Genomic DNA, 57671 nt, shown 5'->3' with positions numbered 1-57671 from the left:
CGGATATTTTGTTTCGATTTACAGGCGGAGCTCATTTCTATCGCCGGTGATTATAAAACCAGCGAAGACTTGAACAAGCAAACGTACAAAAATCCCGTGCAGATCTATTTGCAGAATCATGCATTGATCATTAAAGAGATTGCATAAGACCAAACAGCAAAGGAGACTCAATTGGCAAGAATTATAGTCGTGACATCGGGCAAGGGCGGCGTTGGTAAAACAACCACAAGCGCTGCGATTGCCATGGGGCTGGCGAAAAAAGGACACAAAACAGCGGTCATCGATTTTGATGTGGGCTTGCGGAACCTGGATTTGATTCTCGGCTGCGAACGCCGGGTGGTCTATGATTTCATCAATGTCATCAATGGCGAAGCCAGTCTCAATCAAGCACTCATCCGCGATAAGAACTGCAATTTGCTGTACATCCTGCCCGCCTCGCAAACACGCGATAAAGATGCGCTGACGCAGGAAGGCGTCGGTAAGGTTTTAGAGGAATTATCCAAGGATTTTGAATATATTGTGTGCGATTCCCCCGCGGGTATCGAGAAAGGCGCGAATCTGGCGCTTTATTTCGCCGATGACGCCTTTGTCGTCACCAATCCGGAAATTTCCTCAGTGCGCGACTCGGACCGCATGCTGGGCATTCTATCCAGCAAATCACGCCGGGCGGAAAGAAATGAAGAACCCATCAAGGAATATTTGCTGCTGACCCGGTACGATCCCGATCGCGTCAAACTCGGCGAAATGCTCAGTCTGGAGGACGTGCAGGAAATCCTGTCGCTGGATTTATTAGGCATCATTCCCGAATCGAAATCGGTCCTGTCCTCATCGAACGCAGGCATGCCGGTCATTCTGGATGAAAAGAGCGAAGCCGGTCAGGCATACGCCGATATCGTTGCCCGTTACCTGGGAGAAAAACTGCCGCATCGCTTTATCGATAGTAAACAAGGGTTTCTCAGAAGGCTCTTCGGAGGAAAAAAATGAGTTTACTGGACTATTTCAGATCATCCAAACCTAAAACCGCTCCGCTGGCCAAAGAGCGCTTACAAATTCTGGTTGCGCACGAGCGCAAATTCCGCAATCAGCCTTCCTATTTGCCGCAGTTGCAAAAAGAATTGCTCGAAGTAATCCGCAAGTACGTCAATGTCGATCAGGATGCGATTTCGGTTAATTTTGAGCAAGACGATAATCAGGAAACGCTGGAGCTCAATATCGTGCTGCCCGATTATCAACAGACCAATAAGCCGATCAACAGCTAAAATAAGCACGCTTCATAACCATTGGTAATTGCGCAATTGATATCAGCCCGTTTTTATAGTGGATTACCGGCAAACAGATGCGGGCTCCGATCATGCAAAGTCGTTCTGGGAATCCTGCTCAGTTGCATTTTTCCACTATTTTCCGGTTGCCAGTTATTACCCGTTCAAACGCAACCCGAAGCGGCCATCACTACCGTTCAGACCGAGCCTGTTGCGGGCGCGCACAACGCAGTCGCTGCCGATTTCAATATCCTCGGCAGAATCGCCATTCAGGATGACAATCAAAGTTTCACTGGCAGTTTCCGCTGGCAGCATCTGGCCGCCAGCGATGAAATTTTGTTATTCACCCCGCTCGGTCAAGCAGTTGCGGAGATTTACAAAGATCATAAAGGTGTGCGCTTGATCACCTCGAAAATGGAAGCGTTTTACGCCGACAATGTCGAAAGCCTGACAGAAGAAATTCTCGGCTGGCGCCTGCCGCTCAACGGTTTGCAATTTTGGATACAAGGCCTGCATTCGCCGGCGAATGCAGCACAAAAGGATTTCGATAACAAAAATCAGCTGGTGGCGATCCGGCAAGATGGTTGGCACATTCACTATCAGGATTTTGCGGCAGCACAGCCAAACGCCGCACCCCTTCCGCGAGTGCTCAATTTGATGTATCAAAAGCTGAAAATCCGCCTGGTTGTCGACGATTGGAAAGTAGTCGAATAACTGTCTTCGCTTAATAGCTTAACCGCTCAATTCTATGGTCACTTTTCCCGCTCCTGCAAAACTGAATCTTTTTTTACATGTCGTAGGCCGCAGACCGGATGGTTATCATTTATTGCAAACCGTTTTCCGCTTTATCGATTTTTCCGATCAGATCGGTTTTGAAGTACGCGACGATGGCGTCATCAAGCTGCATAATCCGATTACCGGTGTGCCGGAAGAAAAAGACTTATGCGTCCGCGCCGCCAAACTGTTACAGCAAAGAACCGCAACGATACAGGGTGCCGACATCTTTTTGCAAAAACAAATCCCGATGGGTGGGGGTTTAGGCGGCGGAAGCTCGGATGCCGCAACCACATTGCTGGCGCTGAATCACTTGTGGCAGGTCAATTTAAACCGCGAGCAATTGCTTGAATTAGGGCTTCAGCTGGGCGCCGATGTGCCGGTATTTGTTTTCGGACAAAATGCCTTCGCCCAAGGAGTCGGTGAAAAACTCGCCGCCATCGAGCTGCCACCGGCCTGGTATTTGGTTCTTGTACCACCAGCACAAGTATCGACTGCAGAAATTTTTGCCAGCAAGGAATTGACACGCAACACGATACCCATCACAATACCGCCCTTTTCTGTCTGGCAAGGACATAATGATTTAGAATTAGTCGTTTGCCAGGCCTATCCGGAAGTAGCGAGGTGCTTGGAGTGGCTAAAGCGGCTGGAAAATACTACAATAGCGGCGATGAGCGGTTCAGGGGCTTGTGTATTTGCTGAATTTGCCACGGAACAGGCAGCACGCGCAGCTTTCGAACGAATTCCAACGGATATGAAAGGTTTTGTGGCAAAAGGATTGGATTGCCATCCGATGCACACACTATTAAATTAAAGATTTAGGGGAGTCGCCAAGTGGTAAGGCACCGGATTTTGATTCCGGCATTCGTAGGTTCGATCCCTACCTCCCCTGCCAGTACTTGGCAGCAACTCCATACAGGAGCTAATTCCATTCATTCTTGCCAGAATCAATGGATATGAAATTTGACGAAGCTGTTATCACCATAAGCAGCTTATTTAACAAAAACCCGTTCTTCCCTTTTTCCAGCTAGTTAGCGCAAAGAAATAACATGGCTTATGACAGTTTGATGGTCTTTACCGGAACTGCCAACCCCAAATTGGCTGAGGATGCTGTCAAGCATCTCAATATTCATTTGGGACGCGCGACTGTCGGGCGCTTCAGCGATGGCGAAGTGATGGTGGAAATCCTTGAGAATGTGCGCGGCAAGGATGTGTTTGTATTGCAATCCACTTGCGCCCCCACCAATGACAGTCTGATGGAAATACTGGTCATGGTGGATGCATTGAAGCGCGCTTCGGCGAGCCGCATCACCGCTGCGATCCCCTATTTCGGCTATGCGCGCCAGGATAGAAGACCGCGTTCGGCGCGTGTGCCGATTACCGCCAAAGTAGTCGCCAACATGCTGATAACGGTGGGTATAGACCGGCTGCTGACGATGGATTTGCACTCGGATCAAATTCAAGGTTTCTTCGATATCCCGGTGGACAATATTTACGGCATGCCGATTTTGCTCGGCGATATCTGGAAACATAATTACCAGAATCTCATCGTGGTATCGCCCGATGTCGGCGGCGTGGTACGGGCGCGGCATTTGGCCAAGCGGCTGGAATGCGATCTGGCCATCATCGATAAACGCCGCCCCAAACCCAACGAAGCCAAAGTCATGAACATCATCGGCGAAGTCAAAGACCGCACTTGCGTGATCATCGACGACATGGTGGATACCGCCAACACCTTATGCCAGGCGGCAAACGCACTAAAAGAGCACGGCGCAAAAGCGGTCATCGCTTATTCCACGCATGCGGTATTATCCGGCAATGCCGTGGAGCGCATCCAAAACTCGGCTTTGGATAAACTGGTGGTCACGGATACGATACCCTTGCGCGCGGATGCGCTGGTGTGTAATCGCATTTGCCAGCTGAGCATAGCCAATCTGCTGGCGGAAACCATGTTGCGCATCAGCAATGAAAGCTCGCTGAGCTCGTTATTCATGGAATAAATTACGTTTTTTTAACCGGTTTGTTTGGTCGCGAACAAACCATCACTGAGGAGTCATGACGATGAAAATTGAAATCAGCGCCGATCAGCGCACATTGCAGGGAAAGGGTGCGAGCCGCCGCCTGCGCCATTCCGGCAAAGTACCGGCAATCATTTATGGCGGAGAACAAGCAGCACAATCGATTGAAATGGATCACAAAGATTTGTTCTACAATCTCAAGAACGAAGCTTTTCATGCATCGATTCTGTCGCTCAACGTAGGCGGAAAAAAAGAGCAAGTTCTACTGCGCGATATCCAGATGCATCCTTACAAGCAACAAGTCCTGCACGTGGATTTCCAGCGCGTCGACAAGAACAAGAAGATTCACATGAAAGTGCCGTTGCATTTCATCAATGCAGAAATATCACCGGGTGTGAAAACCTCCGGCGGTACCGTTTCCCATATCTTGACCGAAGTCGATATCAGCTGCTTGCCGGACGATTTGCCGGAATATATTTCCGTCGATTTGGCCGAACTCACTGCCGGACACACGCTGCATTTAAGCGATCTGACATTGCCGAAAGGCGTCGAAACCGTAGCGCTGACTAAAGGCGATAATTTACCGGTGGTCACGATCGTCATTCCACGCTCGGTATTGTCCGAGGAAGCGGGTGCTGAAGAAGCAAGCGCCGAGAAAAAATAAGCTGAGTGGCAAAGCACTCGCCGTTCTGGAAATTGGACAAATCTGCCGGGATAGAAACATATACCGGCAGATTTTTCATTTCCGGATTCAATTTTTGCAACTGCGAGAATTTTCACTGAAATCTTACGTCACGTCATGAAACTGATCGTTGGGTTGGGCAATCCCGGCAGAGAGTACGACAGCACCCGGCATAATGCCGGTTTCGACTGGGTCGACCGGCTGGCGCGCAAACTGCAGGTTTCGCTCAGGCTGGAAGCGCGCTTTCATGGCCTGTGCACACAAATCCGCCAGAAAGACATCGATGTGTGGCTGCTGGAACCGCAAACATTCATGAACCGCAGCGGTCAATCGGTCGCTGCGCTGTGTCAGTTTTATAAAATCCAGCCGCAGGAAATGATCGTGGTGCACGATGAACTGGATCTACCGCCCGGCGTAGCCAAACTGAAAAAAGGCGGCGGTCTGGGCGGGCATAACGGCCTCAAGGATATTGCAGCCAAAATGGGCACGCAGGATTTCTGGCGGCTGCGCATCGGTATCGGTCACCCGGGTGATCGCAATGCCGTGGTCGGATATGTGCTGCATCCGCCACGCAAGGAAGAAGCGCCACTGATCGATGAGGCCATCGTCCGCAGTCTGGAAGTCTGGCCGCTGATTGCGCAAGGCGCATGCGAAGCCGCCATGCTGAAATTGCATACAAAAGCATAACAATGCGGCAAAGCTTTCATACAATCGTTATTTAATCTTTTAATGAGAATCAGGTCATGAGTCTGAAATGCGGAATCGTCGGTCTTCCCAATGTCGGCAAATCCACTCTGTTTAACGCCTTGACTAAGGCCGGCATCGCAGCGGAAAATTATCCGTTTTGCACCATCGATCCGAACATCGGTATCGTCGAAGTGCCGGATCCGCGTCTGCAAAAACTCAGCGACATCGTCAAACCGCAAAAAATACAACCGGCCATCGTCGAATTCGTCGATATCGCCGGACTCGTTGCGGGCGCGTCCAAAGGCGAGGGACTGGGCAACAAGTTTCTCGCCAACATTCGCGAAACCGACGGCATCGTCAACATGGTGCGCTGCTTCGCCGATGACAATGTCGTGCACGTCGCCGGCAAGGTCGATCCGATCTCCGATATCGAAGTGATTCAGACCGAGCTGTCGCTGGCCGACCTCGCCACGGTGGAAAAAACGCTGCTGCGCGAATCCAAGGTCGCCAAATCCGGCAACAAGGATGCGATCAAGCTGTGCGCGCTGCTGGAACAAGTGCAGGCGCATCTGAACGAAGGCAAACCTGCCAGAACGCTTGATCTGGATAAAGAACAAAAACACCTGCTGCAACCGCTGTGCTTATTGACCGCGAAACCGGCGATCTACGTCGCCAACGTCGACGATCACGGCTTTGAAAACAACCCGCTGCTCACCCGCGTGCAGGAATACGCCGCCAAGGAAGGCGCACCGGTCGTCGCCATCTGCGCCGCACTCGAAGCCGAAATCGCGGAGCTGTCCGACGACGACAAGAAAATCTTTTTGGCCGACCTGAACCTCGAAGAACCCGGCCTCAACCGCCTGGTGCGCGCCGGTTACAACCTGCTCGGCCTGCAAACCTACTTCACCGCCGGCGTCAAGGAAGTACGCGCCTGGACCATCCACAAAGGCGACACCGCGCCGCAAGCCGCCGGCGTCATTCACACCGACTTCGAAAAAGGCTTCATCCGCGCCGAAGTCATCAGCTTTGACGATTTCATCGCCTGCAACGGCGAACACGGCGCCAAGGAAGCCGGCAAAATGCGCCTCGAAGGCAAGGAATACATCGTCAAGGATGGCGATGTGATGCATTTCCGTTTCAACGTCTAAGGAAACTCTGAAAAACTACTGCGCTCCGCCATGATGCGTTGAAATTCAGGTTCAAAATGCTCATTTACTATCTGTAAATTGCGCTTTTTCACCTGATTTCGCCTTGCCTGCCCGTCGCTCGCTACCTTTTTCAGAGCTTCCCAAACGAATATGTCGCAAAAACTAAAAATTTGCGACATATTTGATTGACCTGTCGCTGCGGACGACATAAACTGAGAGCATGTCGCAAAAATGCAAAAATTAAACCATGATCCCCTGGCGTCCGGATCAACCTTACAACGACCTACCGCTGTTGCCTCCCGCAGCCGAGCTGGAAACGCGCACGGTGCTGAAGCAGTGTATTGCCGCCCGGGCCGCACTGGCAGAACTCAAACAGGCTGCTGAACTCATTCCCAATCAGGGCGTGTTGATCAATGCCCTGCCGCTGCTTGAAGCCCAAGCCAGCTCGGAAATCGAGAACATCGTCACCACAACAGACCGGCTGTTTCAGTTTCAAAGCGCAAACGAATACGCCGACCCGGCGACACGTGAAGCCCTACGTTACAGCAGCGCTTTGCTCGAAGGATTTCAAACCTTGCAGCGGCATCCGCTCAACACCCGCACTGCGGAACAAGTATGCACGCGCATCAAGGGCACGTACATGCAAGTGCGGCGCGTACCCGGCACGGCGCTGGCGAATCAGACGACCGGCGAAGTGATCTATACGCCGCCCGTTGGTGAAAACCTGTTGCGCTCCCAATTAGCCAACTGGGAACGCTACCTGCACGAGGCGCGCGAGATCGACCCGTTGATCCGCATGGCAGCGGGACATTACCAATTCGAAGCAATTCACCCGCTCACCGACGGCAATGGCCGCACCGGGCGCATATTGAACAGCTTGTTTCTAATCCAAGAAGGTTTGTTGACTCTGCCAATTCTGTATCTCAGCCGTTACATCATCAAAAACAAGGCCGAGTATTACCGCCTGCTGCTCGAGGTCACGCGCAACCAAGCATGGGAACCGTGGATTATCTTCTTGCTGCAAGGCATCGAAGATACAGCACGCTGGACTATCGCCAAGATTGCCGCCATCCGCACCCTCTCAGGATTCACAATTGATTATGTGAAACAGAAAGCGCCGAAAATCTACAGCCGCGAGCTGGTCGATCTGATTTTCGACTTGCCTTACTGCCGGATTCAGAACCTGGTTGAAAAAAACATCGCCGCACGCCAAGCCGCTTCGCGCTATCTCAAACAACTGGCAGACATCGGCGTGCTGGAAGAAAGAATTGTAGGACGCGAGAAAATATTCATCCATTCCAAATTGATGCAGTTACTGACATGGGATGATAATGCCGTGACGCTCTATCCATAATGATGAATGGGTAAAAAGCTGCAGGAACCGCATAGATACGATACCGGCTAGACTCATGGAAAAAGCCAGTACTGGCGAATATCACGCCATCCAATGCAAACGCTGAGAAATGCCCTGATTGCTTTTCAAGAATAGCGATATGATAAATTCTGGTTTAATGTTTAAACAGTAATTAAGATCAGAATATCAAACTCTTATTTATAGTTACCAACATTCAATGAATCATACCAACGTCTGTACAATTCGATTAAGCGATTCCTCGCTGCTACTACGAATGCTATTGATTTTTCAAAATTCGCAGTATCTTCCAGTTCAATATCGTAGGCATCGATACAATCCAACACGCCATTAAGCTCGCCCGCTCTTTCTGAGTTATATTTTTTTGATGAGGTGTTATCCTGCTCTCCACGGTTAAAAGTAAAATCGACCGCTATTAGATTTCCAATGGATTGTTGCCATACTTTGCATACATCATGAAAATCACCTGCATTCCCGCCTCGACCGCTAGCATTTAGTTTATTTGATGGCAAGATATGATCGTAATCCCATGGACGGTTATGTTCTTTCCACATCAGACGGTTTGATGGATCAAAATCCCCGAATTTAGATGCAAAATAGGATCGCTGTACATAAACAAGCAATTCACGGTTATTTCTCAACCGTTCCATAAATTGCCCATATTTTTTACTTCTATCCTCCTTATCTTTTTCTTTTCGCGGCTGATTTTGATCATCAGCTTCCACGATTGCGTGCCAAAAACTCTTCCAATCTGACAGAGATTTTTTAGTACTATCTTTGGATAGTGACAAGATTTCTTCCAGTTCAACTTTATCAATCGGGGAGAAAATGAGAGAGTCACCTTTATCATTTTTTAAATTCGACAGTTTTACATTTTCAGAGCCAAGATCTTTTTCTAGTAGCAGTTTCTCTACCGCTTTAGTTTTGTCCGAACCAAACCAATGAATTGACAAAGCAAGACCGATGATTTTCTTAAGCAACTGCTCATTGGTGACCGGTTTGTAATCATATCGTTTAGCAACAACCATCAACCAAGCGAAGACATTGCGTGAGTTCCACGCTAAACTGCTTCTGAGATAGGCTGGAAGGCCATATGGACGATTCTTTTCATGGAAAAGGAAGTGATCGTCAATCCACTGCAATGCTAATTTAAGTTTATCTTGAAAGTACTCCTTAATGGCAATAGCCTTATTGGCGTCATCAATATCCTCTTTTTTCCGCACTTTACTATCACTTGGACGAAATATATTGCGAATCCTATCCACAGTGAGTTCGGTATGCATTTTGCCATCTTGACCAGTCAGTGCAACACGAATAGCCATATTTATAAGCCGAGGCTCGGTTGTGTGGCGAAGGCTATCCAGCGATTCCAAGCACTCTTCCACATCCGGCCAATAGGCTTTGATCATGGAATATGTCAATTCTTCGTTATCTAGCGGAGTACCTTGCCGATTTAGGCGTTGAAAGATTTGCTCAATGTTCTCAATGCTCTCAATTTTCTTTACCTTAGCCGGGACTTGCAGAGCGATAATTCTTGCTTCTTCGGCCAAACTTAAGCCTCCCTCGATATTTTCTCGATCAATAGAGTCGTCATAAGTTATCCCAGCGGAATTTGGGATTAATTTAGCTAGGTCTTCTGAAAAAGCATCCCAATTCAACTTTTCCGTGCCCATATTGAAATGCTTGAAGAGTAAAAATACTGGCACCGGTAACCCAGCATCAAACGGTCTTAATTCCTTGGGTAACGGCCTTTCTGTGTGCGTTCCAAGAGATTCTCGAATGTTTCCCGCAGAAAGTCGACTTGATTGATTATCGTGACCGAAGCCCCAAGGATGAGATTTCGTTGTGACACGGAATAAATATTGTCTAATGCTATTTTGTAGCCGATTCCCCGGCTTAAGATCAAGCCACAAAATTGCCTGATCATTGTCGTGCCAAAGATTGTGAAACCCCAAGGCAATGGCATAGCAGCGTTGCTGTCCATCGAGGATGTGATGGGTTACGGGTTTCTGATTAGCAATAGCAGAAAAGTTACCGGCTTTGTCTTTCTGCTCACTATTTTTTGCTGATAAAACCAGTGAACCGATAGGAAAACCCTGCATCAATGAATCCCACAGCAGCTCAATCTGTTGTGGCTCCCACACCAAGCCACGCTGTAGAGAAGGTACTTTGGCTATAATCTTCGAGTTGGAATTGTCGACAGATGGAATTTCCCATCCGGCAATTTGCCGGAGTGACAGAGCATGGTATCTGCTATCCTTATTATCAGTTGCCATTTATTCTTACTCGCTCTTTTTTATTTTTTTATTCAACTCTCTGGAAAATCCAAGAAATAAATCAATTTCCTGAATCCTCACGTCGCCACAATCACCCGCGCGGCATCAAGCCGCAGATTACTGGATTTCAGCGCGCCGGTCAGTTGCAGCAATTGTTGTTCAAAGAATTGAATTTCTTCGTCGCGTACGTTCGGATTCACTTGTTGCAAGGCTTTGAGGCGTTCGATTTCCGGGGTGAAGGTTTGTTGGATGCGTGCTTCGGCTGCGGCGATGAGTTGCGGGGCTTGTGCGCTGGCTTGTTGTTCGCTGACGGTCAGTAGCTCGCGGATCGCGTCTTCCTTCAGTTGGATCACTTGCTTGGCGATGCCGGTTGCGACCGGTTGCAGGTGTTGATTGATCGATTCGTGGCTGAGATGGGGATAATCGCCGTTGCCCTGTTCGTCGAGCAAGATACGAATCACCGCGGGCGGTAGGTAGCGGTTGCTTTGCTGCACGTTGTGTCCGCTCGCTTCGAGCACGAACAGGGTTTCCAGTAGCAAAGTGCCAGGCTGCACGCGTTTGTGTTTCATCATGACGACCACGGCGTTGCCGGTTTCCTGACTCAGAATTCGTTCCATCGCGTGCGTGACCATCGGGTGCTCCCACGTCAGGAAATGCATATCCTCGTTGCCCAGCGCCACATTGCGCGCGTAAGTGATGATCGAGCCTTCATCCTGCAGGCCGGGAAACGGCATGCTCATGCGTTCGCTCGGTTCGATCAGGAAACTGCCGCTGCGGTGTTCTTCGATGTGCACGCCGCAGCAATCGAATACCGTATCCATGTACTGCGGCAGCAGCGGGTCGTCATCCTGCGTCTGCGCTTGCTGAGTCAACTGATTCGCGATGAACGGACGGAACGAATTGTATTCGAGCAGCCTGTCGCGCCCGCGGTCGAGTGCTTCGTTCAATTCCCGATGCGCCGTTTGCGTGATGCCGATCAATTCCGCCAGCACATCGCTTGCAGCCTGGCGTTGATGCAGCGCGGCGATGAGCTGTTCTTCGACTTTGACAAATACCGTTTGACCGGCCGGGCAGGTTTTCTCGAACGCATTCAAGCCTTCGTGATACCAGTGGAACATCACTGCCAGCGCGCTGTTTTCCAGATAGGGCACGTGGATCTGGATGGTATCCGTCTGGCCGATGCGATCCAGGCGGCCGATGCGCTGCTCGAGCAGATCGGGATTGAGCGGTAGATCGAACAGCACCAGATGATGCGCAAATTGGAAATTGCGCCCTTCACTGCCGATTTCCGAACAGATCAGCACCTGGCCGCCGGTTTCCTTGTCGGCAAAAAATGCCGCGGCGCGGTCGCGTTCGACCAGGCTCATGCTTTCGTGGAATACCGGAATAAATTGCCCGGTGGTTTCTTTCAGCGCCTGCGCCAGATCGCGTACGGTTTGCGCATTGGCAGCGATGACCAGCACTTTTTCCGGCTTCACTCGCTTGAGCATGGCGATCAGCCACTGTACGCGCGGGTCGATTTCGGTCCAGTACGGTTGCTCGTCCTCGCATCGCACCTGGTAGATGAGTTCCGGGCACAGCAGCAATTGCGGTTTGGATAACGTCGTGGTTTCAAACGTCGCCAGACATGGCTGATATTCCGCCGGTAACGGTAGCGGACTGGCGACCAGCTTGCGCTCGGGAAATCCCTTGACCGCTGCGCGCGTGTTGCGAAATAGGATGCGCCCGGTACCGTGCCGGTCGAGCAATGATTCCGCCAGCTTGCTCCGAGTTTGCTGGCTTTGCGGTTCTTCCAGCAGTGCTCGCGCTTGCACCGGGTCAAGTGTATTGGCGATCAGTTGGCGGATGTCATCGTTCAATTCCTGCCCTTCGAGCAGCGCTTCAACCGCTTGGGCGATCGGCTCGTACGATTGCTCTTCGGTGACAAACGCGGAAAAACTGCTGAAGCGGTGCGGATCGAGCAGACGTAAACGAGCGTAGTGGCTGGCTTTACCCAATTGCTCCGGCGTCGCGGTCAATAACAGAACACCCCGGGTGCAAGCTGCCAACTGCTCGATCATGGCGTACTGCGGGCTGACAGCCTGCTGCGACCAGTGCAAGTGATGCGCCTCGTCGACCACCAGCAAATCCCAGCGGCCTTCCAGTGCTTGCTCGAAGCGCTTCGGATGCTGGCGCAAAAAATGCAGGCTGCACAGCACCAGTTGCTCGCTGTGAAACGGGTTTTCGCCGTTTTCGCTTGTGCTGCTGTTACCGTCTTCTTCGTCTTCGTCGGCTTCTTCCAGCGACAGGCAACGCTCTTCGTCAAAAATACTGAATTGCAGATTGAAACGCCGCAGCATTTCCACCAGCCATTGATACACCAGAGTTTCCGGCACCACGATGAGCACGCGCTTGGCGCGTTCGGTCAGCAATTGCTGGTGCAGAATCAAACCGGCTTCGATGGTTTTACCCAGACCGACTTCATCGGCCAGCAATACACGCGGTGCAAAACGGCGGCCGACTTCGTGGGCAATATAGAGTTGGTGCGGAATCAAGCTGGTGCGCGTCCCCACCAAGCCGTACAGCGGGGCGTTTGCCAGCTGGTTGCGGATCAGCAGGGTCTGATAGCGGATGCGGAACCATTTATCCTGGTCGAACTGGCCGGTGAACAAACGTTCGGACGGACGGTTCAACTGCACATGCGGCGCCAGTTGATCTTCCACCAATTCCATCTTGCTGCCATCTTCACCGGTACCGGCATAGACGATCAATCCGTTGCGTTCAGTGACACCGGTGACTTTGATGACAGTACCATCCTGACCGCTGACGCTATCGCCCGGTTTGAAGATGACCCGCGTCAGCGGTGACGATTGTCTGGCGTACGAGCGGGTTTCACCGGTTGCCTTAAACAAAATGGTGACAATCCGGTGTTCGACGGTTTGAACCGTTCCAAGACCGAGCTGCAAATCAACATCGCAGATCCAGCGTTGACCTGGTTTAAAATCGTGCATGTGCTACTTTGTGAGTGATCGAAAGGAGCAGTATAGTAATGGAATGTGAAGAAAAATATTACTATTTCTTGGCTCAGCAAGAACTCAAGGAAGAAAATCAAAAACGAAGAAGCGGATTCTCGCTATCGCGAATGCAATCAAGCAATCATGGAAAAAATTCAGCCGGTTAAATTCCGCAAGCTAAAGAAAATTAACCGGCTATCAGAAACGCCAAATTATGTACTAGACAATCAACGCCACATAATAAGGTCTTAGAAATTCAAAAACAAATTAACTACCGCGTTGTGCATCATTTGATCCGGACGACTGCTATTTGGTCTGTTGATATATTGATTCATATAGCCCGCTTCAAGAGTAGCCATCTGGTTGAATTTATAAGCCAACCCGACAAACCCCCGGTTCTGATCGAACCCGCGGGAAATAAAGCCAGGATTATTATCAATGGTTGACATGGCAATAAACAATTCATCTTGAATGACAAAGCTTAAATTCGGATCAATTTGATTTAATGGAATATTCCATTTGATCATTTGGCGGAACCGATTAGCTATGTCATTCGAGCCAGGAAGGGGTGCATGATGATCAAAGAATCGCTGCTCGAAACGGCTGCGCAACGCCAATCGGCCAAACGAGAAATTATCAGCCCAGGTTACTTGTTCCCAAATCCGGTGCTCATTGAATGGATGACCTTGCTTTAGTGCCAAGGGTTCCGCAGTCGGCGCCCAGGCATAACCCACCCACACTATCAATTTGTCGGTAATCGCATAACCTACACCCGGACGTACCAGAGATTGAGAAAACTGGCTGGCACTGTTACCAAAACGCCCTTGTCCTTCCATCCACCAGCGGAATCTCTTCAATTCGGTACTCTTATTATCTATGAAGCCAAAATTACCCTGCATGAAAAGACCTCCCCACACCTGATAATCACTTTCGGTCTTTTCTGCAGCAACCGGGTTACTCAAAATCAGCCCAGCCGCAGCCAATAAAACAAATTTGTTTATCTTCTTAAACATGTAATCTCCCTATTTAAACAATATGATTTTAAAAAGCTGTTTGTTAATGTTCTGTTTATATCAATAAAACAACATTCACTATATTACGACCGCTTATCATTATATTTAATGGCAGCCAGTTGCTTACTTCATTTTTTTAAAATAACACTTAATTCTTTTAATAAAAAAGAATTTTTGTCGCACATTTACTACAGTGCCGAGCACAGTAGCATAGTAATTGTTAAGAAAATGTTAAGAATTACGCTCATGATAAATAGTGTTATTGTCATTAATTATTATTAAAATTGAAGAGCCTAAATTAATAATAAATAAGTGCCATCGCGCACAATACCATGGAAAATGTTAAGAAATTGTCAAGAAATCGGTGGCAAAATAATCGATACCATTGAAATTTAAGCCATAAATAAATCCGACGACACAAACGAAGCGCTTATTATTTCATTGATCCTATTGAATTTAAAAAGATACCGAGCACTAGCAGTCGAAGACGATGATTTCAGGCTAATTAATTGGTGCCTTAAACCAACATTTGTTTGACAAGTTATCGTGATACTGGGTATGGTAGGCCCCCTAAATCACAAGTCTGATTGAAATTTTATAAAATATTTAAGCAACTAAGTTTGGATCGGGATCACTCCCGGTAGCGATTGAATTAAATAACTGGAGCCTGAAAATGAAAAAATTAAACTTTGCCTTAACGATATCAGCACTATTCATACTGGTCGGCTGTGGTACGAGCAGAGACTACACCCCGCCCGCAGATGCGTCCGGTGAAAAAATCTTCAGCTCGGCTTGCACAGAATGCCACAAACCGCTAAGCGCCGATGTCGCAATGGTATTGAGTGAAAAAGTTGCCAATAAGGAAGCCATTATCAAGAAATTTCAATCGGGCAGTATGAGAATGCCAGCGTTTAAAAACATTCAAGGTGAAGCTGCTGATCGTTTAGCCGAGTATGTTTTAACAAATAGCCAAGTCAAATAAATTTAATATACCTGGGAATCCGGTGATTCTCAGGTGAAAAATTAAATAAGTATCGGCGAGTTCTTACGCTGTTGATTAATGCGCGAATACTTGTCAAAAACCCGGCAAATGCTGTTAATCAATAATTGCCCCTGTGGTGTCACAGCAATTTCTTGATCCTCTAGCGTGACCAAGCCGGCTTGTTCATAAACTAAGAGTTCTGCCAATTCGGCAGCGAAATAATTTTTGAATTCGATCGAGAAATACGCCTCTACCGATTCAAACGAAAGAATGGAATGACAAATAAGCGCTTGCATTACCGACCGCCGGATTAAATCGTCAGCGCTTAATTCGATACCCCGCGCAATTGGAAGAACATTCTGCTCAAGCTTGTCATAATAGCGTTGAAGATTACAATCATTCTGACTTAACACCGGACCAAAGCTTCCAATCCCGGAAATTCCGAGCGCGATGCGATAGCTATCAGGATAAATCGAATAGCCCTGCAACCCGTAGTACAGCCTGCCTTGCCGTTGCGCAATGACTAAGCAATCATCCGGTGCAGCAAAAAGATTCATCCCGATATGCTGATAGCCCGCTGCGGTCAGACGGGTAATCGCAAATAAAAGCATTTCCAAGCTGGTTTCTACATCGGGCAAATCTTCTAAATGAATATTTCGCTGCGGTTTAAATTTTTCCGGCAAGTGCTGATAATTCAATAAATTAATTTGACTCGGGTTGGCTGCTATGATTTTTTCCAATGTGTATTCAAACTTTTTCATGGTTTGCGCCGGTAATCCGTACACTAATTCCGTTCGAATTGTTTTAAAACCGGCTTGCTGCGCATTGCAAATAGCACGCAACGTGACATCCTCTGTTTGAACGCGATGTATGCATTGCTGAACCTCATGATCAAAATCCTGAACGCCTATGATTACACGATTAAAACCTATTTCTTTCAGTGCTTGCATAGATAAATGAAGCATTTGCCGCGGATCGACTTCAATTGAAAATTCCCCATCTTTCATCAGATTAAAATTCTGCCGAATTTCTTTCAAAATACTACTCAACTGAGTGTCATTAAGGAGCGTCGGGGTACCGCCTCCCAAATACAATTGCTCCAGCTTGGGGTTTTCTTGGAAAAGCTGCGCGTGCAATTTTATTTCACGTGACAAGTAATCAAGGTAAGTTGTTATACCGTCATTGCCATCTGTCGTTATCTGATTGAATTGGCAGTAAAAACATAAAGAACGGCAAAATGGGATGTGTACATAGAGCGATAACGGGCGACGGAGATGTCCTGCTTTGCAATTATTCAACCAAACGGAGTAAGCATGCGCATCAAATGCTTCGTCAAAATAATCTATTTGTGGATATAAACAATAATCCGCATTGGGAGCTCCGAACTCGCGAATAAGATCTGAATTGATCCGCAGCAAATCGGCAGATGAATTAGAAAATCTTAACGGACGCACTGGGAATCTCAATTTGTGAGGAATGTAACCCAAAGAAATCTGTGTTGATTCATCATTATTCGCTGGCTACTTTGATTAGGGAAAATTATTCAGTGTTTCCTTAAATTATTGGCTTCCGGCATTGCCGATTCAGCAAAAAAGAATATCCACTCCCTTCTCCAATACCGTAGAATTGTGTAATGGCTTATTGAAATCAACCTTGATTCAGATCAATTAAAGCACTGAAATGTAATTCCCCAATTTTGGAAAATATTTTGCTTAACGATACTTCATTTCATCACTTTGATATCTCGCACATTCGATCAAGCTGTGCTACTTGCAGCTTGCGCGAACTTTGCTTGCCTGTCGGTCTTAATGATCAGGAAATTCAGGTTCTTGGCGATGTCGTCAGTTACAAGCGGAAAGTTCCGCGGGGCGGATATTTGCACCGCACCGGCACGAAGTTTCAATCATTATTTGCTGTTCGCAGCGGATTCTTCAAAACCTGCGTGCTGGAAGAAGATGGACGTCAACAAGTAACCGGTTTTCATATGACGGGGGAATTGCTGGGCTTGGATGCTATCAGTACCGACACCCATACTTGCGATGCAATTGCGCTGGAAGACAGCGAAGTATGCGAAATCCCTTTTGCCAAGCTGGAAGAAATCAGCCGTACGATTCCATCGCTCATGCGCCATTTCCATAAAATCATGAGCCGCGAAATAGTGCGCGACCACGGTGTTATGTTATTGCTTGGCAGCATGAAAGCGGAAGAACGCTTAGCGTCCTTTTTGTTGAATCTGTCGCGCCGCTTTTTAATGCGCGGCTATTCCGAATCGGAATTCAATCTCCGCATGACGCGCGAAGAGATCGGCAGCTATCTTGGCCTGAAGCTCGAGACTGTCAGCCGCGCTTTTTCAAAACTGCAGGATGAAAATATCATCACCGTGGATAATAAACACATCCAAATAAACGATATTGATCGCTTAAAAATGAAAATGGGAAACTCATCTTGCGTCACTTGATAATGTGCAATTCAACCGCCACTGAAATAACCGAATCTTCATCAAATATCGTCTCTGCTAAGCTAAATAAGTTCTTGTTCCACAATTAGCATTTTCTTTATTCCGTTATTCCGCTCCATCGTTTACTTGAGTAAGTCCAGGAAAATGCTATATAATATTTGGATAATTTGACTGCCAGCGTGGCAATGCATGAAATGCAAATCAAATTAAATACGCACATTCGCTCGCCGCTTGAGGTGATTAAAGCGAATGGAGGCTCAATTCTTAAGGAGAATATTTATGTCAGTAACTATGCGGCAAATGCTGGAAGCAGGCGTTCACTTCGGTCATCAAACACGCTTCTGGAATCCAAAAATGGCACCGTACATCTTCGGCCATCGTAATAAAATCCACATCATCAATCTTGAAAAAACTTTGGTGATGTACGAAGAAGCCATGAAATACGTACGTCAATTATCTGCCAATAAGGGAGTCATTTTATTTGTCGGTACCAAACGGCAGGCGCGCGATATTGTACGCGAGGAAGCCACACGCTGCGGATCTCCTTACGTCGATCAACGCTGGTTAGGCGGAATGCTGACCAATTTCAAGACCATAAAGCAGTCCATCAAGCGCCTGCAAGATATGGAAACCATGACACAAGATGGAACGCTAGATAAGCTCGTAAAGAAAGAAGCGCTCGATCTCCAAAGAGAACTGGACAAGCTCAATAGCAGCTTGGGTGGTATTAAAGATATGAAAGGTTTGCCGGATGCGCTATTTGTAATCGATGTAGGGTATCAAAAAGGCGCTATTACTGAAGCCAGAAAGCTTGGCATCCCGGTTATCGGTGTAGTCGACACTAATCACAATCCTGATAATTTACAGTACATTATCCCAGGAAATGATGATTCGAGCAGAGCGATACGCTTATATGCTCGCGGGGTAGCCGATGCTATTCTGGAAGGACGCAATCAGTCCATTCAAGAAATCGTTGAGATGAGTGCAGAAGCTGAATAAGTTAAATCTATTCATAAATTAATTTTGGATTTGGAGTGATTATGGCGGAAATTACCGCAAGCATGGTTAAAGAATTGCGTGAAATGACCGGTCTCGGCATGATGGAGTGTAAAAAAGCTTTGGCGGAGACTAACGGCGATATGAAAGCGGCGGAAGATCTGTTAAGAATTAAAAGCGGCGCCAAAGCAAGCAAAGCGGCAGGCCGGATTGCAGCCGAGGGCGTCATTGGCGCCTATATTTCGGCGGACAGTAAATGCGGCGCCCTGGTTGAAGTTAACTGTGAAACTGACTTTGTAGCCAGAAATGAAGACATTATTAATTTTGCCAAAAACCTGGCCGGTTTGATTGCCACAAAAAATATAACCGATGTTGCGGTATTAAGCGATACCGCACTGTCAGGCGGCGAAACCGTTGAAGCAACTCGAAAAGCATTGGTTATGAAGCTGGGGGAAAATATCAGCATCCGCCGCTGCGGACGACATGAAACACAAGGCCAGCTGGCTTATTATCTTCACGGAACCAAAATTGGCGTAATGGTGGATTACAGCGGTGGTGATGAAACATTGGGTAAAGACCTGGCCATGCATATTGCGGCCAGCAAACCGATGTGCGTATCCAAAGAACAAGTGTCAGCAGATGTTCTGGAACATGAGCGGCAGATTTTTACCGCGCAAGCCGCCGAAAGCGGTAAACCGGCGAATATCATTGAAAAAATGGTTGACGGACGCATTACAAAATATCTTGCTGAAATCACTTTATTAGGCCAGCCTTTCGTTAAAGACCCGGAACAAACGGTAGAAAAACTGCTGGCCAAGAAATCCGCTAAAGTGAACAGCTTTACCATGTTCGTTGTTGGCGAAGGAATCGAGAAGAAATCCGAGAATTTCGCAGAAGAAGTAAAAGCCCAGATGGGACAAGCAAAATAAGTCAATCCATCATCGTCATTCTCGAACTACCGATCAATGTCCACTGTTGCCTATAAACGCATTTTACTGAAGCTATCGGGTGAAGCCCTGATGGGCGAAGATAAGTACGGTATTAATCATGCGGTAATGGCAAGAATTGTTGGAGAGATTGAAGAAGTCAGCAAGCTGGGAGTCGAGATTGCCATTGTCGTCGGCGGCGGAAACATTTTTCGTGGAATGAAATCCGCAAACGACGGGCTTGAGCGCGTTACGGCAGACTATATGGGCATGTTAGCCACGGTAATGAATGCCCTGGCACTACAAGATGCCATGAAGCTGGCCGGGCTGGTACCGCGAATACAATCCGCTTTAAGAGTCGAACAAGTCGTGGAACCTTATATCCGCGGGCGTGCCATGCGTTATCTGAAAGATGGAAAAATAGTGATTTTCGCCGCAGGAACCGGCAACCCTTTTTTCACTACCGATACCGCAGCCGCTTTGCGAGGCATGGAAATGAACGTGGATATCATGCTCAAGGCTACGAAAGTCGACGGTATTTATACCAGCGACCCGAAAATTAATCCGGATGCTACGCGCTTTCATAAATTATCTTTTGACGAAGCCATTGCAAAAAATTTGCAGGTTATGGATGCCACAGCGCTGACGTTATGCCGGGATCAGAAATTGCCACTGAACGTATTCAGCATTTTCAAAACCGGCGCTCTTAAACGTATAATAACAGGAGAAGATGAAGGGACTTTGGTGACAGTCTGATGAAACGATCGTCAGGCTTCCTGACAATAGATTCAAAAGGGATGGATATTATGATTGCCGATGTAAAAAAATCCGCTGAACAGAAAATGCAAAAAAGCCTCGAAGCATTGAAAGTGGATTTAAGTAAAGTTAGAAGCGGACGGGCGCACACTGGCATACTGGATCATGTCACAGTCGATTATTACGGTGCACAAACACCCATCAACCAAGTAGCCAATATCAACCTGATCGATGCGCGCACGATCGGCGTTATTCCTTGGGAAAAGAAAATGGCTAACGCCATTGAAAAAGCCATTCGCGAATCCGATTTGGGTTTAAATCCGATGCCGGTAGGCGAAACGATTCGTGTACCGATGCCGGCTCTGACTGAAGAGCGTCGCCGTGACTTAATCAAAGTAGTCAAGCATGAAGCGGAAGCCGTCCGCGTCGCCATGCGTAACATTCGCCGGGATGCGAATACTCATCTGAAAGACTTATTAAAATCCAAAGAAATTTCAGAAGATGAAGATCGCCGGGCGCAAGATGAAATTCAAAAACTAACTGATCGCTATATCTCGGAAATTGACAAGATTTTACAAGTCAAAGAAACCGAATTGATGGCGGTTTGATATGCCACAAGACCCGAGTTCAACCCGAGAAATACCCGAAACAGGCTCAGTACCCCAGCACATTGCCATCATCATGGATGGCAATGGCCGTTGGGCTCAAAGCCGCTACATGCCGCGCATCGCCGGACATAAGCAAGGCGTTGAAACCGTGCGTAGCGTGATAAAAGCCTGCATGGAACGTGGCGTAACCTATCTCACGCTATTTGCTTTCAGCAGCGAAAACTGGCGGCGGCCTGCCGATGAAGTAACATCGTTGATGCAACTGTTTCTTGTCGCACTTGAGCAAGAAATCAGCAAGTTGCATGAAAATGGCATCCGCTTTAAAGTGATCGGCGACATATCGAAATTCGATCCTAAAATCGTAGAATCCATTCACATTGGCGAACAATTAACCGCCGACAATACGCGCCTGACATTTACTATCGCCGCGAATTACGGCGGGCGCTGGGATATCATGCAAGCCGTGCGCAAAATGATGGCGCAATCAAAAGATCTGCCGCTAAATTTTGAAGAAGAAAATTTCGCCCAATATCTCTCGATGAGCTATGCACCAGAACCGGATTTATTCATCCGCACCGGCGGCGAATACCGCATCAGTAATTTTTTATTATGGCAACTGGCTTATACCGAATTGTATTTCACCAATACCTTATGGCCCGATTTTGACGAGCATGAATTTGAGCTGGCTATTCAGTCCTATCAGCAGCGTGAGCGCCGTTTTGGCCGCACCAGTGAGCAATTGCAAATAGTGTTATCCGCCGAAGGATAAAAAAGATCACATTTCATGCTTAAAGCCCGCATCCTTACTGCAATAGTTGTTCTCCCTTTATTTCTAGCGGCATTATTTTTTCTGCAAGATATCTTTTGGGCTATTGTGTTACTGTCGCTTACCGTAATTGGATCGCGCGAATGGAGCCGGTTAGCCGGATTTTCAGTAAAAAACACCATCGTTTTTATGCTCCTGACCACTTTAGTCGGAGGAGAATTGCTGTTTCAACTGAGCGAATCGTTAAAACTGGATGTTTACTCAACCGAATTGATCTGGGTTTATATCTTGTCGGCAGCTTTCTGGTTCATCGCTGTGCCGCCCTATTTGAAACAGCTTTTTACGATCAAACATCCGCTCATTTTGATGCTGATAGGCTGGATCGTGTTGTTACCCACGTGTCTTGCGCTTTATCAGTTGCGTGCGATCAGTCCGGAACTTTTACTGGGTTTCATGGCAACCATCTGGATTTCCGATACTGCAGCTTACTTCACCGGAAGATCGCTCGGTAAGCGCAAACTTGCCGCCCAAATCAGTCCGAATAAAACCTGGGAAGGCGTTGCTGGCGCTTTAATTGCAGTACTGATTTACGGTCTGATCTGGGATTTCTGGTTTATGGAAGAATCTTCAGCGGCACAATTAATACCATTGCTGCTGCTTATGGCGATATTGGGTATTATCGGCGATTTGTACGAATCGCTGATGAAACGCCAGGCCGGCGTTAAAGATAGCGGCAATATTTTGCCGGGTCATGGCGGGATTCTGGATCGCATCGACGCTTTGACTTCTTCGCTGCCGTTTGCCATTTTAGCCCTACTTATTTTTTATTCACCTGCGTCATGAACACTATCCGTCAAATCACCATATTGGGCTCCACCGGCAGCATCGGGGACAGCACGCTGGATGTTATCGCACGGCATCCGGATCGCTTTCAGGCTTTTGCATTAACCGCCAACAAAAACGTCGAAAAAATGCTCGCACAGTGCCAGCGCTTCCAGCCACGATTTGCGGTGATGCTCGATGCAGATAGTGCGGAACAGCTCGCTCGTGCGGTTCAAACTGCCGGTATCGATACGGAAGTACTGGCCGGTATCGAATCGCTGGAAAAAGTCGCCTCGCTTCCCGAAGTGGACGCCGTAATGGCCGCCATTGTCGGCGCTGCCGGTATCCGTCCGACATTTGCCGCGGCGCGCACAGGGAAACTGGTGTTACTTGCCAACAAAGAAACGCTGGTCATGGCGGGGCGGATTTTTATGGATTTGGTAAAACAGCACCATGCCACATTGTTGCCGATCGATAGCGAACATAACGCCATTTATCAATCGTTGCCACATCATTTCAACGGCAATTTGACGGCGGCCGGAATCAGCCGTATTTTACTCACCGCTTCGGGTGGGCCATTCCGGCGCGCGCCGCTGGATTCGCTCGCTAGCGTAACGCCGGAACAAGCGTGCGCACATCCGAATTGGGATATGGGGCAGAAAATCTCGGTGGATTCCGCCACCATGATGAATAAAGGATTGGAAGTAATCGAAGCGCATTGGCTGTTTGAAGCGCCGCCAGAAAGAATCCAAGTGGTGATTCATCCGCAAAGCGTCATTCATTCCATGGTTGCGTATGTCGACGGCTCGGTGATTGCACAATTGGGCAACCCCGACATGCGCACACCGATCGCGCATGCCATGGGGTATCCGGACCGGATAGAAAGCGGCGTATCGGCTTTGGATATGTTCAAAGTCGCCCGTCTGGATTTTGAAGAACCCGATTTCAAAAAATTCCCCTGTTTGGGATTAGCCTATCAAGCACTCTCCGCAGGAGGGAATATGCCCGCTGTGCTCAATGCCGCCAATGAAATCGCAGTGGAATCGTTTCTTAAACGACGCATGCCATTTACCGCCATTCCTGTCATGATTGAGCATGTCATGAAAACTGTGCAGCAAGAGGAATTGACGACATTGGACGACGTGCTCAGAACAGACGCGCAAGCGCGCGATGCCGCGCAAAATTGGCTGGCCAGTTTGCAATAAACTTCACAGGAAAACTTATTCGCAATAACCGGATTCCATTTTTCCCAATTAATGATAGTATCGCGCATTATTCAATGAAATGATCAGTATCATGCCGTCTTCCCGCTTCTTTCCGTTTTCCTTACGTCATATCTGACATGTCCATCACGTACACGATCATTTCTTTCATTATCGCCTTAGGGATACTGATTACGTTTCATGAATTCGGTCATTATCTGGTGGCGCGCTGGAATGGCGTGAAAGTATTGCGATTCTGCATCGGTTTCGGTCAGCCTATTTTCCGCAAGCGCTGGGGAAAAGACCAGACCGAATGGATGATTGCCGCTATTCCACTGGGCGGTTATGTCAAAATGCTGGATGAAAACGAAGGCAAAGTCGCGGCGGAAGATTTACCGCGCGCATTTAACCGCCAACCGGTTGGACGGCGCTTCGCCATCGTAGCTGCCGGACCCATCGCCAATTTCTTATTGGCCATCGTTTTGTATTGGCTGCTTTTCATTCTGGGCGTTGCCGGTATGAAGCCTGTCGTTGGTCCGGTCGAACCTGCCACAGCCGCCGCTCAGGCCGGATTTACAGAAGGTGAAACCATCGTCAGTATCGAAAACGAATCTGTCGCCAGCTGGCAGGATGCGCGCTGGACTTTATTACGCCACGCCATCGATCAATCAGCCGAGATAACCATACAAACCGTCAATAAAAATGGCGAAATCAATTGGCGCAAACTGGATTTAAGCCATGTCGATCCGGATAAGCTCAACGAAAATTTTCCGGGCATTATCGGACTCACCGGTTATCAGCCCGCCATCAAGCCTGTCATCGGGCAGGTCATCGCCGGTAGTGTCGGCGACAAAGCCGGGCTGCTGGCAGGCGATGAAATCATCGCTATCGATGATAGCGAAATCCACACCTGGATGGATTTTGTCAAAGCTATCCGGTCGAGCCCCGGACGCACTCTGGAATTGGAAATTTTGCGCAACGGTCAAATGGTTGCACTCACCGTTACACCGGAAGCTGCGGCTGAGAATGGCAAACCCATCGGAAAAATCGGCGTAGCCCCGGTTATCAATCAAGTGGAATTCGACGAACTGCTCGTTACCGTCCGTTATCCTCCCGGTGAAGCATTGCAAAAAGCGCTCGGGAAAACTTGGGAAACGACCGTGCTGACTTTGCAAATGCTGTCCAAAATGATCACCGGCGATGTCTCGCTGAAAAATGTCAGCGGACCGATCTCGATCGCCGACTATGCCGGCCAATCCGCACAGATGGGATTAGTGTCTTATTTGGCTTTCCTGGCGTTGATCAGTGTCAGCATCGGTGTCCTGAATTTATTACCGATCCCGATTCTGGATGGCGGGCACCTCATGTATTATTTGATTGAAATCGTAAGAGGCAACCCTCTTCCGGACAAAGTCATCATCATTGGGCAGAGAATCGGCATGGCCATGCTGTTAACCTTGATGATGTTTGCCATCTATAACGATATTAACCGCCTTATCACTGGCTAAATAATGAAATTCCGGCATCTTGTCGCACTGTTAAGCTTCTTTTATGCATTCTCGTGCTGGGCCGGCGATTCTTTCATCGTCAAGGATATTCGTGTTGAAGGCATACAACGCACCGAAGCCGGCACAGTTTTCAGCTACCTGCCGATCAAGGTCGGCGATGTCATGAATGAAGATAAGGCAACCGAGGCGATCAAAGCGCTTTACGCGACCGGTTTTTTCAAAGATGTAAAATTAAAATCCGAAAATAATATTCTGATTGTGGAAGTCGTCGAGCGGCCGGCGATTGCACAAATCAGCATCAACGGTGCGAAAGAATTTGAAAAAGACAAGCTGCTCGAAGGTCTGAAGCAGGCCGGTATATCGGAATCGCGGATATTCAGCCGCTCACTGCTGGAAAGAGCGGAACTTGAATTGAAGCGCCAGTACATCAGCCGCGGCAAATATGCCGTCAAAATCACTACGACGACAACGCCACTTGAGCGCAATCGTGTGGGGATTACTTTCGATATCAAGGAAGGCCGCACAGCCCGGATTAAAAAAATCAGTTTTGTCGGCAATGAAAAATTTCCTGACAAAGAATTGCGCGGCATATTGGTTCTCCGGAAGCCTGACTTATTAAGCTGGTTCACCAAAAACGACCAATATTCAAAACAAAAACTGGCAGCCGATCTGGAAACCCTGCGCTCATATTATCTTGATCGCGGTTATCTGGAATTCAATATCGAATCCACACAAGTATCGATAACACCGGATTTGCGCGATATCTACATCACCATCAACCTGACCGAAGGCGCTCAATATACTGTCTCCGACATTAAGGTGGCTGGCGAAACGATCGTTCCGGAAGAAGAGATACGCAAACTGATCTTGCTCAAAAGCGGCGCGGTATTCGCCCGCCAGAAACTGACCGAATCGATTAAATCGATTACCGACCGGCTGGGCGACGATGGCTATGCCTTCGCTAATATCAATGCATCGCCGGAAATCGATCAGGAAAACCGCAAAGCCGCATTCACCTTTTTTATCGACCCGGGACGCCGGGTCTACATTCGGCGGATCAACATCACAGGCAACGATCGAACCCGCGATGAAGTGATCAGGCGTGAGTTCCGGCAAATGGAAGGGGCTTGGTATTCGACTAAGAATATCAACCTTTCAAAAGTGCGCGTGGACCGCTTGGCTTTCTTTAACAGCGTCAATATCGAAACCCCGGCCGTGCCCAACAAAACCGATCAGGTCGATATCAACGTCAAAGTGGAAGAAAGGCCAACCGGATCCATTATGTTTGGTGCGGGTTATTCGCAGCAACAGGGCATCATCCTGAACGGTTCGATCTCTCAAAACAATATTTTCGGTACCGGTAATTTTCTCAGTCTTGATGTGAATACCGGTCTGATCAATAAAACCTACGCCGCTTCATTCACCAATCCTTATTTCACCGTGGATGGTGTCAGTCTCGGCCTTGATGTCTACAAGCGCGATCTGAATACCCGGCAATTGGTACAGGTGGGCGCATTCAAGACGGAAACACTAGGTGCAGGTTTGCGGCTCGGTATACCGATCGCGGAAGGCGATATCGTTTCGTTTGGACTGGCTGCGGAAAATACGAAAATCGGTACTTTTGACGACAGCCCGCAGCGTTATCTGGATTTTGTGAAAGAGTTTGGCACGTCCACCAACAATTTCCCGTTTACCATCAGCTGGGCCCGAGACCGCCGCGACAGTGCCATCTGGCCCACCTCTGGAACCACGCACCGGGTATTTGCTGAGGTTAGTGTGCCCGGCGGCGACTTGAATTATTATAAAGTCAGTTATAGCCAAAAATGGTATTTCCCGATAACCGATTTCTTCACGTTGATGCTGAATGGCGAAGCCGGATATGGTGATGGCTACACCGGACATCCGTTGCCGTTTTTCAAGAACTTTTTCGCCGGCGGTAATAATTCCGTTCGAGGCTATAACTTGAACTCCTTGGGTCCTCGCGACCAGTTCACCAATGTTTCAGGCAGCAACTCAACCTTGTTTGCCGTCGGTGCCAGTAAGCGCGTTGTCGGTAATGTCGAACTGATGTTTCCGGTGCCTTTCTTAAAAGACGATCGATCGCTGCGATTTAGCACCTTCCTGGACGGCGGTACAGTATTCAACAAATTCGGTGATCTTAGCAATTTTATGCGTTACTCGGTCGGGCTCGCACTGACCTGGGTCTCACCGATGGGGCCTTTGAAGGTGAGCATCGCGCAACCCTTAAATGATCAGCCCGGCGATAATTTGCAAAGATTCCAGTTTATGTTCGGGCAACAATTCTGATTGTGTTGAGATTCCACAGCCGGTGAATATAGTGAAACAAACTCATCAACAATGGCGCTATCTGGTTATGCTCGTAGCAACCGCCGTTTTTGCCTGCGGCCCCGCTACCGCTCTTGCCGGCAATATCAAAATCGGTGTGGTGAATACCGAAAAAATTCTGCGCGAATCGTCGCCGGCACTCCAAGCACAGAAAAAAATCGAGCAGGAATTCATGCCACGCGATGAAGACATCAAGAAAATGGCGCTTGAAGCCAAAGTGTTGCAAGATAAGCTTGAAATAAACAGCATCAAGATGGACGAAAGCGAGCGGCGCAACTTGGAAAGGAACCTGGCTAATCTGAGCCGGGAATATCAGCGCGCGCAACGGCAAATGCGGGAAGATTTGAGCGTACGTCAGAATGAAGAATACAGCGTCATACTCGAGCGCACCAATCGCGCCATCAGCAAAATCGCCGAGGCGGAAAACTACGATCTGATATTGCAACTGCAAGACTCAGTCTACCGCAGCCAGCGCATCGACATCACCGACAAAGTGATCAAATTGCTCGACAGCGAACAATAAAAACACACCTTGATCCAGGTGTGCAGGGCCAAAAGGAAAATAAAATGAGTACCATGAACATTCACGAAATCTTGAAATATTTGCCGCATCGTTACCCGATTTTACTGGTCGACAAGGTTATTTCGCTCGAAGCGGGCAAGGATATCGTCGCATTGAAAAATGTCTCGATCAACGAGCCGTTTTTTCCCGGACATTTTCCGCATTATCCGGTCATGCCGGGCGTTCTAATCGTCGAAGCGCTGGCACAGGCGGCTGCGCTGCTGACGCTCAAAACCGAGAATGCCGTCAACAAAACCGATTCGGTTTATTATTTCGTCGGCATCGACGGTGTGCGCTTCAAAAAACCGGTTTTGCCCGGCGATCAACTCATTTTGAAAGTCGCCATCGAACGTCAGATCAAAGGATTATGGAAGTACTCCGCACGCGCCGAAGTAGATGATCAACTGGTCACCGAAGCGCAATTGATGTGTACCGCAAGAGCGGTATAACCTCTCCCGTTTCGATTGCCGCCACTGCCGATCGCCGATAGCAAAACGCTCGTCTGCGGCGTCGATGAAGCCGGCCGGGGGCCGCTCGCCGGCCCGGTATACGCAGCCTGCGTAGTACTGAATCCGGCTCGCCCCATCAATGGCTTGGCCGATTCCAAGCAACTGAGCGAAAAGCGGCGCGATACCTTGGCGCTTGAAATCAAACAATACGCCATGGCATGGGCGATCGCATTCGCCACGGTGGAAGAAATCGACCGGATCAACATCCTGCAGGCAAGCCTGCTTGCGATGCAGCGCGCCGTGCAAAGCCTGCCGTTCACACCTGAACGGGTGCTGATCGACGGCAAGCACAGCCCTAACCTCGACTGTGCGGTGCAAACCATCGTCAACGGCGATCGTTTAATCCCTGAAATTTCGGCCGCGTCGATTCTCGCCAAAACCGCACGCGATGCGGAAATGTTACGATTACACCACATTTACCCGCGCTACGGCTTCGACCGGCACAAAGGCTATCCGACCAAAGCACACTTCGCAGCCCTGCAACAACATGGCCCGTGCGAAATTCACCGGCAAAGTTTTGCACCGGTCAAAGCATCACAGCAAAACGCCGCTCATGGCCGGAACAATGATGAGCTGCAAAGGAAACAGCGATGACACAGATTCGCATTTTCCTGTCCACCGTTAGCGCCGAGTTCCGCAGTTACCGCGATGCTTTGCGGCGCGATCTTGATCGCCCCAACGTACCGTCAAAGTACAGGAAGATTTCATCGCCACCGGCACGGAGACGCTGGACAAGCTCGATGATTACATCCGCCAATGCGATGGGGTGATTCTCATCTGGTTGGCGATATGACCGGCGGGCATAGATTCAACGGGCTATATTTGCCAACACCATGACACGAAAGTCTCATTCATCGCACTTTATGCGTATAATGGCGGCTATTCAACGCCGTATTCATAAGCGGCGATGTCGTTGATAACGATCAATAATTATTAGCCTCTAACTCAGCAAAGGATCAATCTAACATGCGCGTACTAAAAAATACTGTGGTTTCCCTGAACTACGAATTGACGGATGCTTCGGGAAAAGTTCTGGAGAAAACAGACTTACCGATCAGTTACTTGCATGGCGGTTACGGCGGCATTTTTCCGCTGGTGGAAGAAGCGCTGCACGAAAAGGAAGTTGGGCATTCCTGTTCGGTCACGATGGAACCGGAGGATACGTTTGGCGAGTACGACACCGAACTGATTCGCGTCGAGCCGCGCAGCTCATTTCCCGACAACGTGGTCGTCGGTATGCATTTTGAAGGCGGTGCGGAAGATTCTGACGATTTCATTATCTACAAAGTGACCGATGTGACCGACGATTCCGTGATTGTCGATGGCAATCATCCGTTCGCTGGCATAAAACTGAATTTTGCCTGCACCATAACCGATGTGCGCCCCGCCACGCCGGATGAAATTGAGCACGAGCATGTGCATGGCGCGCATGGTCACGAGCATTAGGAACGTTGCCGGAAAACTGCCGCGGCCCGGTCATGCCGCGTTGAAATCAGGCTCAAATACTCATTTGATATTCTCGTAAACTGAGTTTGGCCTAGTCTAACTCTGTCTCGCCACCTTTTTCGGCGCTCTTTCTCAGTGATTACCGGGTGCATCCAGCGTCTTTTTCAATAGATATAGCTGTTCCAACGCTTGCCGGGGAGTCAGTTCGTCCGGTGAAAGATTTTGCAGCAAAGCAATCACCGGATGATCTTCATGTGGACTTTCCGCTTGCGGTTCCGGAGCTGAAAAAGAAAACAGATCCATCTGCGGTTCTTTCTTGATGCTTTCCTGTTCCAGTTTTACCAGGTGTTTTCTTGCCAGCTTGATCACGCCTTCGGGAACGCCCGCCAGCGCCGCGACTTGCAAGCCGTAGCTTTGACTGGCCGGACCTTCGGCCACCTTATGCAGAAAAACGATGCGGTGTTTATACTCCACGGCATCCAAATGGACGTTTTGCAACTGCTTGAACTCTTCCGCCAGTTTGGTCAATTCAAAATAGTGTGTGGCAAACAGCGTGAAGCTGCGATTCTTACTCAACAAGTGACGGGCAATGGCGAATGCCAGCGCCAAGCCGTCGAATGTCGATGTGCCGCGCCCGACTTCGTCCATCAGCACCAGGCTTTGCGCCGTGGCGTTATGCAGAATGTTGGCGGTTTCGGTCATTTCCACCATGAACGTCGAGCGTCCGCTGGCCAAATCGTCGGCCGCGCCGATACGGGTAAAAATCTGATCCAGAATACCGATGTGCACTGCCTTCGCCGGTACGTAACTGCCGCAATGCGCGAGCAGGGCGACCAATGCGATTTGCCGCATGTAGGTGGATTTACCGCCCATGTTGGGGCCGGTGATCAGCAACATGCGCGCTTTTCCGGTGCCTTCGGCGCCCATTTGCACATCGTTGGCGACAAAGTTTTCCACTTGCCGCTCCACCACCGGATGGCGGCCGGTATCGACGGTGAAAATATCGTCGGAGGATAATTGCGGAGCGGTATAGTCAAGTGCCTGTGCGCGTTCGGCAAAGGCGCACAGCACATCGAGTTCGGCGATGGCGGTGGCGATTTTTTGCAGCGCTTGAATATGCTGTGCCAGCATATCCAATAATCCTTCGTACAAATATTTCTCCCGCGCCAACGCCCGGTCTTGCGCGGATAAGGCTTTATCTTCGAAAGCTTTCAGTTCCGGTGTGATGTAACGCTCGGCGCTTTTCAGCGTTTGCCGGCGGCGGTAGTCGGTAGGGATTTTTTCGCTGTGCGCATGCGTGACTTCGATATAAAAACCATGCACGCGATTGTATTCCACTTTCAGGTTGGGGATGCCGGTGCGCTCTTTTTCGCGCATTTCCAGTTGCAGCAGGAATTCACCGCAGTTGTTCTGTAACGCGCGCAACTCGTCGAGCTCGGCGTCAAAACCATCGGCGATGACATTGCCTTCGCGCAGCACCACACCGGGTTCCGGCAGCAGCGCTTTACTCAGTAATCCGGCGACCGCCGCGTCAATCTGCAGCGCATGAATCAATTGATCGATCCGTTCGCTGGCGCAACCGGCGATAGCCTGAACGACCTCCGGCAACAGCGTAAGGCTGTCGCGCAAACCCGATAAGTCCCTCGGCCGCGCGGATTTGAGTGCGATGCGCGCGGTGATGCGTTCGATATCGGCACAGCGCCGCAGCAAGGTCCGCACCGCCGCAAAATAATTCTGCTCATTTTCTCCGGTCAAAGCCGCGACACTGTCGAGCCGTTGTTGTATCGTACCGCGATCACGCAACGGATGATGCAGCCAAAACTGCAACAAGCGGCTGCCCATACTGGTTGCGCAGGTGTCGAGCAATGACAGTAAGGTGGGCGATCGCTCACCGCGGATCGTTTCGGAAATTTCCAAGTTGCGGCGCGTGGCGGCATCCATACGCACATACACGCTCTCCCGTTCCGCTTGCAGCGATGTGATATGCGGAGCGGCGGAGCCTTGCGTCAGGCGCGTATATTCCAGCAGCGCGCCGGCGGCGCATAGCGCAGCGCTTAAATCCTCGCAGCCGAAACCGCTGAGGTCATGCGTTTCAAATTGCCGCGTCAGGCTGTTGAATGTGCTGTCACGATCAAACTGCCACAACGGCAGGCGCTTCAGCGCCCAGTTTTTTCCTTGCACTTCAGGCAATGCCAGCGGCTCGGGTAGAAGAATCTCCGCCGGTTGCAAACGCTCCAACTCGCTGAGCAAATTGTGCGGCGCAGTTTCCAGCACACGCAATTGTCCCGCCGCCAAATTCAGCCACGCCAACCCCAATGTCGAATCCTGTATCACCAGCGCCAATAAAATACAGTCGCGTTTATCGTCAAGCAACGCCGCATCGGTCAGCGTCCCAGGTGTGATGATGCGCACCACTTCCCGGGCTACCGGCCCTTTGCTGAGCGCCGGATCGCCCACTTGCTCGCAAATCGCGACCGATTCCCCTGCCTTGACCAGCTTGGCCAAATATTGCTCGGCCGCATGGTAAGGTACGCCGGCCATTTTGATCGGTTCACCGGCGGAAGCACCGCGCTGTGTCAATGTGATGCCCAGCAACTTGGCCGCTTTTTCCGCGTCACCGAAAAATAACTCATAAAAATCCCCCATGCGATAAAACATTAGCATGTCCGGATATTGCGCCTTGATGCGCAAATACTGCTGCATCATCGGCGTATGCGGGTCTTTTTGCGATTTCATGGGCTCTGGCAAGGCAATTTATGCATCGGGCAATACATTATGCGGATGAAATTTTTTTGATCGTGGGAATTTCTCAATGACTCCCTCATTATTTTTAATCGAAGCCTTGAGTTGTAATCACACGAATGAAGTGGAACACGGCATTTGATGCTGCGTGAACAAACGTTTATATTATAGGCAAATTGCCCGGAATATTTTGGAAAATTAACCTGTGAGAAGTAGAGATGCTGCTGCTTTGCTCACAGTCATTCTTTTGAATAGGCGCTTATCTCATGCGGATCGTTCTTTTTTTGCTGTTACTGGCTTTATCGCTCGCAATCCAAGCTGATACCGGAACACAAGTACGTCAATTGGAGAAATCCCTAGCTCGCATCCAACAGGAATCTCAATCCATCCAACAGCAATTCATGATGATCCAAGAGTTACGCCGTAATGAGATATCGGAATCGCCGACATTAATACCGTCGATTCCGTCGGCAAAGAGTGTACCGGTTCCTAAATACGAGGATCTCATCCGGCTCCAGCAGGAAAAACAAGAGCGAATTGAAAAATATACCGCTGACTTGAACCGGTTATATGCGCGCTATAACGAACTGGAGAATGAAAAGCAGGCGATCTTAGAGCAAATCAAATCGCTGGAGCAAAAAACGGAAGAATAATTACTGCGAACGGTCACTTGCCTTCAAAATTCTTAAACCAGACAGCGTAAATTTCGTCCGACCATAACGATTTTATCCAGACGATCACATCGTCCACTTGCTGCTCGGTTAATTTGCCTTCCCAGGGAGGCATGGAACCGATCTCCGGCGGCGTTCCTTTGAGTATGGTTTTCTTCAGCACGTCGGTCGAATGATGCCAGGCATGCGCGCTGCTATCCAACGGCGGCGGCGGGTATTTTCCATCCGCACCGGGTTTGCGCCACTCGGGAGTGGCTTCGCCGTTCGGGCCATGACATCCGGCGCAATTGGCTTTATAGACACCCTCACCCCGTTTGATTTGCACCGGATCGAAATTCCGTTTTACCAAACCCGTCTTGCTATCAAGCTGATGTTGACCGGAAGAAACGCCAGGCAACCCGGAATTGCCGCAGCCCAATATCGCGGCTGCGGCCATGCAGAGCAAAAAACTACGTATTATCATGAAAAAGGCAACTACTTCAGGCGCATTACGGAACTGTTTTGTTCGGGTTCAGGATTGGCAGGTACAGCTTCCGCTGCTTTTTTGGCGTAGGGATCATAGCGCTGATAAATGGTCGTTTCCTTACGCGTTTGATCGCGTTCGGTAATCAACAGAACGTTATAAGGATCGACCCGGCCGCTTTCCATCCCCGGCGTTCCATGCGGCATATCGGGGACGGATAATCCAACCGCCTTCGGTTTTTCCTTCAGCAAGCGGATGATATCCGGCGCCGGAACATGACCTTCAATCGCATAACCGTTGACCAGAGCCGTATGACAGGAACCGAGCGATTCGGAAATACCCGATTTTTTGCGGATATCCTTGTTGCCGACATCGTGTGTTTTTACGGTAAAACCATGTTCACGCATATGATCGACCCATTTGGCACAGCATCCGCACGTCGGGCTTTTATAAACATCAACCGTCGTTGTCGCAGCCGCTTGCACAGCGACACTTAATAAACCAGCCGCCATTATCGATTTCGCAAACATCGTACCTTTTCGTATTTTCATTTCTTCTCCACAGTAATTGTTCCACGCATTCTCTTGAAATGGCCGGGCAAAGGACAGGCGAAATTAACCGTTCCCGCCTGAGTGAATTGCCAGATCAATTCTTTCTGCTCCCCCGGATCAAGTTGCATCAAGTGCGCTTCCGTATGTTCCTTGTCAGGATGCATGTGCCGCATGTTGGCAGCTTTTTTCAGCTCGGCCATCGATCCCAGCAACATTTCATGTTTGTGATCACCCCCATTTTTAATCACAAAACGGACTGTTTCACCTTCATTCACTTTCACTTCGGCTGGCAAAAACATATTATCCACTTGTGTCAGCTTCACCATACGCGACACTTTGTCCGCATCACCCGGCCTGCCGATATCGACTTCCAAATTGGAACTGCTTGCGCTCGAATAGCTATTGGTTGAAAACAAGACCAAGATCACAAATGGTATAATTCCGTTCATCGAATTCTCCTGAAATTATTCCCGAGCCTCTTTATCCGCCTTGATTAGAATCCGGCTATGCTAAATTGTTCCATTCCGTTTGTCTAATTTCAGCTATAAGTAACCTTCCTTTTCTCGCATTAAAAAATCATCTCTTGCTACTGGAATCTCATTGAATATGAACCTGAAACAACAATATAACACCAACAAGCTGCAAAAACGCTTACGGCGGCAGGTTGGCACTGCGATTGCTGATTTCAACATGATCGAAGCCGGTGACCGGGTCATGGTATGCCTGTCCGGCGGCAAGGACAGCTATGCCTTATTGGACATTCTGCGCAACCTGCAAGCGCATGCGCCACTGGAATTTGAGCTGATTGCGGTCAATCTGGATCAAAAACAACCCGGTTTTCCCGAACAGGTGTTGCCGGCTTATCTGACGGAAATCGGTATGCCCTTCCGCATCGTTGAGCAAGATACCTATAGCGTCGTCAAACGCGTCATCGCGGAAGGAAAAACCACCTGCAGCCTTTGTTCGCGCCTGCGCCGCGGCGTACTTTACCGGGTTGCCAGCGAACTGGGCGCCACCAAGATCGCATTGGGTCATCATCGTGACGATATTCTCGTCACTCTGTTTCTGAATATGTTTTATGGTGGAAAGCTGAAAGCTATGCCGCCCAAACTGGTCAGTGACGACGGTAAGCATATCGTGATCCGCCCGCTGGCTTACTGCAAGGAAAAAGATTTGGCGGCGTACGCAGCCATAGCGAATTTCCCGATCATTCCATGCAATTTATGCGGATCGCAGCCGAACTTGCAACGCCAAGTGATCAAGGAAATGATGCAGCAGTGGGACAAAAAATTTCCCGGCCGGCTGGAAACCATGTTTCGTTCCTTACAGAACGTTCAACTATCGCATTTGGCCGATACTTCCCGCTACGATTTCTTCAATCTGAAAGCGCAAGGCCAGCCGTTCCTTGACGGTGACACGGCGTTTGACGAAGAAACTTTCGAACCCACCATCGAAGAAATGCTGACCCCGGCCGAGGAAGTAACAGACGATAACCCGCTCGTTTCATCATCTTGACCGGCGATTTCCGCGCGCAGGCGGAATCCATTTGAATGTCATCGCCACCAAAGCGGCAAACAGAACATAAACTACTGTCAATACGGATTCCGGCACGTCATAAAACAGCATGCGATGAAGCCAGTGCTGAATAAAACCGCCCTCCGCCGCAGCTTGGCGCAATGCGTTTTCCCATACGGTCAGCGGACAAACGACGCCCATCAGCGATTCGACCACAACGAATAAAATTGCAGCAAGATGCAAATAGCGAAACCACGGGTTTCTAACAAACCCCCGTTTCAACCACGCGCCCAGCCAAATGACCGGCAGACTGCCGACGACAAACAACACATACAGAAAATGAATCATCAATACGATGTCGGCCAGCGGCATATTGAATTCTGCGATTGCTCACATTGACGGTTATCGATACTCAGCGCGCCGCTTGGGAAAAATGAATTGCAAGCGGTGTTCGGATAATCCAACTTGCAATTCACTCACACCAACAACTAATAATCGCCGGTTCCCAGCGTTCGCATGTCATTCTTGATAAATCTTATGCCACTGATGCCGCGCGCAACCGCCAGCGCTTTATCGATATCATCCCGTGAATTGACAGTGCCGCTGAGTTCAACAACACCTTTCACGGTTCTGACATTGATTTCGAAAGGTCTCAGAGAAGGTTCATCGATAATGGCTTCGTGAACTTTGGTCGTAATGACGATATCGTCGTACTGCTCCCTGCTTCCCTCATACTTTCCCGTTGCGCAGCCAGGGAAAAAAGCGATTTGCGACACTAAGAAGAAAACGAAGAAACGGCGAGTGCAATCAAGCTGTCCCATAATGAGGTTCTCCTAAATGATTATTGGAAAATATCCCTCGTCACATTTAGATTAAAACCCTTGCGTTACTGCCTTCCGTACCTTATTCAATCCTGAATGAACAGTTTTATTGAATTTCCCGGTAAGTATCCGCAACAATCAGAATGCGAGGTATTTATGTGGACAGAGTAGCTCGCATGCATACCAGGTAAATAAAGCATTCCATTCCTGCGGTTAATATTACATGATTATCGTGCGCCGCAATCGCCTTTTTAGCGGCGCGTGGTTTGAACAAGCCCGGATTAAAACGCTGTTGCCATCAACCGGCTTTTTCCGTTGGCTGCGCCTGCGGGTTTTCCTTCAGCAGCGGAATCACCAATTTCTCCAGTTTTTTCAGATTAACGCGACCGACATAGGTTTCGACGATTTCACCGGAACGATTGATTACCACGGTATAAGGCAAAACAGACAGGCGATTACCGGCCGCTTGCGCCAGTGACCAACTGTTCAAGCTACCGACCAGCACCGGATAATTAATGCCGAATTCCTGACTGAACATTTTGACTTTGTCGGCTTGATCCAGCGCAATACCGATAAACACCAATCCTTGATCGCGGTATTTTTGCTGTGCTTCAACAAACTCGGGTATTTCCTCTTGGCACGGTGTGCACCAGGTAGCCCAGAAATTGACCACCATCACTTTCCCGAGCCATTGTGAAACCGCCTGATTCTCGCCGTGAATATCCGGCAAGCTTGCCGCGAGTATCGCCTTTGCGCCTTGCTGGCTTTCTTCACCGGATAATTGGGTTTGCTGCGCTTCTATTAGCACGGATCGCAGAAATGAACCAGCCGCCAATGCAAATATTGCCACACAAACATACAAAAAAATCTGTTTTACTTTTGACATCACGACATCCTTCGATAATCTTCCAACTTGAAAAAACTTGCTGTAGGGTTTCAGTACGCGCAAATACATAGCAAGGAGTTTTGATTTTGGCATTACTACTTCACTTCCTTCGATAATTTTCCAGCTTGAAAAAACTTACTGTAGGGTTTCAGCACACGCCTAAATCAAAACAGCATTCAGCACGGTTAAGAAATCATTTTTATTCAAGAAACCAATCACTTTGATATCAGGAATATCGTTACCCTGACGATCGACAAACAGAATACCGGGCGGCCCGAACAATTTGAATCGTTTCAGTAGCGCCGCATCTTCTGGTGTGCCATCGGTGACATCGATTTGCAGCAACACGGCCTCCTTCAGTCGCGCTTGCACTTTGGCATCGGACAACGTAAAGCGATCCATTTCCTTGCAGGAAACACACCAATCGGCATGAAATTTGACCATGATCGGCTTGCCTTTGGATTGACGAATTTGATCATCCAATTCCGCAACCGTTTTTACCCGCTGAAAAGGCAAGACGGAATAACCGGAAACAACCGCTTCATTACCATTGGCACTATTCGTTGCGGCCAAGCCGAGCTTTGAAAGCGGCTGCAATACATCGCGGCTGCCGGATAAAACACCGATCAGCATGGCGACACCGACCAGCAATGCGATCACGCCGATGCCTTTAAGAAATTTTTGCAGACCCGAAGCGCGCTCCGGCAATGGATCGATCGCGTGCAGATAAATGGCGGAAATGATCAGCAAGGCTGCCCACAACACCATATGCACCACGTCATTGATCACCGGGGAGATGATCCAAATCGCCACAGCCAGCAGCAATGCGCCAAAAAACCGTTTGATCGACTCCATCCATGCGCCGGCTTTCGGCAATAACGCACCGGCTGATGTACCCAGTAACAATAGCGGCACCCCCATACCCAGCGCCATGACGAACAATGCCGAGCCGCCCAGAATTACATCGCGCGTCTGGCTGATATACAGCAAAGCGCCCGCCAGCGGTGCCGCAACGCAAGGCCCGACGATCAGCGCCGACAATGCGCCCATACCGAACACACTGGTTAAATGCCCGCCTTTGAGATGTCCGGCTTCCTCGGACAGTTTGGTCTGTAACGTACCGGGCAATTGCAGTTCATAAAAACCGAACATCGAAAATGACAGCAACACGAAGATCACGGCAAACGTACCCAGCACCCAAGCATTTTGCAACGCCGCCGACAACATCGCGCCGGATAACCCCGCCGCCACACCGGCAATGGCGTATGTAATCGCCATTCCCATTACATATGCCAGCGCCAGGATAAATCCATGCTGTTTGGTCACATGCTTGCCGCGATTGGCAATAATCCCGGACAGAATCGGAAACATCGGAAACACGCAGGGCGTAAACGCCAGCAGCAGACCGATACCGAAAAATCCGGTCAGGATCAGCCAGAAATCACCGGTTTGAAACATCTGGTCGATTTTGTACGACTCGGTTTCAATCGCTGGCGCTTTGGACGGCATTTGAAACAATTCCGCCGCAGCATCACCGGCTCTTGCCGCAACGGCCGGACTGCTCACCGCCTCGGCAACCGCACCAACGACAGCTTTGACTGCCGGCAAGGTCAGATCGATAGCCTTATGAATCGGCGCATAACATACGCCGACCGGCTCATTGCAGCCCTGGTAAGATGCCGCCAGCGTCAGCGGCTGCTCGCCGGCAGAATCCTCGCGTTTCAGCGAAATAATGGCTTGTATCGGACTGTAATAAACCTCTGTCTGCCCAAAGGTCGCGTCTTCCTTCATTTTACCCGGCGGCAACGTGACTTTTTCAATCGTCATGCCGTCTTGTTTCGGCTCAAACGCGATTTTGTCGCGGTACAAATAATAATCCTTGGCCGGCGTCAGGTTCGCGATCAGCGTATTGCCGTCGCGCACTTCCACCGACAGCTTGAATGCTTCATCCGGCGGCAAAAGCTCTTGCGCATTGCCCTGGCCCAGTTTGATGCCCAGCCCCTGCAGCTTCTGGAACAAACTGAAAGACTTGCCTTCCTCGGCATAACCCTGAGGACTGGCTAAACATAAAATCAGTAACAAAAATTGGATTGATCGCATCGGTATTCGGTATTGTTTAATCGGATAGCGGTGTTTCAGCGGCGAGCCACTGCAAATAGGCAGGCAGTCCGCCGGTTATAGGAACCATAATCACTTCAGGAAGTTCATAAGGATGCATGATCTTGATCAACTGTTCAACCCGATCGTAGTGTTGCCGCTGGGTTTTGATCAAAACCGGAATTTCCTCAGCCGATTCAACCCCACCTTGCCAGCGATAGACTGAAGCGCACGGACTCAGCACATTGACACACGCCGCCAATTGCTGATGAATCAAAGCTTCAGCCAATTGCACAGCCGACTTTTCATCAGGAAAATTGGAGAAGATCAATACAGCTTCCATCGCGGTTGTCGGTTGATACGAAACGGTTGATTTTACCTTGCCTAGGGATTCATTGGACAGCTATGATTTTCAACTCCGGCTGCTGGGCAGGGCGCGCCAATCAGCATATACTTTGAAAAAATTCAGCGAAAGGAATTAACAAATGAAAGGGCTATTCAATTTAGTAATCGCACTATCGATCATCACCCCGGTCACGGTATTTTTCGGCTATATCATCATGGATGAAGGCGATCAATTTACTACTGAACACTATATGGTAACCGCGCTAAGCACAGTTCCATTCATTTTTGCCTTACTCGTCAAGTTTCTGATGTCGGGTGCGGAAAAGTAATAACACCCGAGTAATTCTCCCAAAAGACCCTGATAAATTCGCGCAACCCTTGCAGCAGGTTGCACGAAAAATCTTTGCATCTCTCTCAACAGCCGTTCTCGGTTCAATTACATTCCAATCACCGGATATAAAGCTGTCATTAAAAAGAAGCTTTTGCAAAAAGCTCTAAAGAGCCGCTGCTATCTTCCGTAAAACACTATTTGGTTTTTGTACAAAAATCTCCTCAGGGAAACTCTGAAAAAGCAGCGAGCGATAATCAGGCAAGGCGAAGTCAGGTGAAAAGCGTGGTTTACGCGTGATAAATGAGCATTTTGAGCCGATTTCAACACAGCATGACCGAGCACAGTCATTCTTTTAGCGCTTTCTTAAGGGATTTTTTTTACAACATATTACTTAACCGTCTATTTCAGTGGCCCGTTATCAAGCCAACTAATAAAGACAACTTATCGACAATGGAGCAAATACCATGACGCTGTTAAATCGTATGAATATGTCACAGAAGCTAACTATCCTGGTTGTATTTTTACTGCTAATAGCGGCTGTGCCGATGACACTTTACGTAAATACAGCGATCACCGATCTCGATTCTACAAAGCGCGAAGTAGCGGGCGCAGGACCAGCCATTGCTTTACAGAAAGTCGTGCAATATGTTCAACAGCATCGCGGCACATCGGCTGCATTGCTTGGCGGTAATGACTCAGTGGCTAACCGTTTATCGGAAATCCAGCGCGAGCTGAATAAAGCAGTCGACATCGTCGATGCCAAACTGAAAGAAGCGGAAATATCCGCTAAAACCGCATCATTCTGGTCGCTGCAAAAACAGCGCATCGTTGAAATTGCGCAAGCCGTCACCGCACGCCAGCTCAAAACAACGGAAAGCACCGCCCAGCATACTAAGCTGATTGCGGATATTTTGTTCATTAACGAAGAAATACTGGAAGAATCGGGGCTGGTGCTGGATCCGGTTGCCAGCACTTATTTCCTGATGAATGCATCGCTGATCAATGCACCTAAGTTAGCTGAAAATATGGGACAAATGCGTGCACTAGGTACAGGTTTTCTGTCCGCCGGCAGTCTGACCGATGAAGGACGCGCCAAGCTGATGGGTATGTTTAGTAACGTCAGTATGTTTTTCTCGGATTTTATGCGTAATATTGAAAGAGCAACACAATCCGACATGGCCATGAAAGCGGCCCTGGAATCAAAAAGCAGTGAAGTTAAAGCGCTGATCGACAAGACATTGCACATGACCAATCAGGAATTGATTCAAGCAAAGGAATTAAAACTGCCGGCAAACGAGTATCTTGCGGAATACACGCGTACCATCGATAACATTTATTCATACAATTCGATTGCCGCTGAAAATCTCGTACAGACGCTTGAAGCCCGGTCGCAAGATTTGCAGCAAGGAGTATCCATCATGATTGGCCTATTGGCTCTTGCGCTCGCATCGGCAATAGCGTTTTCCATCATGATCGTGCGCAGCATTACGCTGCCAATGCAGGAAGCCATTGCTGTAGCAAATGCGGTGGCATCCGGTGATCTGACCAGCCGCATTGAAGTCAATTCGTCCAATGAAACGGGCCGCCTGCTGCAAGCACTGAAAACGATGAACGACAATCTGGTCGATCTGGTAGGTAAAGTACGCTCGGGAACCGATCAAATCACAACGGCATCGGGAGAAATCGCGTCGGGCAACTCGGATTTAAGCCAACGTACGGAAGAACAGGCATCCAGCCTGGAAGAAACCGCATCGTCGATGGAAGAACTGACATCGACAGTCAAACAGAATGCGGATAATGCGCGTCAGGCGAACCAGCTGGCTGCAGGCGCTTCGGAAGTTGCGATGAAAGGCGGCGCAGTGGTCGGACAAGTGGTGCACACCATGAAATCAATCAACGAAAGCTCGCATAAGATAGTAGACATCATCAGCGTGATCGACGGCATTGCCTTCCAAACCAATATCCTGGCGCTGAATGCTGCTGTGGAAGCGGCGCGTGCCGGTGAGCAAGGCCGTGGTTTTGCTGTCGTTGCTACGGAAGTGCGCACACTGGCACAACGCTCGGCGGCAGCGGCGAAAGAGATCAAGGAACTGATCGGTGATTCGGTGGCGAAAGTGGAAGACGGCACGCGCCTGGTTGACGAAGCGGGAGCGACCATGGATGAAATCGTCAGTGCGGTAAAACGCGTAACGGACATCATGAGCGAAATCTCGGCAGCATCGCAGGAACAAAGCTCCGGCATCGAACAAGTCAACCAAGCGGTAACACAGATGGACGAAGTCACGCAACAAAATGCCGCGTTGGTGGAAGAAGCGGCAGCAGCAGCGGAATCGATGCAGGAACAAGCGCAAGCACTAACACAGGCGATAAGCACCTTCAGACTATCGGGAAACCACTCAGAGTCAACGATGATGGTCAAAAGAAGTAACCGGCCTTCGCCTGCCAAGCTACCTAAACGCGGACCGGCGACTAGAAAAACAGTAGCGAAACCTAATGCAGAAACTGCACCTACCGCAATGCTACCGGCCCAACCGCGCAAGGTAGCAGCCGGCGGCGGTCAGGACTGGGAAGAATTCTAAAATTCCGGCAACGGCAGGTTGATCAATCCAATCGACCTGTTCTTTCCTGATCACCGGCCAGCGCGCCTGGCGAACATTCGCAGGCGCGCTGGTAAGCCAAAGCAGCAACCGCCAGATCCCCCAGCGCCAATCCCCGGAACACAAATGCCGTGCGCTCGCTCTCAGTACCGCGGCCAGCCGCATCACCGGTTACCAACCTGGTCAGATCACCACGCACCAATGCCGGATCGACCAATGGTTTAGGCATGCTGGCTTCCTGCTCCAGATCATCGACGATGATGCGATCCAGCACGGATAAGCTGTCAGCCAGCCACGGCGCTGCCAGATCGGTCATGGTGACAAAAGCGCCGGGTTTCAACCAGCGTGCATCCAAAAAGGGGATCAGTTGCGGCGACAAGGTCACGGACGTAACGATCAAATCCGCATCGCAAATCGCTTCCTGTGCGGTTTTACTCGCCACCGCTGCCAGTCCCATCTTTTCCACGCTGCGGCAAAAGGCATCGCGGCTTGCCGTTCCGCGGCCGAAGGCATGTACACGCTTAAGCGGAAACAGCGCGGCGAAAGCCTGCAGATGACTGTGCGCTTGCACGCCGCAGCCGATGAACGCCGCGACGACGGCATCCGGCCGCGCCAACCGTTTGGCCGCAACCGCGCTCAGCCCGGCGGTGCGCACCGCGGTGACCCAATTGCCGTCGAGTACCGCCAGCGGCAAACCGCTGCGGCTGTCGAGCAAAGTTACCAGCGCGTTGATGCTGGCCAACCCGTGTTTCGGGTTATCCGGATTCAGCACCAAAGCTTTAACAGCCAGAAACGGCGGATCATCGGCAGCCGCCAGTGTCGCCATCATATAGCGGCCATCGGGCGGCGTGATCACTGCTTTGGGCGCATTCCAGACTTGCTGGCGCTGGCGGCCAAGCAGCAGATGCTCGATGCTGAGCGCTATTTGCTGCGGCGTTAATTGCAAGGATTGCAATAAATCCGGGGATAAATAGCGGATATCTGAACTTTGTCGCATGTCATCGGGTCTGTGCATGATCCTTGGTGGGCTTCCAGGAATTTTGAAAATTTGTCATCGTTTTTTAACCGCCGGCTGCTATAATACGGCCCCCACAGCAGCAACTAACAGCTTATTTTTTGAGGAATTATTTATGTCTCGTCCAATCCGCAATATCGCCATCATCGCGCACGTCGACCACGGTAAAACCACCATGGTCGACAAGCTTTTGCACCAAGCCGGCACCTTCGCGGCGCATCAGCAAATCTCCGAACGCGTGATGGATTCCAATGATATCGAGCGTGAACGCGGCATTACCATTTTAGCCAAGAATTGTGCCATCGACTACGAAGGGGTTCATATCAACATCGTCGATACGCCGGGTCATGCGGATTTCGGCGGTGAGGTCGAGCGCGTGTTATCGATGGTCGACGGCGTGTTGCTGCTGGTCGATGCGGTCGAAGGCCCGATGCCGCAAACCCGCTTTGTCACCAAAAAAGCGCTGGCGCAAGGCTTGCGTCCGATCGTCGTGATCAACAAGATCGACCGTCCCGGTGCGCGTGCCGATTGGGTGGTCGATCAAACCTTCGACCTGTTCGACAAGCTGGGCGCCAACGACGAGCAACTGGATTTTCCCGTGGTCTATGCTTCGGCATTGAACGGCTTTGCCACGCTGGATATTGAAAAACCCAGCAGCGACATGCGCCCGTTGTTCGACACCATCCTCAAATACGTCCCCGCTCCTGAAGGCAATCCTGACGAGCCCTTGCAACTGCAAATCAGCGCGCTGGACTACTCCAGTTTCGTCGGCCGTATCGGCATCGGCCGTATCCGCCGCGGCAAACTGCGACCCAGCCAGGAAGTCATGGTATTGATGGGCGACAAACCGCCGAAAAAAGCCAAAGTCAATCAGGTGCTCGGCTTTCACGGTTTGGAGCGGGTGCAAATGAAAGAAGCTCTGGCCGGCGACATCGTGTTGATCAACGGCGTGGAAGAACTGAGCATCGGCACCACACTGGCCGACATCGACAAACCCGAAGCGCTTCCGGTTCTTGCCGTGGATGAACCAACCCTGACCATGACCTTCCAGGTCAATACCTCGCCGTTTGCCGGGCAGGAAGGCAAATTCGTCACCAGCCGCCAGTTGCGCGAGCGCCTGGAGAAGGAATTGCTGACCAACGTCGCGCTACGCATGGAAGAAACCAACGAAACCGATTCGTTCCTAATTTCCGGGCGCGGTGAATTGCATCTGACCATTCTGCTGGAAAACATGCGCCGCGAAGGTTATGAGCTGGCGGTGTCGCGCCCGCACGTCGTGATCCGCGAAATCGACGGCGTCAAGTGCGAACCGTTTGAGATGCTCACCGTCGACGTCGACGAAGCCAATCAAGGCGCAGTGATGGAAGCCCTGGGCGCGCGCCGCGGTGATTTACAGGACATGGTATCGGATGCCAAAGGGCGCGTACGTTTGGACTATCGCATTCCGGCGCGCGGCCTGATCGGTTTTCAGTCGGAATTCATGACCATGACGCGCGGCACCGGCCTGATGAGCCACGTGTTCGACGAATTCGCGCCGATGCGTCCGGAAATTCCGCCACGCCGCAACGGTGTGCTGATTTCCTCGGAACATGGCGAAGCGGTAGCGTACGCACTGTGGAAACTGCAAGACCGCGGCCGCATGTTCGTCAGCCCCGGCGACCGTCTGTACGAAGGCATGGTGATCGGCATCCATACGCGCGATAACGACTTGGTGGTCAATCCGATCAAAGGTAAGCAACTGACCAACATCCGCGCATCCGGCACCGACGAAGCCGTAGTGCTGACGCCGCCGATCCAACTGACACTGGAATCCGCAATCGAATTCATCGCCGACGACGAACTGGTGGAAATCACCCCGAAAACCATCCGTATCCGCAAACGCTTTTTGCTCGAACACGAACGCAAACGTGCTTCACGTGCAGCCGCTTAAAAGCTGATCTTCAAAAAAAGCAAGCGCGCCGGTACGATCGATACCGGCGCGCTTGTTTCTTTCTGCTGCAATAATCTGTTTGTTAATTCGCTTTCGTTTTACTGCTTTTCAGCAAATTGGGCGGCGGCCCGATCGGCTCGAAGTTTTTCAACAGCGGCACATCGCTTTTGCTAATCGAGCGGATATCCATATCGTACGAGCCGTGCGGTCCCCAACTACCGGTGAATTGCTTGCCGTCTGGTGTAAAGGTCCAACACATATCCTCGCCGCCGGTATTGACCGCATCGCCGAGATTGACCGGCTCCTGCCATTCGCCATCGGCATTCTGCCGCGCAATCCACTCGTCATGCCCGCCGCGCGAACCCAGATCGGTGCGCATGCTGGTGATGATCAGACTCTTGCCGTCTTTCGATAGCCCAGTCCAATGCATGTGATCGCGCTGTGGTGAATTGATTTTCGCTCCCAGACTGACCGGTTTCTGCCACACACCGTCTTTTTTCTCAACTTTCCAGATATCGCTATCCTGCGTCACGCCGGGCTGGTGATAACTGAAATAAATCAGGCTGTCGGACGCGATAATCGGACAATGCTCCTCACCGGTCGAGGTATTGAGGCTCGGCAATTCCGGCACATCGTTCCAGTTTCTGGCCGCCTGCCACACCCCGTCGACTTTCTGCACCACGTACAAATCGCCGGACAGCATATTGCCCGGCTCGTAACGGGTGAAATAAATCACATTGCCGTCATCGGAAAAGCTCGGCTCCAGCTCCCACGCCGAGGTATTGATGTTCGGTCCCACCGTGGGATCGATTCCCGGCCCCAAATGAACCGGCTCCTGCCACTCACCGTTGACCAGATGGGACATCCAGATATCGAAACTGTAGTTACCGCCGGGCGATTGAACACTGCCTTCGCGCGTCGACACAAAAATCGCCGTCTTGCCGTCGGCGCTGTACGTGATCTCCATTTCCGATCCAGGCGAATTGATTTTCCCGCCGAGACTGTTCGAGACTCTGGGCTGCTCCGTCGCCGCCCCGCTGCCGGAACCATGCATGCCCGGTATGGCATACGAAACACCCTGCGCCAGGATGAGCGCCAGCGGGATGGAATAAAGTTTTGGCATCAAAAGATTCTTTTTCATTGATTGACCCTCCATTTTAGGTAGCTTTGGCTTTTAGGAAGAATAGGCTGATGCACCTGGTATTGCAATTTGATTTTTTGCGAGTGATATGAAGAGTCGTATATGCTGAATACCATCAGGTATCGCCACTATTTCTTTCCTGCCATACTGCAAATTCCAGCGGCCGCAGGCCAAAACGAATGACATTGCCGGAATGCAGATTCTGAAATTCCTCCATGGCCAGCGCGACGAAACGTTCACGATCAATCTCGGCCACAGTATCAGGCACTTGGGACAGGATCGCTGCCAAATCGGCTTTAGCACCGCTACGAACAATAGCCGCAACAAGCGCCGACAATTGCGTGCGATAGCGAAGGCGTACAGCATCCGGCGGGATCAGCTGCTGGCGCACTGCGACGTATTGCTGGCAGGAACGCTCGTAGGCACGTATAAAGATGTCGCGTAACAGCTCCACTCGATTGAGTTCGTAGACGCCGAGCAGCCCTTCGATGTAATCCTTTGAAGCGACATCAATGAACGACAGTGGTGAGAGATTGTTCCGGATGAAGGGAATATTGGCAGCCAGCCGGGAAACGCGTTTATTGACATCCTCAAACGGTTGCAGGTACGGCAGATGCACCATCAGGAAGAAAGCTTGCTCAAAGGGATCGAGAATTTCCGCCGCCATCTCGATAACGACACTGAACAGCTCTTCGATACGCTGAGGCAAGGCGATCGGCAAATAAACACTGCCACCGATTTCGACCGGCCGGCTACGGAGGCGGCCGCAAGTTGCGGGATCGGGCATGAGACCATCCGACAAAAAGGCATGTAACGCGATGATTGTTTCCGGATTAACACCCACATGTTCGGTATCACGCACCAGATACTCAATCGCCGCCTTATGGTTGAGGATCATCTGAGTTTCCAGCGCATCCTTACCGGTGGCGGCTTGCCCGTATTCGATGAGGCGTTCGGTATCGAGCCGCGAATAGGTGTTACCCTCCAGTTGCGACGAGGCCCAGGAAAGATCAATCAATAAACGGTTGAGAATGTCGCGGGCAAAAGTACCCGCCGGAGCGTCTTCAACCTTTGGCGTGGCCGGACGGCCGAGGTTGTGCAATTGCGTGCGCAAAGATTCGGGGAGATAAGCTGTACTGTTCGGGGTATATTGCTCCAGGAAAGACTGCTTGTAACTGACCGGTGCCCGCTGTTGCCGGGACTGACGCACATAGTGCCGGATCTCTTCCCCCTCCGGCGATACCGGAGTATCAACCTCGGTGCCCGGCGAAGCTGCGGTTAAAGCCGGTTCATGAATCCGGGCATAGATTATTTGGGATTGGCGATAGCGCAGACTCGGACCTTTACCGGAAACAAACACCCTTTTTTGATCGGTCAAGTTTGCAAGACGGCGCTGCAACGTACGGCGGCTGACTATCTCTGCCAATGCTGCATGCAGCACGTCGATACCGACACCTTCGACGTGCCGGGCAATCTCGGCTTCGATCCGTTCGTTCAAGTCATCAGTTAGTTTTTTTGGCATAACAAGATTATTTGACGCGATAGGGAGATTATTACGCCAAAAGATTAACTTTATTGGCGCGATTTGTCAAAATTTGCGCCAATCATCAGTGATTGATTGAAATGCCCTTTTTACAATGAATTAAGTCAATTGTGACCGGACAACTCGTTGTCCGCAAGCTTGATGATCACGCTATGAAATCCTGTATTTATTTCTGAATAAAGCGGAATTTGCCACTTGGCTGGCTGAATTCCGAATGTTCAAGTTTGGCCAGGAGCGGAAGTTCGCTTAGTAGCGTGTGGATCCGCTTGAGCACTGACTGTTGCGACTCGGATTCGACGGCAAATAATGTGCACGATCGATGCCAGCGGTTTGTTGGCTGTCTCACACATATAATTAAAGCCTGTTGAACTGGGCATTCTCAATTACTATAGAACGTGGGTGGTATCAAAGTGTCATCGTACTTGAGGCTGCGGTAAAACGTTCCATCCTCCCATGTTGGTTGATATAACGGGGGCTCCCAAAGCCATTTTGGCTCGCCGGCTGCTACTGCCTCGGAGTGGGCAATAAGTTGATATGTTGAAATTAGTTTGTACCTTTCCGACATTGCAGATGTAATATCTGAATGCCAAATTCTCTCAATGGCGGCGGCGCGTACCTGTAGCTCCGCAATCCATTCGGCGCGCGCTTGGGAGTCCAAGCATTCTGTCAGATATCCTACAACCGGGAAATCAAAAGAGCTCTTTTCCACACGGAATAGACTTTTGGAATGCTCTGTGCGCCCAAAATCCCATCTCTTCCATCTATCAAACGCTGCGGTCCATAGCCGCTGTCGGTCGCATGCAGGAGCCTTCTTCCGGAAAACCGTCAGCGCAGTTGCAATTTCGTCCCGTCCAAAATCAGAAACCCCCGAGATGGACGATACATATGCGTCGAGCGCCTCGCCTGAAGCGCTGGCAAGAGTGTTTCCCAGAGCTTCTTGAAGTTGCGGATAGCGCCCCGGGTATTTATTCAGGACGGCTAGCCATCGCGCCCACTCGTCGGGGACTTTGGCCGCTTCAGACAAAAGGATTTGCCACTCCACTGGGTAGCCCTCGCTGCCACTTTCGGCACATCTTACTGAGTGGTACAGCGCCCAGAATTTGAATGTCCAGTTCGTGCTTGCGATGGCGAGTTGCAGGGATTGGGCGGCAGGTGCGTGGAAGACGTAGGCAGCAATCTCAAAGAAGTCATTCTCTTCTTCAAGGATGGATTTTAGGCGTGGGTAGTCAAACCGATACAGCGCGGCCGACGCATGCTGTTTAGCTGGAGACCGAATTTCCACCCATAGATGATTCACTACCCATTCCACCGATTTCCAATCCTTCGACGCGACGTCGGCGAAAAGCACCTGAATCTCATTGGCGCTGTAGCGAGCGCCGGCGAGAATTTCTTGACCATCAGCCCTATTTTTTTTGATTATTTTGGTCAGGGTTATGGTCAGCAGTTCTGGAACATTTGAGACTGCCTTCGCCAATTCATTCCACAGCAGGGCATCACACTCGAGCAGGGCTGCGAGTGCCAATATATTCGTCAAGCTTTGCTCTGGATTTGTGGCGTCTTTGGGGAATGTACGGAGCTGTTCAGTAAGCCAAGCAAACAAACCGTCGAACTGTTCAAGCTCGGAACCCTCCATTTCCTCTTTATATGAACATAGAAACGGAAACTCTTCGCATAACTTCGACGAGACCGCGTCGAACGCCTCTACTCCTCTCTCAACGAGGGATAGATTCAAGGAGGTCGGTTTATATGGTCGCGCTCTTGTGGCCCTGTCGGCAATTCCAACGAGGATATTGCGTTGCTTCATGAGTATTTCCAGATTAGGTGTTCAGGCTGGTTACTTTGATCCCAGAAAGCTTTGAATGCCTGTAGCACGGGCTCCGGGTAAGCCACCTCCTGAACGATACAATGCTGCGCGCCGATATGGTTGATGGACGCCCCCAGGGACCAGACTCGCGTTCGATCGCGCCCCAGGCCAGGAAATATCAGGAAGCGGTCATGGAAGCTTCCCTGAATACCCCAGCTCATACGGAACTCGAGCTTCATGTTAGACGGACCGATGAACGCCTTATCCAGCGTATCCTGTTGAGCCTTGATCCAAGCTTCCCGGGCAGTGGTCACCTCGATGTCCGTTCCGTCATCATCCTCGTCGTCACAAGAGCTCTTCTTCGACGGCTTTGCCGAAGTCAATCCCCAGAGCTCCGTTCCTGCGTCCGTGCAGAACGCAAGTGTGTTGAGGACATCGTTCGCTGAAAGGTACGGGTCCCACAGGTATATCGCGCCTTGACTTGCAGTCCGGATGAGGTGGCGGATGTCCTCAAGGGCTCGCCGTTGCTCCTCCTGCGGGCTTGCATTGCCGTTGCCGTACTGCACGAACCTACGGGACGCTACGAGTTGCTTCATGCGGGCCTTGAGCTCTCGCCTTGCTCGCCAGTCGACCTCCTCTGGACGCCGTGGCTGCCTATGGCCGCGCCAGCCGCCAGCAGGTTCCGTGAGGCCGATTTCATGCGTCTCGACAGTGTTGACTGGCCCCTTTACCTTGAATCGGCGCGGCTGCTCGATTCCAGTACTCATATACGATTCGACCCGCCACTTTCCGTCGGGGGCGAGGAGCGGGGCCGTCGCGGCCAGCAGGAGCTGCTTCTGCGTGTCCCATACTGAGAAGCGGAGGTCGCCGGACGTGGAAGGAATGTCCAGGCTCGCGGCACCCACGGGAAACTCAAAACGCGCTAGGGAAGCGATTAACCCATCCTGTTCGACACGGTATTCCCCAACCACCGGCCTGGCAGCGATTTCGGGGTGCCAGGCCATGCGGAGGTACACTGGCATGCCAGGGGGGCGCCGGAACTCAGCAATCAGGGCACTCGACGGAATCTGGAACAACACGTCGCCGATGCGGTCAGGCACGCGCGCAATGTTCAATGGCAGCATCGTGGTGAGCCACTCGGACAGCTCCTCGAAGAGGACATCGTCCCGAACGAGGTCTGTCAACGTCGACTTGCCCTCATCTTTGAGTTCGATTACATACGAACCGGACCAGAAGTTGTTCTTCAGGACTGCGTTAAGGGGAACCTCGGTGCGCGAATCGGGGGGGCAGAACATCGGCGGCGCAGCCACGAGTCTGCCTACCTGGAGGGCTTTCTGATCCAGAGGAATCCAAACTCCGGTATGGCCGTAATGCTCGATGCACGCCAGCAGTTCAATAATTCCTATAGGGCGCTTGGTAACTCTAAAGCTCCACCCCTCCAAGCCCTTGAGCTTCCTTGATTTTTTGTCCAAGAAGAGCTGTTTTGGCTCTGGAGGTCGCTCGCCGGGCTCTGCGACATAAATGGAAAAGATGTTTCGCACGAGCACCTCATCGGTGGTCTGCACGGGACTGAAAGCAATGACCTCAACCGCCTCAAACCAGGTGTAGTTCCCCAGCAGCCCTGGCTCAAGAAGCTCTTTAAGCCCTGTTACTGTGTCAAGCATGTTTTTTCGCCGCTTGGAATGATCCATCCGTGCCTCTAAATCACGTATATATACATCGCGCTAGCTATGCAATGCCTGATTCTCAAGTTCCTGTTGGTAACGTCCGCAACTGCCACGAAGCAGTCTAATGTGCTCGAAAGTTGACTGACCAGAACAAGTCATAACCAGTCGATCAGCAATTTTCTACGTGGATAAGTGGAGCGCCACTACCATAAATTCTGAGATTTTATTCAGAAATTATTTGATCCGACAATCAGATAGCTTAAATATCAATATTCGTCGCCCTCAACGCATTCTTCTCAATAAACGCCCGGCGCGGTTCGACGACGTCGCCCATCAGTGTGGTGAAGATTTCATCGGTGAGGATGCTGTCTTCGATTTGCGCGCGCAGCAGGCGGCGGTTTTGCGGGTCCATGGTAGTTTCCCAGAGCTGGCTCGGGTTCATTTCGCCGAGGCCTTTGTAGCGCTGGATGTTGATGCCTTTTTTCGCTTCGTCCAGCAGCCATTCCAGCGCTTGTTTGAATTCGCTGACGTTTTGTTTACGCTCGCCGCGTTGCACGTGAGCGCCTTGGCCGATCAGGCCGTCGAACACCTGTGCGGTTTTGCGGATTTGTTCATAGTCGCCGCTATCGAGGAAATCGCTGTCCAGGTAGCTGGTGACGGTGTTGCCGTGCATCATGCGCATGATTTTGAGGCGGTAGCGCTCATGAATTTCGTCGAATTCCGCGGCGATTTCGACATCTTTGACACGCCCAGCCAAACGGACTGCGCTGTCCGCCGCGGCTTGACCGTTGCTTAAATCGACATCGGGCTGGCGCAGCAGTGCATGCATGACGGTGCTGTCGATGGCCTGGCTCATGCGCTCGATGACCGCTTCCGCGAGGATATATTCATTGGCGATTTTTTCCAGTGTGTCGCCGCTCAACGGCGGCTTGGTCTCGCCAGGGTGTAGTTCGGCGCCATCGAGCGCGAGGCTGAGCATATATTGCTTCAACTCATGGTCGTCCTTGACGTAGCGTTCCTTTTTGCCGTGCTTGATTTTGTACAGCGGCGGTTGCGCGATGTACACGTGGCCGCGTTCGATCAGTTCCGGCATCTGGCGGTAGAAAAACGTCAGCAGCAACGTGCGGATATGCGAGCCGTCGACATCCGCGTCGGTCATGATGATGATGCGGTGATAGCGCAGTTTGTCCGGGTTGTATTCGTCCTTGCCGATGCCGGTACCCAACGCGGTGATCAGCGAAATAATTTCCTGCGACGAGATCAATTTATCAAAACGGGCTTTTTCCACGTTCAGGATTTTGCCCTTGAGCGGCATGATCGCCTGGAATTTGCGGTCGCGCCCTTGTTTGGCGGAACCGCCGGCGGAATCGCCCTCGACCAGGTACAGTTCGCACAATTCCGGATTTTTCTCCTGACAATCGGCCAGTTTACCCGGCAACCCCATGCTGTCGAGCACGCCTTTCCGGCGTGTTAATTCGCGCGCCTTGCGGGCGGCTTCGCGCGCGCGGGCGGCGTCGATGATCTTGTTGCATATGGTTTTGGCGTCGACTGGGTTTTCCAGCAGATATTCGGAAAACTTTTGCGATACGACTTCTTCCACGACGGGCCGCACTTCCGACGACACCAGTTTTTCCTTGGTTTGTGACGAGAATTTGGGTTCGAACAGTTTCACCGACAGTACGCACGACAAACCTTCGCGCATATCGTCGCCGGAGGTTTCCACTTTGGCTTTTTTCGCCAGTTCGTTTTTTTCGATGTAACCGTTCAGCGTGCGCGTCATCGCTGCGCGCAGGCCGGTCAAATGCGTGCCGCCGTCCTTTTGCGGGATGTTGTTGGTAAAGCACAGCACTTGCTCGGTATAGCTATCGTTCCATTGCATCGCGACTTCGACGGCAATGTTGTCTTTAGTGCCGATGGTGTAAAAAATCGCTGGATGCAGCACGGTTTTGCTGCGGTTGATGTATTCGACGAAGTTTTTGATGCCGCCGGTAAAGGCGAAGTTTTCGTCCTTACCAGTGCGCTGGTCGATCAAATGAATTTTCACGCCATTGTTCAGAAACGACAGCTCGCGCAGGCGCTTGGCAAAAATATCGTAATGGAATTCGACATGGCCGAAAATGCCCTTGCTGGCGAGAAAATGCACTTCGGTGCCGTGCCGTTCACTCTCGCCGATCACTTCCAGCGGCTTGACCGGCACGCCCATACGGAATTCCATATGATGCACCTTGCCATCACGGCGGATGGTCAGTTTCAGCCATTCCGACAGCGCATTGACCACCGATACGCCGACGCCGTGCAAACCGCCGGACACCTTGTACGAATTGTCATCAAACTTGCCGCCGGCGTGCAGTTCGGTCATGACGATTTCCGCCGCTGAGCGTTTCAGTTCATCATCCTGCTTGATGCCGGTCGGAATACCGCGGCCGTTGTCGAGCACGCTGATCGAGTTATCCGGATGCAAGGTCACGGTGATTTCATCGCAATGCCCGGCTAGTGCTTCGTCGATGGCGTTGTCGACCACTTCGAACACCATATGATGCAAGCCGGTGCCGTCGCTGGTATCACCGATGTACATACCGGGCCGTTTGCGCACGGCATCCAATCCTTTCAGGATTTTGATACTTTCGGAATCGTAATCGCTCGAACTGTCTTTAGGTACGTTGGGGTTTTGATCGCTCATTGGTCAGGATTTTCAGGGTTATGTAAGTTGCAGGAAATAGCTTCGATAGTTGCGGATTTTGCTGAGCGCTTGCTCACGTGCGGTTAAATTCTCATCGGCATGACGATATATTTAAACGCATCGTTCCCAGGTATTGTAATCAGCACACTGCTGTTGGCATTTTCAAACGCGCACAGCGCGGTTTCGCTATCCACATTGTTTAATAAATCGAGCAGATAAGTAATGTTCAGGCTGATATCCACCGATTCTTCACTGTAGTTGATTTCCAGCTCTTCCTCGGCTTCTTCCTGTTCGTTGTTTTTGCAAACGATACGCAGGTTATTTTCACTGACGATCAAGCGCACACCACGGAATTTTTCGCTTTGGTTGGACAGTATCGATACCCGTTGCAACGCTTGCAGGAAGGTTTGGCGGTTAATTTCAAACTGTTTGTTGTTCCGGGTCGGGATAACGCGGTTGTAGTCGGGAAACTTACCGTCGATCACTTTGGAAGTCAGAACAATGCCGGAGAAGGAAAACCGTACTTTGTTCTGGAAATACTCGATGGTAACCGGATCTTCGCTGTCCTCAAGCAATTTCGACAATTCATACACGGCCTTGCGCGGCAGAATGACTTCCTGTTTTTTCTGCGCCTTATCCAACATGGCTGCGATATACGCGAGACGGTGCCCGTCGGTGCCGACGCTGATCAATTGTTTTCCGTCCGTCAGCAGCAATAACCCGTTCAGGTAATAGCGGATGTCTTGTTGGGCAACCGCAAATTGCACATGGTGCAGCAGGTTTTTCAGTTCTTGTTGTTGCAGCGTAATGGCATTTTCCGATGCGGACTCTTCTGCGACTTCCGGAAAATCTTCTGCTGGCAGTATCTGCAGATTGAATGCGCTTTTGCCGGATTTAACGTACAGATGATCGTCCTGACGCGTCAGTGCGACTTCGGCGTCGCCAGCGAGTGAACGTAAAATGTCCTGCAGTTTTTTTGCCGAAACCGTCAGGGAAAAATCCTGTTTGGATGCCAAGTCCATCGCTGTAACCGTTTTAATCTGGATTTCCAGATCAGTGGTCAAAAAAGAGGTCTTTTCCGCACTTTGCCGGATCAGCACATTGGATAAGATAGGTAGTGTCTGACGGCGTTCGACGATTCCGGTTACGGTTTGTAGCGGTTTCAACAACGTATCCCGGTTGGTTTTAATTAAAAGCATTTAAATAAAAAAATAGTAATAAATAGATAAGGCCTGTCATTCTTTTGTATCGTTTCTAACATCTTCTGAATATCAACAAGATAGCATAAATTTTTTGTTTGTATAGCGACGGTATAGTGCCGGGATAGTTTGTGGATAAAAATGGCGCGTTTTTTAAAACACGAGTTATACACAAGCTATTCAACCGTTATCAACCTCGTAAAATGAGGATCAGCGCGTTGAAATCCCGGTTCACGATCGGATCGGAAACGCGCAGTTCGTTGATTTTGCGGTAGCCGTGCAACACGGTGGTATGATCCCGACCGCCGAACGCTTCACCGATATCCGGTAAACTCAATGACGTCAATTCCTTGGCGATGGCCATCGCCATTTGCCGCGGGCGTGCGACGATACGTGAGCGCTTCTTCGAATACATTTCCGATACTTTGATTTTGTAGTAATCGGCGACAGTTTTCTGGATGTTTTCGATCGAAATCTGCCGACTTTGTACCGCAAGCAAGTCCTTCAGCGCTTCTTTCGCCAGATCCAGCGTGATTTCCTGACCGACGAAACGCGAAAAAGCCAGCACGCGCTTCAATGCGCCTTCCAGTTCGCGCACATTGGAACGGATGTGCTTGGCGATGAAAAAGGCGACGTTTTCGTCCAGGCGGATTTTTTCCATCTCGGCTTTTTTCAACAGGATCGCCACACGCATTTCCAGTTCCGGCGGCTCGACCGCAACCGTCAACCCCCAGCCGAAGCGCGATACCAGCCGTTCTTCCAGACCGGTGATTTCCTTCGGATAGGTATCGCAGGTGATGATCACTTGTTTGTGCGTTTCGACCAGCGCGTTAAAGGCGTAGAAAAATTCTTCCTGCGTGCGGTTTTTGCCGCCAAAGAACTGTACATCATCCACCAGCAGCAGGTCGAGCGAATGGTAGTACAGCTTGAACTTGTCGAACGCTTTGTGCTGGTAGGCGCTGACGACGTCGGACACGTATTTTTCCGCGTGCACGTAGCGAACCTTGGCACCTTTGTCGTTTTCCTGCACGTAATTGCCGATCGCTTGGATCAAATGGGTTTTTCCCAGACCTACACCGCCGTAGATGAACAGCGGGTTGTACGCGATGCCGGGCGATTCCGCTACCTGAATCGCTCCGGCGCGGGCGAGCTGGTTGGCTTTGCCGGTGACGAAATTGTCAAAAGTGAAATTGGGGTTCAGGCCGCTGGGGTTTTTCCGCGCAGGCTGATAGGCGGTTTTCGACTCCGGTTTCGCTTCTTGCTGAACTTCGACCGGTGCTGCACCGGGCGAGGCGGCTTTTGCTTCTGTTTGTTCGGTAAGTTTCAGGTGAAACTGGATTTTTCTGTCGAAATACGCCTGCGCCATGTCTTCGATGTGCGCGATGAAGTTATCCTTGATCCATTGCAAGACAAAGCGGTTCGGTGCGATCAATATCACCTCGTTGTTGCTATTCAACACGGGATCGACCTGTAATGGCTTGATCCAGGTGTTGAATTGCTGCGCATTGAGCTCTTTTCTAAAATGATCGAGACAAGATAGCCAGAACGTATTCAGCGATTGCAT

At 50.2% G+C, this 57671-nt stretch carries 52 protein-coding genes, 1 tRNA gene and 1 pseudogene (1 of these 54 running past the window's edge); 32 read left to right on the top strand and 22 right to left on the bottom strand.

Features of this window, described 5'->3' with window-relative positions; genetic code table 11:
- The 10 genes from minC to ychF form a co-directional block, all read left to right on the top strand.
- Positions 1-147: the 3' portion of a septum site-determining protein MinC gene (gene minC, locus HRU78_00270; protein QOJ22268.1), read on the top strand. Its footprint begins 624 nt before the window's first position; the window shows 147 of its 771 coding nt (coding positions 625-771); its start codon lies beyond the left edge, outside the window; the stop codon is at positions 145-147.
- 24 nt (positions 148-171) lie between these two features.
- On the top strand, positions 172-984 hold the full coding sequence (gene minD, locus HRU78_00265; GenBank protein ID QOJ22267.1) for a septum site-determining protein MinD: 813 nt from the start codon (positions 172-174) through the stop codon (positions 982-984).
- Positions 981-1259, top strand: a complete 279-nt coding sequence (gene minE / locus HRU78_00260) for a cell division topological specificity factor MinE (GenBank protein ID QOJ22266.1) — start codon at positions 981-983, stop codon at positions 1257-1259. The genes minD and minE overlap by 4 nt, the downstream gene beginning before the upstream one ends.
- A 21-nt stretch (positions 1260-1280) precedes the next feature.
- On the top strand, positions 1281-1973 hold the full coding sequence (lolB, locus tag HRU78_00255) for an outer membrane lipoprotein LolB (GenBank protein QOJ22265.1): 693 nt from the start codon (positions 1281-1283) through the stop codon (positions 1971-1973).
- A gap of 34 nt (positions 1974-2007) precedes the next feature.
- Positions 2008-2847, top strand: coding sequence for a 4-(cytidine 5'-diphospho)-2-C-methyl-D-erythritol kinase (gene ispE / locus HRU78_00250; protein ID QOJ22264.1), 840 nt, complete (start codon positions 2008-2010; stop codon positions 2845-2847).
- Positions 2848-2853: 6 nt separating this feature from the next.
- Positions 2854-2928, top strand: a tRNA-Gln gene (locus HRU78_00245).
- Between the two features lie 154 nt (positions 2929-3082).
- Complete coding sequence (locus tag HRU78_00240) at positions 3083-4033, top strand: ribose-phosphate pyrophosphokinase (GenBank protein QOJ22263.1); 951 nt, start codon at positions 3083-3085, stop codon at positions 4031-4033.
- A 61-nt stretch (positions 4034-4094) separates the two neighbouring features.
- On the top strand, positions 4095-4715 hold the full coding sequence (locus HRU78_00235) for a 50S ribosomal protein L25/general stress protein Ctc (GenBank protein QOJ22262.1): 621 nt from the start codon (positions 4095-4097) through the stop codon (positions 4713-4715).
- 135 nt (positions 4716-4850) lie between these two features.
- Positions 4851-5420, top strand: a complete 570-nt coding sequence (gene pth / locus HRU78_00230) for an aminoacyl-tRNA hydrolase (protein QOJ22261.1) — start codon at positions 4851-4853, stop codon at positions 5418-5420.
- Between the two features lie 56 nt (positions 5421-5476).
- On the top strand, positions 5477-6568 hold the full coding sequence (ychF, locus tag HRU78_00225; GenBank protein QOJ22260.1) for a redox-regulated ATPase YchF: 1092 nt from the start codon (positions 5477-5479) through the stop codon (positions 6566-6568).
- On the opposite strand, the gene HRU78_00220 is transcribed toward ychF, so the two are convergent.
- Positions 6565-6747 carry a hypothetical protein gene (locus HRU78_00220; GenBank protein ID QOJ22259.1) on the bottom strand — a complete coding sequence of 61 codons (183 nt, stop codon included), beginning with the start codon at positions 6745-6747 and terminating at the stop codon, positions 6565-6567. The two genes, ychF and HRU78_00220, sit on opposite strands and share 4 nt — an antisense overlap.
- 68 nt (positions 6748-6815) lie before the next feature.
- On the opposite strand from HRU78_00220, the gene HRU78_00215 reads away from it, so the two are divergent.
- Positions 6816-7922, top strand: coding sequence for a Fic family protein (locus tag HRU78_00215; GenBank protein ID QOJ22258.1), 1107 nt, complete (start codon positions 6816-6818; stop codon positions 7920-7922).
- A gap of 194 nt (positions 7923-8116) precedes the next feature.
- Here the strand turns inward: HRU78_00215 and HRU78_00210 are convergent, their stop codons facing one another.
- The 3 genes from HRU78_00210 to HRU78_00200 form a co-directional block, all read right to left on the bottom strand.
- Entirely contained in the window at positions 8117-10216 is a 2100-nt protein-coding gene (locus tag HRU78_00210) for a DUF262 domain-containing protein (protein QOJ22257.1), read from the bottom strand.
- 77 nt (positions 10217-10293) lie between these two features.
- A complete protein-coding gene (rapA, locus tag HRU78_00205) occupies positions 10294-13206 on the bottom strand; it encodes an RNA polymerase-associated protein RapA (GenBank protein QOJ22256.1) in 2913 nt (970 codons plus the stop codon).
- 251 nt (positions 13207-13457) lie between these two features.
- Positions 13458-14222, bottom strand: a complete 765-nt coding sequence (locus HRU78_00200; GenBank protein QOJ22255.1) for a DUF2490 domain-containing protein — start codon at positions 14220-14222, stop codon at positions 13458-13460.
- Between the two features lie 673 nt (positions 14223-14895).
- Between HRU78_00200 and HRU78_00195 the strand changes: the two genes are divergently transcribed.
- On the top strand, positions 14896-15204 hold the full coding sequence (locus tag HRU78_00195) for a cytochrome c (protein ID QOJ22254.1): 309 nt from the start codon (positions 14896-14898) through the stop codon (positions 15202-15204).
- A 41-nt stretch (positions 15205-15245) separates the two neighbouring features.
- Here the strand turns inward: HRU78_00195 and hemN are convergent, their stop codons facing one another.
- Entirely contained in the window at positions 15246-16658 is a 1413-nt protein-coding gene (gene hemN, locus HRU78_00190) for an oxygen-independent coproporphyrinogen III oxidase (GenBank protein ID QOJ22253.1), read from the bottom strand.
- A 254-nt stretch (positions 16659-16912) separates the two neighbouring features.
- Here hemN and fnr point away from each other — a divergent pair, with 254 nt between their 5' ends.
- The 15 genes from fnr (at position 16913) to HRU78_00115 (ending at position 30109) form a co-directional block, all read left to right on the top strand.
- On the top strand, positions 16913-17662 hold the full coding sequence (gene fnr, locus HRU78_00185) for a fumarate/nitrate reduction transcriptional regulator Fnr (protein QOJ22252.1): 750 nt from the start codon (positions 16913-16915) through the stop codon (positions 17660-17662).
- A 279-nt stretch (positions 17663-17941) separates the two neighbouring features.
- Positions 17942-18661: a 30S ribosomal protein S2 gene (gene rpsB, locus HRU78_00180; GenBank protein QOJ22251.1), complete on the top strand. Its 720-nt coding sequence runs from the start codon at positions 17942-17944 to the stop codon at positions 18659-18661.
- Between the two features lie 41 nt (positions 18662-18702).
- Positions 18703-19587 carry an elongation factor Ts gene (locus tag HRU78_00175; protein ID QOJ22250.1) on the top strand — a complete coding sequence of 295 codons (885 nt, stop codon included), beginning with the start codon at positions 18703-18705 and terminating at the stop codon, positions 19585-19587.
- Positions 19588-19623: 36 nt separating this feature from the next.
- The gene (locus HRU78_00170; GenBank protein ID QOJ22249.1) at positions 19624-20340 is read left to right on the top strand and encodes a UMP kinase; all 717 of its coding nucleotides are present in this window, start codon (positions 19624-19626) and stop codon (positions 20338-20340) included.
- A gap of 50 nt (positions 20341-20390) precedes the next feature.
- Positions 20391-20948: a ribosome recycling factor gene (frr, locus tag HRU78_00165; GenBank protein ID QOJ22248.1), complete on the top strand. Its 558-nt coding sequence runs from the start codon at positions 20391-20393 to the stop codon at positions 20946-20948.
- A 1-nt stretch (position 20949) separates the two neighbouring features.
- Complete coding sequence (uppS, locus tag HRU78_00160) at positions 20950-21717, top strand: di-trans,poly-cis-decaprenylcistransferase (GenBank protein QOJ22247.1); 768 nt, start codon at positions 20950-20952, stop codon at positions 21715-21717.
- Between the two features lie 15 nt (positions 21718-21732).
- The gene (locus HRU78_00155; protein ID QOJ22246.1) at positions 21733-22557 is read left to right on the top strand and encodes a phosphatidate cytidylyltransferase; all 825 of its coding nucleotides are present in this window, start codon (positions 21733-21735) and stop codon (positions 22555-22557) included.
- Positions 22554-23741 (top strand): 1-deoxy-D-xylulose-5-phosphate reductoisomerase, encoded by a 1188-nt coding sequence (locus HRU78_00150; GenBank protein ID QOJ22245.1) that lies wholly within the window; start codon positions 22554-22556, stop codon positions 23739-23741. Before HRU78_00155 ends, HRU78_00150 begins: the two co-directional genes overlap by 4 nt.
- 137 nt (positions 23742-23878) lie before the next feature.
- The gene (gene rseP / locus HRU78_00145) at positions 23879-25246 is read left to right on the top strand and encodes an RIP metalloprotease RseP (protein ID QOJ22244.1); all 1368 of its coding nucleotides are present in this window, start codon (positions 23879-23881) and stop codon (positions 25244-25246) included.
- 3 nt (positions 25247-25249) lie between these two features.
- Positions 25250-27553 carry an outer membrane protein assembly factor BamA gene (gene bamA / locus HRU78_00140; protein ID QOJ22243.1) on the top strand — a complete coding sequence of 768 codons (2304 nt, stop codon included), beginning with the start codon at positions 25250-25252 and terminating at the stop codon, positions 27551-27553.
- A gap of 67 nt (positions 27554-27620) precedes the next feature.
- Positions 27621-28115 carry an OmpH family outer membrane protein gene (locus tag HRU78_00135; GenBank protein ID QOJ24841.1) on the top strand — a complete coding sequence of 165 codons (495 nt, stop codon included), beginning with the start codon at positions 27621-27623 and terminating at the stop codon, positions 28113-28115.
- Positions 28116-28159: 44 nt separating this feature from the next.
- On the top strand, positions 28160-28603 hold the full coding sequence (gene fabZ, locus HRU78_00130; GenBank protein ID QOJ22242.1) for a 3-hydroxyacyl-ACP dehydratase FabZ: 444 nt from the start codon (positions 28160-28162) through the stop codon (positions 28601-28603).
- Between the two features lie 15 nt (positions 28604-28618).
- A complete protein-coding gene (gene rnhB, locus HRU78_00125) occupies positions 28619-29257 on the top strand; it encodes a ribonuclease HII (protein QOJ22241.1) in 639 nt (212 codons plus the stop codon).
- Positions 29254-29433: a hypothetical protein gene (locus HRU78_00120; protein ID QOJ22240.1), complete on the top strand. Its 180-nt coding sequence runs from the start codon at positions 29254-29256 to the stop codon at positions 29431-29433. The genes rnhB and HRU78_00120 overlap by 4 nt, the downstream gene beginning before the upstream one ends.
- Before the next feature lie 196 nt (positions 29434-29629).
- Entirely contained in the window at positions 29630-30109 is a 480-nt protein-coding gene (locus HRU78_00115; GenBank protein ID QOJ22239.1) for a peptidylprolyl isomerase, read from the top strand.
- A 132-nt stretch (positions 30110-30241) separates the two neighbouring features.
- Here HRU78_00115 and mutS read toward each other — a convergent pair whose 3' ends face one another.
- Positions 30242-32845 carry a DNA mismatch repair protein MutS gene (gene mutS / locus HRU78_00110; protein QOJ22238.1) on the bottom strand — a complete coding sequence of 868 codons (2604 nt, stop codon included), beginning with the start codon at positions 32843-32845 and terminating at the stop codon, positions 30242-30244.
- Between the two features lie 272 nt (positions 32846-33117).
- Here mutS and HRU78_00105 point away from each other — a divergent pair, with 272 nt between their 5' ends.
- Complete coding sequence (locus tag HRU78_00105) at positions 33118-33504, top strand: hypothetical protein (protein QOJ22237.1); 387 nt, start codon at positions 33118-33120, stop codon at positions 33502-33504.
- 13 nt (positions 33505-33517) lie between these two features.
- Here the strand turns inward: HRU78_00105 and HRU78_00100 are convergent, their stop codons facing one another.
- The 3 genes from HRU78_00100 to HRU78_00090 are packed head-to-tail and all read right to left on the bottom strand — an operon-like array spanning position 33518 to position 34985.
- Positions 33518-33985, bottom strand: coding sequence for a c-type cytochrome (locus HRU78_00100; protein QOJ22236.1), 468 nt, complete (start codon positions 33983-33985; stop codon positions 33518-33520).
- Between the two features lie 11 nt (positions 33986-33996).
- Complete coding sequence (locus tag HRU78_00095; GenBank protein ID QOJ22235.1) at positions 33997-34536, bottom strand: DUF411 domain-containing protein; 540 nt, start codon at positions 34534-34536, stop codon at positions 33997-33999.
- A complete protein-coding gene (locus HRU78_00090) occupies positions 34533-34985 on the bottom strand; it encodes a cupredoxin domain-containing protein (GenBank protein QOJ22234.1) in 453 nt (150 codons plus the stop codon). The genes HRU78_00095 and HRU78_00090 overlap by 4 nt, the downstream gene beginning before the upstream one ends.
- A 157-nt stretch (positions 34986-35142) precedes the next feature.
- Between HRU78_00090 and ttcA the strand changes: the two genes are divergently transcribed.
- On the top strand, positions 35143-36051 hold the full coding sequence (ttcA, locus tag HRU78_00085; protein QOJ22233.1) for a tRNA 2-thiocytidine(32) synthetase TtcA: 909 nt from the start codon (positions 35143-35145) through the stop codon (positions 36049-36051).
- On the opposite strand, the gene HRU78_00080 is transcribed toward ttcA, so the two are convergent.
- From HRU78_00080 to HRU78_00060, 5 genes are all read right to left on the bottom strand, one after another.
- The gene (locus HRU78_00080) at positions 36043-36423 is read right to left on the bottom strand and encodes a DUF2784 domain-containing protein (protein QOJ22232.1); all 381 of its coding nucleotides are present in this window, start codon (positions 36421-36423) and stop codon (positions 36043-36045) included. The genes ttcA and HRU78_00080 overlap by 9 nt on opposite strands.
- Positions 36424-36539: 116 nt before the next feature.
- Positions 36540-36872 (bottom strand): BON domain-containing protein, encoded by a 333-nt coding sequence (locus tag HRU78_00075; protein QOJ22231.1) that lies wholly within the window; start codon positions 36870-36872, stop codon positions 36540-36542.
- A gap of 298 nt (positions 36873-37170) precedes the next feature.
- Entirely contained in the window at positions 37171-37758 is a 588-nt protein-coding gene (locus HRU78_00070; GenBank protein ID QOJ22230.1) for a TlpA family protein disulfide reductase, read from the bottom strand.
- Between the two features lie 159 nt (positions 37759-37917).
- Positions 37918-39858, bottom strand: a complete 1941-nt coding sequence (gene dsbD, locus HRU78_00065) for a protein-disulfide reductase DsbD (protein QOJ22229.1) — start codon at positions 39856-39858, stop codon at positions 37918-37920.
- Positions 39859-39874: 16 nt separating this feature from the next.
- Positions 39875-40198, bottom strand: coding sequence for a divalent-cation tolerance protein CutA (locus tag HRU78_00060; GenBank protein QOJ22228.1), 324 nt, complete (start codon positions 40196-40198; stop codon positions 39875-39877).
- 142 nt (positions 40199-40340) lie between these two features.
- Here HRU78_00060 and HRU78_00055 point away from each other — a divergent pair, with 142 nt between their 5' ends.
- Positions 40341-40529: a hypothetical protein gene (locus tag HRU78_00055; GenBank protein QOJ22227.1), complete on the top strand. Its 189-nt coding sequence runs from the start codon at positions 40341-40343 to the stop codon at positions 40527-40529.
- A 1414-nt stretch (positions 40530-41943) separates the two neighbouring features.
- Positions 41944-43110 (top strand): annotated as a pseudogene (locus HRU78_00050) (HAMP domain-containing protein).
- 22 nt (positions 43111-43132) lie between these two features.
- Here the strand turns inward: HRU78_00050 and HRU78_00045 are convergent.
- A complete protein-coding gene (locus tag HRU78_00045) occupies positions 43133-44125 on the bottom strand; it encodes an ornithine cyclodeaminase family protein (protein QOJ24840.1) in 993 nt (330 codons plus the stop codon).
- Between the two features lie 133 nt (positions 44126-44258).
- Between HRU78_00045 and typA the strand changes: the two genes are divergently transcribed.
- Entirely contained in the window at positions 44259-46073 is a 1815-nt protein-coding gene (gene typA, locus HRU78_00040; protein QOJ22226.1) for a translational GTPase TypA, read from the top strand.
- 82 nt (positions 46074-46155) lie between these two features.
- On the opposite strand, the gene HRU78_00035 is transcribed toward typA, so the two are convergent.
- The 7 genes from HRU78_00035 to dnaA form a co-directional block, all read right to left on the bottom strand.
- A complete protein-coding gene (locus HRU78_00035; GenBank protein QOJ22225.1) occupies positions 46156-47214 on the bottom strand; it encodes a PD40 domain-containing protein in 1059 nt (352 codons plus the stop codon).
- 115 nt (positions 47215-47329) lie between these two features.
- On the bottom strand, positions 47330-48736 hold the full coding sequence (locus tag HRU78_00030; protein ID QOJ22224.1) for a Fic family protein: 1407 nt from the start codon (positions 48734-48736) through the stop codon (positions 47330-47332).
- A 400-nt stretch (positions 48737-49136) separates the two neighbouring features.
- Positions 49137-50561 (bottom strand): hypothetical protein, encoded by a 1425-nt coding sequence (locus HRU78_00025; protein QOJ22223.1) that lies wholly within the window; start codon positions 50559-50561, stop codon positions 49137-49139.
- On the bottom strand, positions 50558-52225 hold the full coding sequence (locus HRU78_00020; GenBank protein QOJ22222.1) for a hypothetical protein: 1668 nt from the start codon (positions 52223-52225) through the stop codon (positions 50558-50560). Before HRU78_00020 ends, HRU78_00025 begins: the two co-directional genes overlap by 4 nt.
- 262 nt (positions 52226-52487) lie before the next feature.
- Positions 52488-54908: a DNA topoisomerase (ATP-hydrolyzing) subunit B gene (gyrB, locus tag HRU78_00015; protein ID QOJ22221.1), complete on the bottom strand. Its 2421-nt coding sequence runs from the start codon at positions 54906-54908 to the stop codon at positions 52488-52490.
- Positions 54909-54991: 83 nt separating this feature from the next.
- Complete coding sequence (locus HRU78_00010; protein ID QOJ22220.1) at positions 54992-56107, bottom strand: DNA polymerase III subunit beta; 1116 nt, start codon at positions 56105-56107, stop codon at positions 54992-54994.
- A gap of 190 nt (positions 56108-56297) precedes the next feature.
- On the bottom strand, positions 56298-57671 hold the full coding sequence (gene dnaA / locus HRU78_00005) for a chromosomal replication initiator protein DnaA (protein QOJ22219.1): 1374 nt from the start codon (positions 57669-57671) through the stop codon (positions 56298-56300).

It is taken from the genome of Gammaproteobacteria bacterium (assembly GCA_015709635.1).
Classification (GTDB): Bacteria; Pseudomonadota; Gammaproteobacteria; order Burkholderiales; family Nitrosomonadaceae; genus Nitrosomonas.
The sequence above is the reverse complement of the archived record's forward strand: the minus strand, read 5'-3'. Positions and strand labels throughout refer to the sequence as shown.

What these genes read in the sequence shown, in the direction of transcription:
- minE (QOJ22266.1), top strand. Translation starts at nt 981, where the DNA reads ATGAGTTTACTGGACTATTTCAGATCATCCAAACCTAAAACCGCTCCG.
- ispE (QOJ22264.1), top strand. Translation starts at nt 2,008, where the DNA reads ATGGTCACTTTTCCCGCTCCTGCAAAACTGAATCTTTTTTTACATGTC.
- HRU78_00240 (QOJ22263.1), top strand. Translation starts at nt 3,083, where the DNA reads ATGGCTTATGACAGTTTGATGGTCTTTACCGGAACTGCCAACCCCAAA.
- HRU78_00235 (QOJ22262.1), top strand. Translation starts at nt 4,095, where the DNA reads ATGAAAATTGAAATCAGCGCCGATCAGCGCACATTGCAGGGAAAGGGT.
- pth (QOJ22261.1), top strand. Translation starts at nt 4,851, where the DNA reads ATGAAACTGATCGTTGGGTTGGGCAATCCCGGCAGAGAGTACGACAGC.
- ychF (QOJ22260.1), top strand. Translation starts at nt 5,477, where the DNA reads ATGAGTCTGAAATGCGGAATCGTCGGTCTTCCCAATGTCGGCAAATCC.
- HRU78_00220 (QOJ22259.1), bottom strand. Translation starts at nt 6,747, where the DNA reads ATGTCGCAAATTTTTAGTTTTTGCGACATATTCGTTTGGGAAGCTCTG.
- HRU78_00215 (QOJ22258.1), top strand. Translation starts at nt 6,816, where the DNA reads ATGATCCCCTGGCGTCCGGATCAACCTTACAACGACCTACCGCTGTTG.
- HRU78_00210 (QOJ22257.1), bottom strand. Translation starts at nt 10,216, where the DNA reads ATGGCAACTGATAATAAGGATAGCAGATACCATGCTCTGTCACTCCGG.
- rapA (QOJ22256.1), bottom strand. Translation starts at nt 13,206, where the DNA reads ATGCACGATTTTAAACCAGGTCAACGCTGGATCTGCGATGTTGATTTG.
- HRU78_00200 (QOJ22255.1), bottom strand. Translation starts at nt 14,222, where the DNA reads ATGTTTAAGAAGATAAACAAATTTGTTTTATTGGCTGCGGCTGGGCTG.
- HRU78_00195 (QOJ22254.1), top strand. Translation starts at nt 14,896, where the DNA reads ATGAAAAAATTAAACTTTGCCTTAACGATATCAGCACTATTCATACTG.
- rpsB (QOJ22251.1), top strand. Translation starts at nt 17,942, where the DNA reads ATGTCAGTAACTATGCGGCAAATGCTGGAAGCAGGCGTTCACTTCGGT.
- HRU78_00175 (QOJ22250.1), top strand. Translation starts at nt 18,703, where the DNA reads ATGGCGGAAATTACCGCAAGCATGGTTAAAGAATTGCGTGAAATGACC.
- HRU78_00170 (QOJ22249.1), top strand. Translation starts at nt 19,624, where the DNA reads ATGTCCACTGTTGCCTATAAACGCATTTTACTGAAGCTATCGGGTGAA.
- frr (QOJ22248.1), top strand. Translation starts at nt 20,391, where the DNA reads ATGATTGCCGATGTAAAAAAATCCGCTGAACAGAAAATGCAAAAAAGC.
- uppS (QOJ22247.1), top strand. Translation starts at nt 20,950, where the DNA reads ATGCCACAAGACCCGAGTTCAACCCGAGAAATACCCGAAACAGGCTCA.
- HRU78_00155 (QOJ22246.1), top strand. Translation starts at nt 21,733, where the DNA reads ATGCTTAAAGCCCGCATCCTTACTGCAATAGTTGTTCTCCCTTTATTT.
- HRU78_00150 (QOJ22245.1), top strand. Translation starts at nt 22,554, where the DNA reads ATGAACACTATCCGTCAAATCACCATATTGGGCTCCACCGGCAGCATC.
- rseP (QOJ22244.1), top strand. Translation starts at nt 23,879, where the DNA reads ATGTCCATCACGTACACGATCATTTCTTTCATTATCGCCTTAGGGATA.
- bamA (QOJ22243.1), top strand. Translation starts at nt 25,250, where the DNA reads ATGAAATTCCGGCATCTTGTCGCACTGTTAAGCTTCTTTTATGCATTC.
- HRU78_00135 (QOJ24841.1), top strand. Translation starts at nt 27,621, where the DNA reads ATGCTCGTAGCAACCGCCGTTTTTGCCTGCGGCCCCGCTACCGCTCTT.
- fabZ (QOJ22242.1), top strand. Translation starts at nt 28,160, where the DNA reads ATGAGTACCATGAACATTCACGAAATCTTGAAATATTTGCCGCATCGT.
- HRU78_00120 (QOJ22240.1), top strand. Translation starts at nt 29,254, where the DNA reads ATGACACAGATTCGCATTTTCCTGTCCACCGTTAGCGCCGAGTTCCGC.
- HRU78_00115 (QOJ22239.1), top strand. Translation starts at nt 29,630, where the DNA reads ATGCGCGTACTAAAAAATACTGTGGTTTCCCTGAACTACGAATTGACG.
- mutS (QOJ22238.1), bottom strand. Translation starts at nt 32,845, where the DNA reads ATGAAATCGCAAAAAGACCCGCATACGCCGATGATGCAGCAGTATTTG.
- HRU78_00105 (QOJ22237.1), top strand. Translation starts at nt 33,118, where the DNA reads ATGCGGATCGTTCTTTTTTTGCTGTTACTGGCTTTATCGCTCGCAATC.
- HRU78_00100 (QOJ22236.1), bottom strand. Translation starts at nt 33,985, where the DNA reads ATGATAATACGTAGTTTTTTGCTCTGCATGGCCGCAGCCGCGATATTG.
- HRU78_00095 (QOJ22235.1), bottom strand. Translation starts at nt 34,536, where the DNA reads ATGAAAATACGAAAAGGTACGATGTTTGCGAAATCGATAATGGCGGCT.
- HRU78_00090 (QOJ22234.1), bottom strand. Translation starts at nt 34,985, where the DNA reads ATGAACGGAATTATACCATTTGTGATCTTGGTCTTGTTTTCAACCAAT.
- ttcA (QOJ22233.1), top strand. Translation starts at nt 35,143, where the DNA reads ATGAACCTGAAACAACAATATAACACCAACAAGCTGCAAAAACGCTTA.
- HRU78_00080 (QOJ22232.1), bottom strand. Translation starts at nt 36,423, where the DNA reads ATGCCGCTGGCCGACATCGTATTGATGATTCATTTTCTGTATGTGTTG.
- HRU78_00075 (QOJ22231.1), bottom strand. Translation starts at nt 36,872, where the DNA reads ATGGGACAGCTTGATTGCACTCGCCGTTTCTTCGTTTTCTTCTTAGTG.
- HRU78_00070 (QOJ22230.1), bottom strand. Translation starts at nt 37,758, where the DNA reads ATGTCAAAAGTAAAACAGATTTTTTTGTATGTTTGTGTGGCAATATTT.
- dsbD (QOJ22229.1), bottom strand. Translation starts at nt 39,858, where the DNA reads ATGCGATCAATCCAATTTTTGTTACTGATTTTATGTTTAGCCAGTCCT.
- HRU78_00060 (QOJ22228.1), bottom strand. Translation starts at nt 40,198, where the DNA reads ATGGAAGCTGTATTGATCTTCTCCAATTTTCCTGATGAAAAGTCGGCT.
- HRU78_00055 (QOJ22227.1), top strand. Translation starts at nt 40,341, where the DNA reads ATGAAAGGGCTATTCAATTTAGTAATCGCACTATCGATCATCACCCCG.
- HRU78_00045 (QOJ24840.1), bottom strand. Translation starts at nt 44,125, where the DNA reads ATGCGACAAAGTTCAGATATCCGCTATTTATCCCCGGATTTATTGCAA.
- typA (QOJ22226.1), top strand. Translation starts at nt 44,259, where the DNA reads ATGTCTCGTCCAATCCGCAATATCGCCATCATCGCGCACGTCGACCAC.
- HRU78_00035 (QOJ22225.1), bottom strand. Translation starts at nt 47,214, where the DNA reads ATGAAAAAGAATCTTTTGATGCCAAAACTTTATTCCATCCCGCTGGCG.
- HRU78_00030 (QOJ22224.1), bottom strand. Translation starts at nt 48,736, where the DNA reads ATGCCAAAAAAACTAACTGATGACTTGAACGAACGGATCGAAGCCGAG.
- HRU78_00025 (QOJ22223.1), bottom strand. Translation starts at nt 50,561, where the DNA reads ATGAAGCAACGCAATATCCTCGTTGGAATTGCCGACAGGGCCACAAGA.
- HRU78_00020 (QOJ22222.1), bottom strand. Translation starts at nt 52,225, where the DNA reads ATGCTTGACACAGTAACAGGGCTTAAAGAGCTTCTTGAGCCAGGGCTG.
- gyrB (QOJ22221.1), bottom strand. Translation starts at nt 54,908, where the DNA reads ATGAGCGATCAAAACCCCAACGTACCTAAAGACAGTTCGAGCGATTAC.
- HRU78_00010 (QOJ22220.1), bottom strand. Translation starts at nt 56,107, where the DNA reads ATGCTTTTAATTAAAACCAACCGGGATACGTTGTTGAAACCGCTACAA.
- dnaA (QOJ22219.1), bottom strand. Translation starts at nt 57,671, where the DNA reads ATGCAATCGCTGAATACGTTCTGGCTATCTTGTCTCGATCATTTTAGA.